This is a genomic window from Streptomyces sp. M2CJ-2 (assembly GCF_016757295.1).
Taxonomy (GTDB): domain Bacteria; phylum Actinomycetota; class Actinomycetes; order Streptomycetales; family Streptomycetaceae; genus Streptomyces.
On sequence record NZ_JAESIF010000045.1, the window covers coordinates 1 to 56,855 of the forward strand.

Below are 56,855 nucleotides of genomic sequence, written 5' to 3' on the forward strand. Positions count from 1 at the left end.
GGCCCCGCCCGGGCGGCCCCGAGCCGCCGCTCGCGCCTTTGCCGCCTCCGCCAGGCGGGGGCGGGGGCGGGGGCGGGGGCGGCCCGGAGTGCGGTGGCTGGGAGGAGCCCGCCAACGGCCCGGAGGGAGGGCCGGTGGGCCGGCCGGAGGACGGTGGTTCGACGCTCACGAGCCCTTCTTCCCCTGCGGATGGCCCGCGACAGTCACACGCCGCACCGACATCGGGCCTTTGCCGGCTGTTTCCGTGGGTTCCCGCGGATGCACACCGCTGCTTCCGTCACTCGTTCATTGTGTGCTCCGGTGGCGCACCGGTCGCAAGCCGACGCGGACGGCCCTTTCGGCAGGCGCCCGGTGTGGAAGCCCGCTTAGCGTGCAGGGGTGAGCTCACGTACCGTCTCCGAGCGGGTGACCGCCCGCCACGGCTGGACGCAGGCCCTGGTCACGGTGGTGGGCGGGCTGCTCTCCATGGGTGTCGTGGCCGCGCTCGGGCTGTGGGCGGCCGGTGCCGCGGACCTGCCCGACGGTTCCTTCCCCAAGGTGGTCGCGGCGACGGTGGTCACCGCCGTGGGCGGCTCGGTGAGGCTGTCCGGGGACGCGGGCGAGCTGGTCGGCGCGGAGGGCGGCCTGACGGTCATGCCTCTGTCCGTCACGCTCACCGGGGCCCTGCTCGTCGGCCGGGGTTTTCTGCGTCCGTTGCGCCACCGGGCCGTCGCGGGGGCGCCCGAGCTGATCGGGTGGGCCGCGCGGATCGCCGCCCTGTGGCTGCTCGCCCTGCTCGGGCTGGCGTTCGCCGCCCGGCACACCTTCGAGGTCTCGCTCGGGGACGGGCCCCTGGATGATCTCAGGGATCTGCTCGGGATTTCCCCCGAGGTCGGTTTCGCCGCCGATGTGCCGTCGACCCTCCTCGTCGGCCTGCTCTGGCTGGCGGGTGTGCTGGTGCTGGCCCTGCTGGTGTCGCGGGGCGCCCCACTGCCGGGCCGGCTGCTCCGGTTCCAGACGGCGGTGCGGCCCGCGGCGCGCGCGATGCTGCGGCTGCTGCTCGCCTTCGTCGTCATCGGTGCCGTGATCGCGCTGGTCGTCGCCGCGACGCGGGGGCACCCGGCGGACACGTTCGCCGTGATCCTGCTGGGTCTGCCCAACGTGACCTGGCTCGCGCTGACCATCGGGCTCGGCGCCACCTGGGACGGCAGGGTGGAGGGGCCCTTCGGGCTGCCCATGCCGCATGTGCTCGACGAGGTGCTGCGCACCGAGGACGTCTCGGCACTGAACCTGAGCACGCTCGCCGAGCACGACGGCAGGGTGTGGTGGCTGCTGGTGGCCGACGCCGTGCTGCTGCTGGCCGTCGCGTTCGTGATGGCGGCCCTGTCACCGGCCCGGGTCCGGGCCTGGCAGCACGCCGTGCACCTGGCGGTGGCGCTCGCGCTGACGGTTCTGATGATCTGCCTGGTCGGCCGGATCTCCGCCCGGCTCGGCCTCTCCGTGCTCGGCATCGGCGACCTCGGCACCGGACTCTCCGGTCAGGTGCTGCTCGAACCGCGTCTGGCGGGCGCACTGGGTCTGGCCCTCCTGTGGGGTCTGGTCACCGGTTTCGCGGGCGCGCTGGCGGCGCGGGGGAGGCTGCGCGGCCGGGACGCGCCGGACCGCTGACGGTGTGCTACGTCCGCGGTCCGAACACCGGTTCCGCCCAGGCCGGCGGCGGTTTCGGCGGTTCGGGCGGCTGCCTGTCCGGTGCTCCCCCTGCCGGTGCTCCCCGCACCGGCGTTCCCCCGCCCGTGCGCCCCGTGGGTGCGGTCGTGGCGTCGCCGACCCCTGCCATGGCGGTGCGCAGGGCGGCGACGAGGTCCAGGCAGGACGCGTACCGGTCGTCGGGACTCTTCGCCAGCGCCTTGGCGAGCACGGCGTCGGCCTGCGGCGGGAAGTCGGGGCGTACGGCGGTCAGGGGCGGCGGGTCGTCGTACTGGTGGGCCCAGAGCAGGGCCATGTCGTCGTCCCGGCGGAACGGCGGATGGCCGGTGAGGGTCTCGTGGACGACGCAGGCGAGCCCGTAGACGTCGCAGCGGGCGTCGACCGGACGCCCGGAGATCTGTTCCGGGGCCACGTAGTCGAGGGTGCCGACGAACTGGCCGACGGTGGTGAACCCGGTCAGGGACAGGGACTTCTTGGTCAGGCCGAAGTCGGTGAGGTAGACGTGCTCGGGGTGGTCGCTGTCGGTGCCGGGGGCGACCAGGATGTTGCCGGGCTTGACGTCCCGGTGGACCAGCCCGTGCTCGTGGGCGGCGTCGAGCGCCGAGGCCACCTGGGCGGCGATGCGCAGCGCGGTGGGAGGCGGCAGCGGACCCTCGCGGTCGAGGAGGTGGCGCAGGTCGCTGCCGTCGACGTACCGCATGGCGATGTAGAGGATGCCGTCCGTCTCGCCTGCCTCGAAGACGGGGACGATGTGCGGGTGGTCGATCGCGGCGGCGGTGCGGGACTCATGGGTGAAGCGGCGGCGGAACGTGTCGTTGCGAGCGAGTTCCGGGGCGAGCAGTTTCAGGGCGACGGTGCGGTCCAGGCGCAGGTCCCGGGCGCGGAAGACGACCGCCATACCGCCGCGGCCGATCTCGCGCTCGATGCGGTAGCCCGCGACCTGCTGTCCCGTCAGCTCGGAGGGCCGGCCGGCGAACAGGCTGGTGTCGTGGGTCATCGGAGGTCACGGTCCGGCGGGTCCGGGGGGACGACGCGGGTGGGCGCGTGCCCGGGAGGTCCGGGCTCGGCGCGGGGTGCCTCGTCGGCGGCGTAGGTGTGCAGCCGGATGCCGTCGGTGTAGAGCCAGCGCGCGTGGTCGCGGTCGTAGAGCCACAGGGACTCCCCGTCCACGACGAGCCCGATGCGCAGGCCGTGGGTCCGCGCGCGGAAGCCCTCCCCGTCGGTGCCGCCGTCGGCCAGCGCCTCGACGGCGGCCCGGTACTCCGCCAGGGCCTCCTCGGCCCGGGTCAGCAGGGGCCGGGGGTCGTCGGTGCGGGCCAGGGGCGCTTCGGCGGCGGGCGGGTCCTGGGGCACGGCGAGCAGACGGCGGCCGTCGACCCAGGCCGACCAGCCGTTGGAGCACAGCACCTGCCCCCAGTCCCCGCGCCGCTCGACCAGCCGTACCGGCAGCAGCGGGTCGAGGCCGACCGCGGGCCCCGCGGGGTCGGGCGCCTCCCAGGCCGGCATGCCGTTGCCCGGTACGACGTGGGTGGGCCGGAATCCGGGCGTGTACGGGCTCGGCGTTGCCGTCGGGTTCGTCGGGTTCATCGGGTTCGCCACGGGGAGCGTCTACCTCCGCATCACGGCGGGTTCGTGGCGGCGCAGCAGCCGCGACACGGCGAAGGCGAACAGCGCCGACAGCACCAGCAGCATCGCCGCGTCGAGCAGCCACACGCCCGGGGCGTGCTGGAAGAGCGGGTCCTCGGCCACCTCGCCGGGGGTGGTCCTCGCCAGGTCGACGGTGCCGGCCATCGCGCCGAACGCCCATCGCGAGGGCACCAGCCAGGAGAGCTGCTCCAGGACGGGCACACCGTCCAGCTTCAGCAGGGCACCGCAGAACACGACCTGGACGACGGCCAGCAGCACCAGCAGCGGCATCGTCACCTCTTCCTTGCGCACCAGCGCGGAGACGAGCAGGCCGAGCGTCATGGCGGTGAAGCCCAGAAGGGCCACGGCGACCGTGATCTCCAGCAGGGGCGGCATCAGCACGCCTTCGCCGTCCGGTGCGCCGAGGTCGACCCCGAGCAGCGCGACGAGGGTGAGCACCACGCACTGCAGCACGGTGACCGTGCCCAGCACGACGATCTTCGACATCAGGTACGCCGATCTGGACAGACCGACGGCCCGTTCCCGCCGGTGGACGGGGCGTTCCTTGACCAGTTCCCGTACGGCGTTGGCGGCGCCCGTGAGGACGGCGCCGACGCACAGGATGAGCAGGGCGTTCATCGCGGTGCCCGGCGTCAGGGCGCTGCCGGCCAGGGCACGGGCCATCACGCCCATCACGAAGGGCAGCGCGACCATGACGGCGAGGAAGGTGCGGTCCGCGCCGAGCACGGCGGCGTAGCGGCGTATCAGGGTGCCGAGCTGCGCGGTGCGGCTGCGCGGCCGGGGCGGCGGGACGGCCCCGGCCGCGATGCGGTCCGCCCGCTGCTGCCGGGGCTGGGCGGTGGCGTCGGCCGTGTACCGGCCGTGGAGGGGCGAGACACGGTAGTCGCCCGCCCAGTCGCGGTCCTGGTCGCGCTCGAAGGCCTCGAAGGCCTCCGGCCACTGTTCGAAGCCGAAGAACGCGAGGGCGTCCTCGGGCGGTCCGTAGTAGGCGACGCGCCCTTTGGGCGCGAGCATCAGAAGCCGGTCGCACACGTCCAGGCTGAGCACGCTGTGGGTGACGACGATGACGGTCCGGCCGTCGTCTGCCAGTGAGCGCAGCATGCGCATCACCGAGCGGTCCATCCCGGGGTCCAGTCCGGAGGTCGGCTCGTCGAGGAAGAGCAGGGACGGCTTGGTGAGGAGTTCCAGGGCGACGCTGACCCGCTTGCGCTGCCCGCCGGAGAGGCGGTGCACGGGTTGCTCCGCCCGCTGCTCCAGGCCCAGTTCACGGATGACCTCGTCGACCCTGGCCCGGCGTTCGGCCTTGGCGGTGTCCTGCGGGAAGCGCAGTTCGGCGGCGTAGGACAGGGCGCTGCGGACGGTGAGCTGGGGGTGCAGGATGTCGTCCTGCGGGACGAGGCCGATGCGCTGGCGCAGTTCGGCGTAGTCGCGGTAGAGGTCGCGGCCGTCGTAGAGGACGGTGCCGTGATCGGCGGGGCGCTGTCCGGTGAGGGCGTGGAGGAGGGTGGACTTTCCGGAGCCGCTGGGGCCGACCACGGCGAGCAGGCACTTCTCCCCCACCGGGAACGACACATGGTCGAGCAGCGTCCTGCGTCCGCGGTCCACGGCGACGGTGAGGTCCTGTACGTCGAGGGAGATCTCGCCGGTGTCGACGTACTCCCGGAGTTCGTCGCCGACGAGGCAGAGCGCGGAGTGGCCGATGCCGACGATGTCGCCGGGGCCGACCGGGGCGCGGGTGACGGGCCGGCCGTTGAGATACGTGCCGTTGTGGCTGCCGAGGTCGGCGATCTCGTACGTCCCGTCGGGCAGCGCCTGCAGTTCGGCGTGCCGGCGGGAGACCACGAGGTCGTCGATGACGAGGTCGTTGTCGGCGGCGCGGCCGATGCGGACGCCGCGGGTGGGCAGCGGACGTACGGTGGTGGGCTGCCGGTAGGTGCCGGTCAGGGCGGGGGACGACACGGCGGAGAGGCGTTCGGGGACGGGCGGCGGCCGGTCGGTCAGGACGGCGCTCGGTCCGTCCCGGGGGCTGCCGAAGCGGATGACGCTGCCGGCGCCGACGTCCTGGGTGTGCACGCGGTGGCCGTCGGCATAGGTGCCGTTGGTGCTCTGCTCGTCCTCGAGGGTCCAGTGGCCGTTTCCGGGGTGGAGGACCGCGTGGTGCCAGGAGACCCTGGCGTCGTCGATGACGATGTCGCTCGACGGGTCGCGTCCGACGTGGTAGTCGCGGACCGGGCTCATCAGGGTGGAGCCGCTCTCGGTTTCCACGATTAGCTCCGGCGCGACCGACCGCTCGACCATGCCCGAATTCTATCGATTGACCCGTTCGAGCGCCTGGTGCGGCCGGGGCGGTCCGGGGCCGGCGCGGCGCGTGATGCGTGCTGTGCGCGGTGCGTGCCGTGCGCGGCGCGGCGGGACGGTCAGGCGACCGGGACGCCCAGCACCGGGGCGGCGCGCTGCATCCGCAGGGCGTCCACGGATTCGGCCAGCAGTTCGTACTCGGTGGTGTCGTCGCCGGTGGCGAGGCGCACCAGCTGTCCGGCGGCCAGCGCCTCCGCCATCTCCTCCTGCCGGGCGGCGTCACCGCACCAGGCACGCAGCACGGCGGGTACGTCGGGCACACCGTCCGCGACGGGGACGAGCGCGCCCGGGGGTAAGTGTTCGGCCTCGGGCTGCGGGTCGAGGCGCTCGGCGATCCACGAGGCGCGATCGCGCAGCCACCAGAGGGCCAGGGCCAGGGTGGGCGCGCGATAGGTCCCGAGGGGTACGCCGATGCGCCGGCCGTCGCAGACCCCGTACGCCGTGACGTGGCACAGGAACTCGTCGTGCACGATTCTCCCCCCGTTGCGTTGCCCGGCGGCCGACCGCGCTCGCTCTCCGGTGGGTCGCGTGCTGTGCGTGAGGGCGCCGTCGCGCGGGGTGAAGCGCTCTCGTTGTCGAGTATGTTCACCACTGAATCACTGTCACCATGCCTTTCCGGCCACTCTCCTGGCATATTCGCCCCTTCCGTTGGCCGGAACGCGGCGCGCACGGTGACCGGAAGCACGACACCGCACCCGGCCGCGTCGTGTCGAGGACCACGACGCGGCCGGGTGGGCGACCTGCCCGAGTGAGGGGCCTACTGCTTGACCACCGCGTCGATGCGGGCCAGTTCGTCCGCGTCGAAGTCGAGGTTGCGGGTGGCCGCGACGCTGTCCTCGAGTTGCCGCGGGCTGCTCGCCCCGACCAGGGCCGAGGTCACGCGCCCACCGCGCAGCACCCAGGCCAGCGCCATCTGCGCGAGGGTCTGGCCGCGGGACTCGGCGATGCCGTTCAACGTGCGCAGCCGCTCCACCAGTTCGCCGGTGACGGCGTCGGTGTTCAGGAACGGGCTGTCGCTCGCGGCCCGCGAGTCCTCGGGGATGCCGTCGAGGTAGCGGGCGGTCAGCAGGCCCTGCTCCAGCGGGGAGTAGGCGATGGAGCCGACCCGGAGCTCGTCCAGGGCGTCCAGCAGGCCCTCGTCCTCCGGCCGCCGGTCGAGCATCGAGTAGCGCGGCTGGTGGATCAGCAGCGGGGTGCCCAGCTCGCCGAGGATGCGGGCGGCCTCACGGGTCTGCTCCGCGGAGTAGTTGGACACGCCGACGTAGAGCGCCTTGCCCTGCTGGACCGCGGAGTGCAGGGCCCCCATCGTCTCCTCCAGCGGAGTGTCGGGGTCGAAGCGGTGCGAGTAGAAGATGTCGACGTAATCCAGGCCCATGCGGCTCAGGCTCTGGTCGAGGGAGGACAGCAGGTACTTGCGTGAGCCCCATTCGCCGTACGGGCCGGGCCACATCAGGTGACCGGCCTTGGTGGAGATCACCAGCTCGTCGCGGTACGGCGCGAAGTCCGCACGCAGCGCCTCGCCGAGGGCGGACTCGGCGGCACCGGGCGGCGGACCGTAGTTGTTGGCGAGGTCGAAGTGGGTGACGCCCAGGTCGAAGGCGCGGCGCAGGATGGCGCGTCGGGTCTCCGCCGGACGGTCCGGACCGAAGTTGTGCCACAGGCCGAGCGAGAGCGCGGGAAGCTTCAGGCCGCTGCGTCCGGCGCGCCGGTAGGGCAGGTCCGCGTAACGGTCGGGGTGCGGGGTGTACAACACGACTCCAGGGGGTTGGCACACGGGTGTCCGGTTCCGTCGAACCGGGGTTCCACTCTGTCGCGTACCGCGGGCATCGGTCCAACAGGAGAATCCGATGGAATTCAGCGGATACGCTTCTCAATCATGGAACTGCGCCACCTCCAGCATTTCGTCGCCGTCGCCGAGGACCAGCACTTCACCCGGGCGGCGGAGCGGCTGCTGGTCTCCCAGTCGGGCCTGTCGGCGTCGATCCGCGCACTGGAGCGCGAGCTGCAGACGCCGCTGTTCGTACGGACGACCCGGAAGGTGACGCTGACGGAGGCCGGACGGGCCCTGCTGGTGGAGGCCGAGCGCGTCCTGGCCCAGGTGCGGGCCGCGCACGAGGCGGTGGCCGCGGTGCAGGGTGTGCTGCGCGGCACGCTCGCGGTGGGCACCGAGCAGTGCATCGCCGGGGTGCGTGTGGCGGAGCTGCTGGCCGCGTTCCGGCGGCGCCATCCGGACGTGGAGATCCGGCTGCGACAGTGGGGCTCGGCGGCGCTGGCCGAGGAGGTCGCGGCGGGACGCCTCGACCTGGCTTTCGCCTACCGGACCCAGGCGGACCCGGACCGGCTGCGGTCGGTGGCGCTGGCCGGTGAGCCGATGACCGTGCTGTGCCATCCCGAGCACCGGCTCGCGCGGGCCGGGGCACCGCCGGCCCCGCACGACCTGGGCGGCGAGGTGTTCGTGGACTTCCATCCCGACTGGGGGCCGCGCCGGGCCACCGACACCGCGTTCGCCGCCGCGGGGGTACGGCGCACGGTCGCCCTGGAGGTGAACGACGTGCACAGCCTCCTGGACCTGGTCGACGAGAACCTCGGCATCGCCGTCGTCCCCCAGCACTTCCGGCACAAGCGCGAGACCCTGACCGCGCTGCCGCTCGAGGACACCGGTGAGCCGGTGTACGAGACCGTGGCGCTGCTCCCGCCGGCGGAGGCCACCAGCCCCGCCGCGCGGGCGCTGATGGCCCTGCTGGACGACGCGGACGCGTGAGCACGGCCGGACTCCCCACGGGAGAACGGGGCGCGGGCGGGGGCGGGATGCGCGAGGGTGGACCCATGCACGCCAAGGACATCCTCATCGACGGCTTCGGCAGGATCCGCGAAGAAGTCCACGCCGCGGTGGCCGGGCTCGGCCCCGACGCCCTCAACGCCCGGCCCGCGCCCGGCACCAACTCCGTCGCCTGGCTGGTCTGGCACCTCACCCGGATCCAGGACGACCACGTCGCGGACGCCTTCGGGCTCGACCAGGTGTGGCTCGCCCAGGACTTCGAGAAGCGGTTCGCGCTCGGCCTGCCCCGCCGCGACACCGGATACGGCCACACCCCGGCGCGGGTCGCCGAGGTGCGGGTCGGCTCGGCCGACCTGCTGACCGGCTACTACGACGCGGTGCACGGGCAGAGCCTGGGGGTGCTGCGCGCGCTGCGGGCCAAGGACCTGGAGCGCATCGTGGACGAGCGCTGGGATCCACCGGTGAGCCTCGGGGTGCGGCTGGTCAGCGTCCTGTCCGACGACCTCCAGCACGCCGGACAGGCGGCCTATGTGCGCGGGCTCCTTCAGAGCACGGACTCGTAGCCGGGCAGCACCACGTCCCGCAGGAGGTCGGTGCGCTCGTCGAACGGGAGGAACGCGCTCTTGACGGCGTTGACCGTGACGGTCCGCAGGTCCCGGGCGGTCCACCCCGCCTGCTCCACCAGCAGGGACATCTCGCGGGTCATGGTGGTGCCGGACACCAGCCGGTTGTCGGTGTTGAGGGTGACCCGGAAGCCGAGGTCCTTCAGCGCGGTGATGGGGTGCGTGGCGATCGAGTCGGCGGCGCCGGTCTGGATGTTGGAGGTGGGGCACATCTCCAGCGCGACCCGGCGGTCGCGGACCCAGCCCGCGAGCCGGCCGAGCTTGCCGGCCGCGAGGTCGGGGATGTCCTCGGTGATCCGCACACCGTGGCCGAGGCGCTGCGCGCCGCACACTTGAAGGGCCTGGTGGATGCTGGGCAGGCCGTGGGCCTCGCCGGCGTGGATGGTGAACGGCACGCTCTCGCGGCGCAGGTGCTCGAAGGCGTCCAGGTGATCGGCGGCGGGGAAGCCGTCCTCGGCGCCGGCGATGTCGAAGCCGACGACGCCCGCGTCCCGGAACGCCACCACCAGGTCGGCGATCTCCCGCGTCCGGTCGAACATCCGCATGCCGCACAGCAGCGTCCCGACCCGCACCGGCGTCCCCCCGGCGGCGGCCTTGGCCATGCCGGCGGCGAGCCCCTCCTGCACGGCCTCGACCACCTCGGGCAGGGTCAGCCCGCCCTTGGTCATCAGCTCGGGGGCGTAGCGGACCTCGCCGTAGACGACACCGTCGGCGGCGAGGTCGAGCACGTACTCCTCGGCGGTGCGCAGCAGGCCCTCGCGGCTCTGCATGACGGCGAGGGTGTGCTCGAAGGTGGCTATGTAACGCACCAGGTCGCCGGAGCCGGCGGCCTCGACGTACCAGGCGGCGAGCTCGTCGGCGTCGGTGGTGGGCAGGGTGTGGCCGACCGTGTCCGCCAGCTCCACCAGGGTGGCGGGGCGCAGGGCGCCGTCGAGGTGGTCGTGCAGGACGGCCTTGGGCAGCCGGCGGAGGGTGTCGGTGTCGAGGCGGGGCGTGGTCATGGGCGGTGCGTTCCTCAGCGGTTCTGTGGTGAAGTGCGGGGTCACCCGGCGGGGTGGGATCGATCGGCAGAGGTTATACGTAAAACGTCGGCGCGCGCCAGTCCCGCTCCCGGCGGCGCCCCGGACCTGGTCCCGAAGACCTACGACGGCAGCCCGAGGCGCCCGGGCGGATCGTGCAACTACCGTCCCCGCATGGAGATCACCGAGCCACCGCAGCGGAGTCGGGAGCAACGCAGAAGGGATGTCCTGGACCGGCTGGAGCGGGAGACGGACATCTGGGTGGCCTCGGCGGATGCCGAGGGGCTGCCCTGCCTGGTGCCGCTGTGGTTCGTGTGGGACGGCGAGGCCGTCTGGCTGGCGACCCGGCCGGCCAACCCCACCGGCCGCAATCTGCGGGAGGGCGGCCGGACCCGGCTGGCGCTCGGCGACACGCGGGACGTCGTCCTGATCGACGGCGAGGTGGAGACGTACGGCGCGCGGGAGGTGCCGCCTGCGGCGGCGGAGGCGTTCCGGGAGAAGACCGGCTGGGATCCGCGCGCGGACCGGGCCGTCCACGCGTTCTTCCGGGTACGCCCCCGGGCGGTGCAGGCCTGGCACGAGGTGCACGAAATGCCGGAGCGGCATCTCATGCGGGACGGGATCTGGCTGGCGTAGCCCGCCCGGTGCCGGACCTGCACCGGGCGGGCTACGGATACGTGTACGTGTTGAGGGCGGCGACGGCCGCTGCCGGGTTGCCGAGGTCGTAGCGGTCCACGGCGAGGAAGTTGGGCTTCTTGCGGGCGGCGGGCTGGCAGAACCGGCCGGCGCGGTCGGCGAGTTTGGCGTTGTCCGTGCCGGCCGTGTTCGCGATCGGGGTGTCCCGGAAGTGGTTCATGACGAAGAGGGGCCGGAAGCCCGGTTCGGTGCGGGTGAGCGGGATGTCGGCGCCGGCACCGTACCAGCGGCTGTAGCAGGACCAGTCGGAGGTGCCGACCCCGGAGCCCATGGACCAGTGGTTCTCGACGGTCCACTCCCGCTGGTACATGACGCCGAAGCTGTCCCGGGTCAGTCCCGCGGCCTGGTCGGCGGAGCGGCTGTGGTCGCTGAAGATCAGCAGCTGCTCCCCGGTGGCGGTCAGCTCCGCCATGGTCGGCCAGCCGTTCTCGCGCACCCCGGCGCGGTCCGGCCGGTGGAGGACGTCCGACAGGCCGGTGACGCGGGCGAGTTCGGCGCGCAGTACGCCCGGGTCGACGTAGTCCTCGAGGAACACGGTGACGACCTGGTCGGGGTGGGCCTTGAGGAAGTCCACCATGCGCTGGATGTCCACCCACAGCGCGACGGGCCTGCTGACCAGGGTGCAGCTGTTGTGGCAGAGGATCGCGCCGTCCGGGGTCTGGTGGATGTCCAGCATGAACCCGCGTACGCCGTCCGCGAGTTGACGTTCGATACCGCGCGTCTGGTTGGGGAAGAGGTTGACGAACGGCGGGGCGAAGCCGCCGTCGACCCCGTTGGCGTACGCGTTGTGCGAGGTGAGGAAGGTGACCTGGTCCAGGGTGCGGGTGTCCTGGGGCAGCATGGGCCGGGTGGCGGGAATGACCGGGGTGAGGTACCAGTCGGCGAGGTTCCCGGAGCCGCCGACGACGGCGAGTCGGGCGGGGTGGTCGGCTCCCGCCGGTCTGGGGGCGACGGTGAGGCGGCGGTCGGTGCCGGGGACTCCGAGGGTGTACCGGTCGGCGCCGACGGGAGTGATCTCCCAGGCTGCGTCCGCGCTCGCACAGGGAACGGTCCCGGCCAGGTCGCCGGCACGGCCGAGGCAACTGCCGGGGGTGTCGGTGTTCTCCAGGAGGTACGAGGAGCCGTTCACCCGCAGCGTCCACTGCTGGCGGTCCTCGTTGCCGCGCGGCCGGTGCTGCTCGACCGCTCCGGCGCTGTCGGCCGCGTTGAGTCCGGTGGTGGCGCTCTGCACGTAGTGGGTGGTGCCGGGCGGCGGAACCGCGCCGGCCCCCGCCGCGGGCGTCGGCGCCACGACCGCCGCGACCAGCGCGGTGGTCGTGACGGCCGTGGCGAGCAGGGCGTGGGGGGTGCGCATGGTGGGTGCCCTTCGTCCGAAGGATGGCCGCGTGCACGAGGGCACGCGGCCAGGTCACGGATGGTCAGGGGCATGACACCACGCCCCGCGGTCCTGCGTCAGCAGTACAGGTTGCCGCCGGGTGACGTCCCGAGGATCTGGGTGAACTGCTGATACGTGGTCACCCTGCTCTGCACCTGCGCCGGGTTGCGGCCGTCGCACTCCAGGGAGCCGTTGATGCTGCGGATCGTCTGGCCGAAACCGGCCTGGTTGACCATGGCGTTGTGCCCCGTCATGCTGCCGGGACCGGACTGGGTGTTCCAGTACCACAGGGCCGTCTTCCAGGCGACGGACGCGTCGTTCTGCACCAGCCAGGGGTTGTTCAGCAGATCGATGCCGAGCGCGTCACCCGCGGCCTTGTAGTTGAAGTTCCAGCTCAGCTGGATCGGCCCGCGCCCGTAGTAGCCGGACTGACCGGCCGGGCAGCCGTACGGCTGCCCCCAGTCGCAGTAGTGCGAGTAGTTGGCGGTGTTCTGCTCGACCACATGCACCAGACCACCGGTCTCGTGGCTGACGTTGGCCAGGAAGGCGGCGGCCTCCTGCTTCTTCACCGTGTCGCTGCCCGTGTTGGCGAAGGCGGGGTAGGCGCTCAGTGCCGCCTTCAGCCCGCTGTAGGTGTAGAAGGAGTTCCGGTTCGGGAACATCTGGTTGAACTGCGCCTCGGTCACGACGAAGTTCCCGACCGGTGTTCCGGGGCCGTTGTCACAGGAGTACGGCTCCCAGTACCAGGTGCTGATGATCGGGTCGTAGCCCGGGTTGGCGTGCTCGGCGATGTAGGCGCGGCCGTCGGTGTAGCGGACGATGTCACCGGCGTTGTACCACTGCCCGGCCACCCAGTTCGGATAGCTGGAGCACGCGGCGGCGGCCGACACGGGAGCGGCGGAAGCGGTCGCGGCCGGGAGCAGCACCGGTGCGCTGCCGGCGATGACGACTGCGGCCAGCACGGCGGACATGCGGCGTCTCGACAAGGGATCAACTCCTCTGCGGGACACGGCCGCTCCCGGTCGGGGACGTGCCTGAGCAAAGCGTCGCCGCACGCGCGCCGGCGGAGCCGGCCACGACGTGGTGGGGGGCGGCCGTGGTGGGGGGTGTCGGGCACACTTAACCGCATTGGTCTGTACCAGTCAAGCTGCGGACCGGCCAGCCCCTTCACCCCTCGCCACGCGTCAACTCCTTTTACGAAAAAGGCTCTTGGCCGGCGACTGCGGGGTCCGCATCCTCCTGGGAGGGATGCGAGCCGCTGCGCGGTCGGCCCGTGGTGCACCTGCGGGCGGACAAGCCGCAGGCGGCGGGGAAGAAGGTCTCGAGGGACGAGTTGCCCACCGAACCCTTGATCGCGATGCGCTCGGGTCATGCGATGCACCGCTCTGCGCACCGGCTCCCGGAGGGCCGCTCGCCGGCGTTCGCGCACTCCACCGACGGCGCGGAGACGGGCAAGCCGATGGCCACCGAGGGGCTCGGCACGACGGCGCTGCCGGAGTTCGGCGCCGCCGGGGACCCGCTGGAGCGGCCACCCCGCTCCGACCTCTACACATAAAGGGGAAATAAGCGCAGAATGACCTCAAGCGACGTTTGCCGCATACCGCCCAGAGGCGGTGAGGCCTGCTAGTCGAAGGAGGCGGCTCATGGCCAACGTCTCGCATCCCCGCGGTGACATCACCAGCCACCCCGATGCTCCAGAAATGCGGGCACGGTACGACCGCGTGCTCGGCGGTCGTGATGTGGTGCTGGTCGACGGACCGGTGTTCCTGCTCGGCCTCTACTGCGCGGTGTCCCCCTGGATACTCCACTACACGACGAGCCAGCCCGCGCTCGTGCCCCACAACCTGATCATCGGCATCGCGATCTGCGTGCTCGCCCTCGGGTTCACCGCCGCTCCCGCACGCATGTACGGTCTCAGCGGAGCCATGTGCGCCCTCGGCGTGTGGATGATCATCTCGCCGTGGGTCGTCGGCACCGGTCCGGACGCCGGCGTCATCTGGAACAACGTCGTCATCGGCGCGCTGACCCTGCTGCTCGGCGTCATGTGCGTCGCCACGGCAGCCAGGAGCACCCCCACCAGGACCTGATCGCGGCCGGAAAGGGAACCGAGGGCGGGGCCCGGTCCGCATCCCCCGCGGTCCGGGCCCCGCCCTGTCCGCACCGGCCCTCCCCGGCACGGGCGACTGTCGCCGCCGAGCGAGGGCACAAGTCCTTCAGCGGGGGTTCCGAGAAGGAGGGGCGAAATGGAGATCGGCGGCATCATCAGTGCCATCGTCATCGGCATAGTCATCGGCGTCCTGGGCCGGCTCGTGGTCCCCGGGCGTCAGCGCATCGGGGTGCTGTGGACGATCCTCGTCGGCATCGTCGCCGCGCTGATCGGCTCGGCGCTCGCCTCGGCGCTCGGGGTGGCCGACACCAAGGGCGTCGACTGGATCGAGTGGCTCATCCAGATCGGCCTCGCCGCACTCGGGGTGGCCGCGCTGGACCGGGCGAAAGCCCCGCGCTGACTGAGCGGTGCGGTGGCTCGGGACGGTGTACGGGCGCAGGACGGGGCCGGTGGGAAGCACCACAGGGGTGCCGGCCCGCCTGCCCCGTCCGCCCTCCCGACGAAGGCCTCCGGCCGGGTGGCGGTGGGGACCGGGAAGCCGGGCGGCCCTACGGGACGTACACGTACGGTGTCGTCGTGCCGAGCGGGACGAAACCCAGGTGCTTGAGGATCGGGCGGCTCTGCCCGGACGCGTCGACCTGGAGGTAACGGCAGCCGCGCTCGGCGGCGACGCGGGCCCGGTGGGCCACCAGCGCACGGTAGAGGCCCCTGCCCCGCCACGCCTCGACGGTGCCGCCGCCCCAGAGCCCGGCGAACCGGGTGCCCGGCACGAGTTCCATCCGGGCCGCGCTCACCGGCTCCCGGCCGGCCAGGGCCACCACCGCGACAACGGTGTCGGGTCTGGCGGCCAGCCGTTCCAGCAATTGGTGGCGCAGCCAGGACGCGTCGGCGCGGAAGGCCTTCTCGTGCACCTCGGCCATGAGCTCGACACCGGCCCGGTCGGTGACGGGGACGACGCGGACACCCTCGGGCAGCTCGGCCTGCGGGGTGTCGAGGAGCAGCTCGCCGATCTCGCCGACCATCAGCGTCTCCTCCGGTCCGGGCGTGAACCCGAACGCCACGAGCCGCCGGCCGAGGTCCGCCGGCAGATCATGGCCGTACAGCTTCCACTCGAACTCACGGCCCAGCCCGGTGAAGTGGGCGATCTGTCCGGTGATCGCCGCGTCCGCGTCCGTGCCGTCCAGGGCGGACCAGACGACGCCGTTCCAGCCGTGTCGCGGCGCGGTCTGCCGCACCACGCGGCCGGTGCGCTCGACGCGGGCTCCGGGGCCGTCGGGCCGTGCCCCTTCGCGCAGGTCATGGTCGAACAGGGCGAGTACCGCGGCGTGATCCATGCCGCTCACTCCAGCACCGGTCCGCCGCCCGGGCAAGGGGTTTACGGGGCGCCGGCACACCGGCTTCGCGTCCGTGATCGAGTGAGCCTAAGGTTGCCGTGACCGGTGATCGAGCCGTAGTCGTGAGAAGGGCGGCACCCGTGACTGTCAAGGATTCCGAACTGCCCCACCTGCGTCGCTGCGTCGAGCTGGCGACCGAGGCGCTGGAGGCCGGGGACGATCCGTTCGGTTCGGTCCTGGTGGCCGGCGACGGGTCGGTGCTCGCCGAGGACCGCAACCGGACGGCCGCCGGGGACCGCACCCGGCACCCCGAGTTCGAGCTGGCGCGCTGGTCGGCCGCCCACATGACGCCCGAGGAACGGGCCGCCGCCACGGTGTACACCTCCGGCGAGCACTGTCCGATGTGCGCGGCGGCGCACGCCTGGGTGGGCCTCGGCCGGATCGTCTACGTCGCCTCCTCGGCGCAGCTGCTGACCTGGCTCGCCGAGCTGGAAGTGCCCGCCCCACCGGTGCGGCCGCTGCCCGTCGGTGAGATCGCACCGGGCGTGACCGTGGACGGACCGGTTCCCGAACTGGCGCAGGAAGTAAGAGAGTTGCATAGGAGGTTCCACAGCTCCCGCGGCTGAGCGGCGGGCCCGCCACCGCGCGGGCCGTCCGGCCGACAGGCGGGGCCCCCGCAGCCCCCTTATGGTGATCGAGGGCGCCGGATCCGGTCCGCTCTGGGGCGTCCCTGGAGGCATCGATGCTGGCCAAGATGTCAACGCGACCCCCGGTCCGGCGCTGCGTGGTCACCGGAGCTGCCGGACTGGCCCTGCTGGGCATGGGCCTCCCGGCCGCCGCTGCCGCGGACGGGGACCTCGACCGGTTCTACGACCAGAAGATCAAGTGGTCGGCGTGCGAGAGCACGGACATGCCCGAGGACCTGCAGTGCGGGAAGATCACCGTCCCCGTCGACTACGCCGAGCCCGGCAAGGGCTCCCTCGACCTGGCCCTCGCCCGCTACCGGGGCACCGACGACCCGCGTGGCTCGGTGGTGCTGAACTTCGGCGGGCCGGGGGGCTCGGGCGTCCTCGGACTCGCCCGTGCCGGCAAGGAGTTCATGGGTCTCACCGACAGGTACGACGTGGTGTCCTTCGACCCTCGCGGTGTCGGCCGCTCCTCACCGGTCAGCTGCGGCACTCAGGCCACCGGTCAGGCGCTGGAGGCGACCGGCGGCGAGGACATGTCCGATCCGCGGGAAATACTCACCCGGTTGCGCAAGGTGGCCGCCGAGTGCGCCGAGCACTCGGGCCCGGTGCTCCCGCACATCGGCACCGTGAACGTCGCGCGGGACCTGGACGTGCTGCGCGAGGTGCTCGGCAACAAGAAGCTCAACTACCTGGGGTTCTCCTACGGAACCCGGCTGGCCTCGGTGTACGCTGCCCGATTCCCCGAGAGGGTGGGCCGGTTGGTACTGGACGGGGTGGACACCCTGACCGAACCGCTGGCCGAACAAGGGCTGGCGAGCGTCAAGGGGCAGCAGCTCGCGCTCGAACACTTCCTGACCTGGTGCACAAAGGACATTGCCTGCCCGTTCGGCCAGGACCCGCGCGGGGCACGGGAGTTGGCCGTGAAGCTGGTCGCCTCGCTCGACGAGGCCCCGGTACCGACGGACTTCGGTCACGAGTTCACCGGCCAGAACCTCGCGGGCGCCATGGCGCAGGGCCTCTACAGCAGGCAACTGTGGCCGTTGCTGCAACGGGCGCTCGCGCAGCTGATGGAGGACGGGGACACACGCGGGGTGGAGGCCTTCGCCACCGGCGGGGTGACACTCCCCGTGCCGCAGCGGGAGAACGACCCGCTCGTCGACGAGGAGGACGTCCCCCTGGACAACCTCCCCGCCGCGCTGATGGCGGTGAACTGCGCGGACGATCCCGACCGCCCGGCCGCCGAGCAGGTGACCCGGGACCTCTCCCGGCTGCGCACCGCCTACGAGAAGGCCTCACCGGTCTTCGGCCGCTACCGGCTCGCCCAGGTGCTGATGTGCCACGGCCGACCCAAGGGGACCGACTACATCCGCGAGGAGGTCAAGAACGTCGACACTCCGAAGATGCTGCTGGTCGGCACGCGGGGCGACCCGGCCACGCCGTACCGGTGGACGGTGGAGACGGCCGAGCGGCTCGGTTCCTCGGCGGTGGTGCTGGACAACCGGGGTGAGGGCCACACCGGCTACGGATCGTCCGACTGCGTGCACCGCAAGGTCGACGACTTCCTGCTCTACGGTTCGCTGCCGCCCAGCGGCAGCTCGTGCGGCTCCGGGGACGACTTCCGTGAGTGAGTCCGATCGCGGGGCACCGGCGGCGGGACTGCCCCAAATGCCCTCTCGGTGAATCGGCTCTATGGTTCTTTCATGGAGCACGATCTGAGTCCCGCGACCCTTGCCGAGCTTCGTCGCCCGCGCCCCTACCCCGCGGTGTCGGTACTGACGCCGACACACCGGCGCGAGCCCCTCAACGCCCAGGATCCGGTGCGGCTGCGCAACGTGGTGGCCGAGGCCAAGAAACAGCTGGAGGCCGATCCCGCGGTCACCCGGGACCGGCGCAGCGAGGTCGCCCTGCAGCTCGACCGGGCGCTGGCCGAGGTCGATCTGGCGCACGCCGAGGACGGGCTGGTCATCTTCGCCGCTCCGGGTGAGCACCAGGTGTGGTCGCTCGCCCGTTCCGTACCGGAGCGTGTGGTGCTCTCGGACACCTTCCTCACCCGCAACCTGGTGTCCGCCCACACGGCGGAGCGCCCCTTCTGGGCGCTGTCGCTCTCCCCCGACCGGGCCACGCTGTGGAGCGGCGGCGTGGACCGGGTCACCGAGGAGCACCTCGGCGCCTTCCCGCTGGTCCGGAGCGTGGAGAACTTCGACCCCGAGCGCCTGGAGCAGGTCGGCGACCAGCCGAGCTCCTACCGGGACGAGGACACCCGCCGGTTCCTGCGCGAGACCGACACCGCGATGCGCGCGGTGCTGCGCGCGCATCCCCGGCCCCTGTACGTCACCGGCGAGCCGGCCGCGCTGTCCCTGCTGGGCGAGGTGGGCGGCGTGGCCCGGGAGGCGGTGCACGTCCAGCACGGCGGGCTCGCGCACGGCACGCCCGACGCGGTGTGGCAGGCCCTGCGTCCGGTACTCGAGAGCGAAGCGCGCAAGAGCACCGAGGAGGTCGTCCGGTCCCTGGAGACGGCCCGCGGGCGCAAGGAGTTCGCGGGCGGCGTCGACGAGCTGTGGCAGAACGCCCGGGACGGCCGGGTCCGGCTGCTGGCCGTCGAGGAGAACTTCCGGGTGACGGTGCGCGACACGGGTGAGCATCTGGTCCTCGCCGAGACCGGCGACCTGGACGTCCGCGAGGACATCGTGGACGAGATCGTCGAGCAGTGTCTGGAGACCGGCGCCGAGGTCCGCTTCGTCCCGGACGGAACCCTGGGCAACACGGACCGGATCGCGGGCGTACTGCGGTACTGAGTGCGAACAGACGCCCGTCCGTCGAACAGGCGAGTGAACGACGGACGGGCGCCGAACGCACCCTCAAGTAACCTGCGTAACAACGGAGTTGTTCCAACCGACGGGCATCCGGCACCTACCTCCGGGTAACTCCACGAAGACGGTGGCATATGCCACCGACATGACCTTGGGGCGTCTTGCCGAATCCCTTACAGGGCGTGGCGTGCTGTGCCACAGTCGTAACGGTCCCTCCGTCCGTCTCTGGCCCGAACCGTCCCACATCGGAGTGCGTCATGCCGCCCCACCTCTCCGCGGACCGCTCAGCCGCCCAGCCGCCAGGACGCGGCCCGGTCGACGCGCTCATCTCGCAGACCCGGCGGCTCAGGGGCGACGTGGACGCCGTACGGCGCGGCACCGCGGCCGACGCCTCGGACCCGAAGGACCGCTGGCAACGCGCGCTGTACGACCTGGCGCTGCACCAGCTCAACGACCTGGACGAGCACCTGGCCCAGCTGCGGGACGGCCCCCTGCCCGTACCGGCGCCGGCCGGGTCCGGGCCCGCCGCACCGCCCCAACACGACTCCCTGCTCAGCCGGGTCGGCAGCGCCGAGTGGAACCTGCTGACGGACGAGGCCAGTTGGTCCGGAGAGCTGTACCGCATCCTGGACCGCGACCCGGCCGCTCCCCCGCTCACCCTCGACGAACTGCCGTCCCTCGTGCACGACGAGGACCGGCCGAGGCTCACCGCGATGGTCACGGGCTGTCTCGTCGACGCCCGGCCCATCGACGGGGAGTTCCGGCTGTTACGTCCCGACGGCAGCGTCCGGACGGTGCACATGATGGGCGAACCGGTCCTCGGGGCCGACGGCAGCACCGCCTCGATGTGGGCCGTGCTGCGGGACGTCAGCGAACTGCGCCGCTGCCGACGGACGATCAGCGAGACCCGTGAGTCGCTGCACCACCAGCGACAGGCCGCGGCGCGGACCGGTCAACGGCCCACGATCGAGCCGCGGGGAGCCGTGCCGCCCCCGTGGCACGGCTCCCCGCCCCTCCCGCACCGGGGCCCGCGCACCCTGGACCTCGCCGCCCGGCACCTCCCGTCGTCTGCCGGAGCACCGACCGGGGGTGCCTGGTACGACACCCTCGAACTGCCCGACGGCGCCGCCCTGATCAGCGTCGGCGAGCTGACCGGGCAGGGCGCCGGCCCGTCGTCGGGCATGACGATGCTGCTCGGCGCGATGCGCGGCATGGCGATGGTCGGCACCGCACCGGGTCCGCTGCTGGCCTGCCTCAACCGGTTGCTCGACGCCACCGGGCAACCGGCCCTCGGCAGTGCCCTCTGCCTGTACTACCGGCCCGACATCCGCTCTCTGGTGTGGGCGCGGGCCGGATGCCCCGCCCCGCTGCTGTTCCGCGGCGGAAGGGGGCGCGCCCTGGACACCCTTGAGAGGAACCGGCTCGGCGCCTCCCCGGCCACCCGCTACGGGCAGGCCGAGGAGACCCTCGAAGTCGGCGACGTGCTGGTGCTGCACACCGACGGGCTGGTACCCGGGCGGGCCGATGCCGCCACCGTCCCGCATCTCCTCGGGCTGGCCCCGCAGTTCACCGGGGACCGCACCGCGCGGGACTGCCTGCCGTTCGTTCTGCGGGAGTTCGAAGACACCGCGCGCGAGGAGGAGGCCTGCGTGCTCGTCGCCCGCGTGACCTCGTAGAAAGACCCTTCACCCCTTCGTTACGCCGGTGCGCTGTTGCCGCCCTTCCCCCTGGGCTTCGGCAGGACCTGCCTGATCTCCTCCCGTAGTTCCTGGATCCTCGGGTACGAGGAGTACTCGGCGGTGAGCCGGTACATCTGGCGCAGCCGGTCCCAGGTGCGGCGGGAGGAGTTGGAGCCCATCGACATCAGTGCGAGACGCGCGTACCGGTCGGCCTGCTCCGGGTCGTCCGCGATGAAGCAGGCGGAGGCCATGGAGAGATGGTCGAAGATCTTCGACCGCTCCCGGCCGTCGATGCGCAGGGACAGCGCCTTCTCCGCGTAGTGCTGGGCGTGCGCGGCCGCGCCCGGCTCGAACTCGGCCAGCGTGCGGTAGGCCAGGGCCTGCATGCCGTACAGATCCTCGTCCTTGAAGGTCTGCATCCAGTCCGGCTGCTCCAGATCCGCCCCCCGGTCGGAGACGAACAGGTCCTCGGCCCGGCCCAGGGTGCGGCGCATCGCCTGTCCTTTGCCCATGGACGCCTGCGCCCAAGCCTCGATGGTGTGGAACATCGCGCGGGTGCGCGGCAGCAACTCCTCGCCCGACCCGGACTGGGCGAGCTTCAGCAGGTCCAGGGCGTCGTCGGGCCGGCCCAGGTGCACCATCTGGCGGGCCGCACGGGACAGCGCCTCACCCGCGCGCGGCCGGTCGCCGCCCTCCCTGGCGGCGTGCGCCGCGATGACGAAGTACTTCTGGGCCGTGGGTTCCAGGCCGACGTCGTGCGACATCCAGCCCGCCAGGACGGCGAGGTTGGCGGCGACGCCCCACAGGCGCCGCTGGAGGTGGGGTGGGTGGTGGTAGGCGAGCATGCCGCCCACCTCGTTGAGCTGGCCGACCACCGCCTTGCGCTGGAGGCCGCCGCCCCGGGCGGCGTCCCAGGCGCGGAACACCTCCACGGAGCGCTCGAGTTCCTCGACCTCCTGAGACCCGATCGGAGCGGCCTCGTAGCGGTCGAACCCGACGGAGTCGGCGTGCAGCGGATGGTCGATTCGGGGAGCGTCGGTGGTCAGTGCCGGATCGGTGTGCAGCCAGTCGTGCATGGCGCTGCTGAGTGCGGATCCGGCGGAGAGCGCGGCGCCCGCGCCCACCAAGCCGCGTCGGTTGAGCATGAGGTCCATTCCCGTGAATTCGGTGAGGACCTCGGCTGTCCGCTCGGGCGCCCACGGCACTCCGTCGGGATGTTCCGCACTCCCGCCGCGTGGCCGTTTCCCCGTACGCCCGTGCCGGACCAGACCGAGATCCTCGATGGTCACGACACGGCCGAGACGCTCGGTGAACAGGGCCGCCAGCACCCTCGGCACGGGATCGCGCGGGATCTCTCCCATGTCGATCCACCGCCGTACCCGGGAGGTGTCGGTCGCCAGCTGGGGGTGGCCCATGGCCGCCGCCTGCCGGTTGACCAGCCTCGCGAGTTCGCCCTTGGACCAGCCGGCCAGGCCGAACAGGTCCAAGAGCCGGGTGTTGGGTTGTCCGCTCACGTCAAGCCCCCAGGTTCTCGGCTGAGTTGACAGTAGCCCCGTGTGAGTTGCCGGGCGACTATTCGCCAGGGTTCGCCAGGGTTCGCCAGATGGTGTGCCAGGGGGCATCGGGTGTCGAGTAGGAACGCGCCACCACGACCCGGTCTCCGCCGGGAGCATTCCCCAGGGTGCGCCTGGGCGACCGGGCCGGGTGGCGCAATGACGTCGCAGGCACACGAAGGGATCTGTATCGCCCATGTACGCAGCATCGTCCTCCGTGTCCGCACCGCCCAGGCCGCTGCGTCCGCGTCCGTCGGACAACGGCCCCTACCTCGCCCCCGCGCGCCCGGCGGCCACCGTGCCGGGGCCGGGCAAGGTGCGGCGCGCTCCGGGCGCCGGCCCCCAGCCGCTCAGCGGCAGGCTCGACCTGTCCGGTCCCCAGGGCGCCCAGTTGCGCACGGCGATCGCGTCGGTGCACCGCATCTGTCCGGAGTTCGCACCGGTGCAGGTGCTGCGCCGCAGCGGCCGGTCCATCCTCCTGGTCGGGACGACCGGCCGGAGCACCGCGGTGGCCAAGTGCTTAACGGATCACTCCCCCGTCTGGTCCGAGCGGTTCCGGCACGAGATAGCGGCGTACCGCTCGTTCGTCCGGCATCGCCCACCCGTGCGGGCGCCCCGGCTGATCGCGGCGGACCCGGACAACTGCACCCTGGTGATCGAGCGCATGCCCGGCCGGGTGGCGGCGCTCCAGCGGCACCCGGTGGAGGCACCACCGCGAGCGGACATCAAGGCGGCACTCGGCGCGATCTGCCGGCTGAACGCGTGGCGCCCGCCGACCGGGACCTTCGACGCCCCGCTGGACTACGCGGCACGGATCGCCCGCTATCACGAGCTGGGCCTGCTCACCGACCGGGACATGGGCGATCTGCAGAAACTGCTGCACGGCATCGCGCACGCGGCCGGGCGTCACGGCATGGGCCAGTTCTGTCACGGCGACGCACTGCTCTCCAACATCCTGATCTCACCGGCCGGTCCAGTGCTGGTGGACTGGGAACACGCGGGCTGGTACCTGCCGGGCTACGACCTGGCGACCCTGTGGGCGGTACTCGGGGACGCGCCGGCGGCCCGGCGGCAGATCAGCCAGATCGCGCAGTCGGCGGGCCATGCCTCACGGGACGCGTTCCTGGTGAACCTGATGCTGGTGCTGACGCGTGAGATCCGTACCTACGAGACGGCCGTGCAGCGTTCGATGCGCGAGGGGGGGCCGGTGGGACCGGGCCCGGCCCAGCAGGGCGTTCTGCCGTCCGGTGAGGAGCAGCGGCTGCTGCTGCGGCGCCTGCACGACGACTGCCAGATGGCCCGCCGGGCCGTGCGCGCGGCGGTCGGTACTCGCTGACCGGGGCAGGCGAGAGGTCCGCGGCATCTCCCGAAGGGGAGCGCCGCGGACCTCTCGCCTGCCCCTACGCGTTCCCCACATGTTCCCCGCGTGTGCCCCGCGCTTCGACCGCGCCGCGGCCCTGGCTCGCCGCCACGACCCGCGGCCCGGATTGCCGGGGAATTCCGCTCCTTCTGGGCATGATTGACGGATCATCGGCACGCCGGTAGCACCATCCGACCGCCGACCCCGCACGGTTCATCCCGACCGATCGTCCCCAGGAGACTGTGTTGCGAGGATCTCCCCCCACCGAACCCGGCCGTGCGGCGGCCGGGCATCGCCGTTCCCGCCGTACCACCGGCGCTCTGGCCGCGGCTGCGCTCACGCTGCCGCTGCTCGGCGCGGCCCCGCCCGGGGCCCGCTCTGGTCCGACCCCACCGGACGCGACCCGGCTGCAGCAGGCGTTCAGTGCCGCGGCCGCCACGTACGAGGTGCCGCGGAGCGTGCTGCTCGGCGTCTCCTACCTCCAGTCCCGCTGGGACACGCACGACGGAGCACCGAGTGTGACCGGCGGCTACGGCCCGATGCACCTCACGGACGCCCGTAGCGCGCTGGCGGCGGCGACGTCGCATCACGACGAGGGGGCGGAGGATCCCCGGGGCGACGGCGCCCGCCCCGTGCCGCGGCCCGGGAAACGGCGTGCCGAGGCACTGCGCTTCGACGCGCGGCTGCCGCGCACCGGCGCGGTCCCGGACCGTCTGGCCACCCTGCCGAGGGCGGCCGAGCTGACCGGACTGAGCGCCGCGCGGCTGCGTGAGGACCCGGCCGCGAACGTGGCGGGCGGCGCCGCGCTGCTGGCCGAGGCCCAGCGGGAGCTGGGCGGGCCGCCGAGCGAGGACCCGGCCGACTGGTACGGCGCGGTGGCCCGTTTCTCCGGGGCCGACGACACGGCGTCGGCGGCGGCGTACGCGAACGACGTGTACGAGGTGATCCGCGCCGGTGCGCGGCGCGTCACGGACGCGGGGCAAGAGGTCGCCCTGGCCGCCCGTGCGGACCTCGTCCCGGACCGGTCCGCGCTGGCCCGCACCGGTCTGCGTACCGCCTCCCCCGCCGCGACGGAGTGTCCCGAGACGGTGTCCTGCGAGTGGGTCCCGGCACCGTACGAGGAGTTCGGGGACGGCGACTACGGCAACCACGACCTGGGGAACCGGCCTGTCTCGCAGCCCGTCCGGTACATCGTCGTCCATGACACCGAGGGCGCCTGGGAGGGTGTTCTCGACATGGTGCAAGATCCCACCTATGTGTCGTGGAACTACAGTCTGCGCTCGACCGACGGTCACATCGCCCAGCATGTGAAGGCCAAGGACATCGCCTGGCACGCGGGCAACTGGTACGTCAACGCCGGGTCGATCGGACTGGAGCACGAGGGCTTCCTGGCGGAGCCCGACGCCTGGTACACCGAGGCGATGTACCGTTCCTCGGCCCGCCTGGTGCGGTATCTCGCCGAGAAGTACGACATCCCCCTGGACCGGCAGCACATCCTGGGCCACGACACCGTGCCCGGTCCGACCACGGAGGCCGTGTCCGGCATGCACACCGACCCCGGGCCCTACTGGGACTGGGCGCACTACTTCGCGCTGCTGGGCCGGCCCTTCGGGGCCACCGCCGGCGAGGACGGCGCACTGGTGACGATCCGTCCCGACTACGCCACTCACGGCCCGGTGTTCACGGGCTGCGGGAGCGCCGGCGAGCCGTGCGCGGCGCACGGGTCCAGCGCGGTGCGCCTGTACTCCGACCACGACGAGGAGTCTCCCCTGATCAGGGACGGCGGCCTGGGTTCGGCCCCGACGACCGGGGTGAACGACCTGTCCTCACGGGTGTCGACCGGCCAGCAGTACGCGGTCGCCGACCGGTGGGGCGACTGGACCGCCATCTGGTACCTGGGGCAGAAGGCCTGGTTCAGGAACCCTCGGGAGCGGCCCACCGCGGTGCCCGCCGCGGGCCGGGTCGTGACCCCGAGGAAGGGTCTGGACTCCGTGCCGGTGTACGGACGCGCCTACCCGGAGGAGGCCGCCTATCCGGCGGAGGTGCCCGTGCAGAAGGTGTCCCCGCTGCCGTACGGGCTGCCGAAGGGCCAGGAGTACGTCACCGCGGGCAAGGTGCCCGGCGAGTATCTGTACGCGGTGACCTTCGACGAGGCCTCGCACCGGGTGGTCAGGGGCGAGGACCTGTACTACCAGATCCAGTACGGCCACCGGATCGCCTTCGTACGGGCGGCGGACGTGACGGTGAAGTCCTCGTAGCCCCGCCCCGGTGCTGCCCCGCCCCGGGCCGGGGGCCGGGCAGGACCGGGGCGGAAACGAATCAGCCGGCCCGGGTCAGCCCTGCTGGAACAGTTCCGCGGGCAGCGGCTTGAGGAGGGTGTACAGGTCGTCGGTGATGGGACGGTCCCAGGCGGCGATGGTGACCAGGACGTTGTCGCTGCGGTCGAACTGCACGCAGGAGATCCGGCTCTCGGAGAGTTTCACGCGGCGCACGATCAGCAGGTTGTCGCCCTGCATCACGGGCACGTCCTCGGTGCCGACGACGGTCACCTCCTCGTCGTTCTCCAGCGCCAGCAGCAGCTGCGCCACCTCGAAGGGGACCTCGCCCTCGTCGACCTCACGGGCCGCGGAGCCCTCCGGCAGATTGCCGATGATCATGGCGGGGCCACGACCGCCGAACAGGTCGTAGCGCAGGAAGACGCCCTGGCAGGTGCCGTCGGGGGCGGGCAGCAGGCCGGCGCCCAGGTTTCCGGGCCAGTCACCCGGGTCCATGGCCAGTACGTCGAAGTCGGGCCCGGCGGGGGTGGCGCTGCGGCGGCGGAGGAACGACATGCCGCAATGGTACGTGCCCGCACCCGCCGACGGGCGGCCGGGCAACGCCCGCCGTTCCCCGGGGCGGGCATGCTCCGGGAGCTACTCCTCCGGGGGCGCCGGTGGGACGACCGCGACGGGGCCTGCCGCGTGCAGCAGGACGGCCTGGGTGACGGAGCCCATCATGCGGGCCGGTGCCAGCAAGCGTCGTCGGTGGCGCCCCACGACGACCAGCTCGGCGTTCTCGGAGGCCGCGACCAGGTGTCCGGCGGCATCACCGGGCAGTACCAGGATCTCGGCGACGACTCCGGGGTGCCGTTCGCGGTGCGGGGCGAGGCATCCGCGGGCGAGGGTCCGGGACTCGTGCTCGACGGCGCCCTGGTCGATCTGCGGCGCCGGCATCTCCCCGGGCAGCATCCAGGTCTGCGGGGGCCACGGGTAGGCGGCGACGATCCGGAGCCGGGCGTCGCGCAGGGCGGCCTCGTCGAAGGCGTGAGCGAGGGTGGCCTCGTCGGGGCTGTCGACGTTCAGTCCGACGACCACGAACGGGCCGTCCTTGTCGGTGCCGGCGGGCGTGTCGGTGCCGGTTTCGGGCCCCCGCCCGGGCCGGGGCACCACGACGACGGGGCATTCGGCGTCCCGGGCCGCGGCCAGGGAGTTGGAGCCGAGCAGTAGACTGGCGAACCCGCCGCGGCCCCGGGAGCCGAGCACCAGCAGCTGCGCGGTGGCGCCGAGTTCGGGGAGGAGGGCGCCGGGAGCCCCGTCCAGGGCGACGAAATCGACGGCGGGGAGCCCGGTCCGTCCCGCCAGCCGGACACGGGCCAGATCGAGGACCGGGTCCTCCTCGGGGGCGGGCGGTCCGGCGGCCAGCACCTCGGGCTGGCCCCAGGCGGCGTACTGACGGACGTGCACCACCCTCAGCGGGGCCGCACGCCGGCGCGCGGCGTCGACGGCCCACTCCAGGGCGCGCAGACTGTCGTCCGAACCGTCGACCGCCGCGACGACCGGCTGGGTGCTCATGGGGTTCCTCACTTCCGGACCACGACCCGCACGTTCCCGGGCCGGTCTGACTCAGGCCCGGTCCCGGAAGGGTACCCTTGGTCGTATGTCCGGAAGTGTCGGCGACCACACCCGGCGCCACGGTCGTTCCGCTCCGCGGCAGGGCATACGCGTCCTGCTCACGTCAGGTCGAACTCCCCCTCCCGGGCTCCCGACACGAATGCGCCCCACTCGGCCGGGGTGAAGATCAGGGAAGGACTCTGCGGGCGGCCACTGTTCCGCATGGCGATGAAGCCTTCCACGAAGGCGATCTGGACATCCCCCAGGCCTCGGCTGCCGGACTGCCACTGCGCGTTGCTGAGGTCCAGGTCGGGCTTGTCCCAACCGGTGAGCGGTCGCTGCTGGGTGGTGCTGTCGGCCACGTCCGTGCTCCTCCCGATTTCCGTCGTCCGCGGCCAGCCTAGCGATCGGTTCCGGCCCCCGACAGGTCACGTCGGCGTCCGTTTCCGGGGCGCGGCAGGCGGATGGATCCGGGCCGGTGGATCCACGCGGGTTCGATTGAACACGGGGTGACGTGCGAACGTACTGATGGCGGCAGGCCCGTCCACCGGGCCCGGTTTGCCATGCCACCGCAGTACCGCACGGAAGGACCCCGGGTGCAGCTCTTCACTCGCTCCCGTCAGCTGTCGGACACCACCGGGAGCGGAGCGGACCCGGACGACGGTCCCCCCGCCTCCGGCGAGACACCCGGGGAGACGCCGAAGGACACGGCACCCGCTCGGTGGGAGCGCCTGCGTCGGCGTCACCCGCGTGCGGCCCGCGGCATCACGGTCGGGACGACCGTGCTGGCCGGGGCGCTCCTGCTCTTCGCCCTCCTCGTGCCGAACCGCGTGGAGCGGCTCACGTTCGAGGCGTTCCTCCGTCTTCCAGCCGAGGGAATCCTGCTGGCGGCCCTGCTGCTCGCGCTGCCGCCGAAGCCCCGGCGGATCACCGCAGTGGTCTCGGGTGTCCTCCTCGGGCTGCTCACCGTCCTGAAGATGGTGGACATGGGCTTCTACCAGGTACTGGCCCGGCCGTTCGACCTGGTGCTCGACTGGATCCTGTTCGAGCACGCGGCGGAGTTCGTACGGGAGTCGTTCGGCCGGGGCGGGCAGATCCTCGCCGTGATCGGGCTGATCTTCCTGTTCGTCGCCCTGCTGGTGCTGATGACACTGGCAGCGGCGCGGATCACGAACCTGATGGTGCGTCACCGTCCCGCCGCCACCCGCACCACCCTGGTCCTCGGTGTCGCGTGGATCACCTGCGTCACTCTGGGCGTGCAGGTCACCGGCGTCCCGCTGGCCACCAGGGGCACCGCGGAGATGCTGGGCAACCGGGTGGAGCAGATGCGCGCGGGCATCGAGGACGGGCGGGTCTTCGGACAGCAGGCCGCGGCCGACGCCTTCGCCGACACTCCGCCCGACCATTTGTTCACGGGACTGCGCGGCAAGGACGTCCTGTTCACGTTCATCGAGAGCTACGGCCGGGTCGCGATCGACGACCCGGCGATGGCGGAGCCGATCGACGCGGTGCTGAAGGAGGGCACCAAAACCCTGGAGGCCGCCGGTTTCGAGTCGCGCAGCGGCTGGCTCGAGTCACCGGTGACGGGTGCGGGTAGCTGGCTCGCCCACTCCACCTTCCTGTCCGGTCTGTGGATCAAGAACCAGCAGCGCTACCGCAGCCTCACCACCAGCGACCGCATGACCCTCACCAACTACTTCCGCAAGGCCGGTGACTGGCGCACCGTCGGCATCGTGCCCGGGGTGCGGCGGGCCTGGCCGGAGGGCAAGTACTTCGGCCTGGACCACATCTATGACTCCGAGCAACTCGGCTACCGGGGGCCGTACTTCAGCTGGACGCCGGTGCCCGACCAGTTCAGCATGGAGGCCTTCGAGCGCCTGGAGCACGGCAGGAAGGACCGCGAGCCGATCATGGCGGAGATCATCCTCGCCTCCAGCCACAACCCGTGGTCCCCCAACGCCCGCATGATCGACTGGGACGACCTCGGCGACGGCTCCGTGTTCCACGAGATCAAGAAGGAGGGCACCGATCCCAAGGAGGTCTGGCAGGACCCGGAGAGGGTGCGCACCGAGTACCGCAAGTCCATCGAGTACTCGCTGCGGAGCCTGATCGGGTGGATGGAGCGGTACGGCGACGAGAACACGGTCCTGGTCTTCCTCGGCGACCACCAGCCGGTCCCGACCGTCACCGCCGGGAGCACCAGCAAGGACGTGCCGATCAGCATCGTCGCCAAGGACCCGGAGGTCCTGGACCGGGTAGCCGACTGGAACTGGACCGACGGCCTCAAACCCGCACCGACCGCACCCCGTTGGGGCATGGACACCTTCCGGGACCGCTTCATGACGGCGTACGGGCCCCAGGGCGGCAACGGCGCCGACGGCACCGCGCCGCGCCCCACCGGCTGAGCAGGCCTCCCCGGTCACGGCCCGCGCCCGCGCGGGCCGTGACCACGCTCATCCGGTGAAGCGGTGGCGCAGCTCCCGTTTGAGGATCTTCCCGCTGGCGTTGCGCGGCAGTTCGTCCACGAACAGGACCCTCTTCGGCGCCTTGAAGGACGAGAGCCGTTCGCGCGCGTGCGCGATCAGTTCCTCCTCCGTCGTCTCGTCACGCGCGACGACGACCGCCGTGACGGCCTCCACCCAGCGGTCGTCGGGGAGGCCGATCACGGCGGCCTCGGCGACCGCCTGGTGCGTGTACAGCGCGTCCTCGACCTGCCGTGAGGCGACCAGGACGCCACCGGAGTTGATGACGTCCTTCACCCGGTCGACGATCGTGAAGTAGCCGTGGGCGTCGCGCACCGCGAGGTCCCCGGAGTGGAACCAGCCGTCACGGAAGGCCTCGGCGGTCTCCTCGGGCTTGTCCCAGTACCCCTCGCACAGCTGCGGCGACCGGTAGACGATCTCACCGGGTGTCCCGTCGGGCACGTCCTTGCCGTCCTCGTCGACCACCCGCGCGTCCACGAACAGGACGGGCCGCCCGCAGGAGTCCATGCGTCCCTTGTGCTCGTCGGGGCCGAGGACGGTGGCCAGCGGGCCGATCTCGCTCTGCCCGAAGCAGTTGTAGACCGCCAGGTCCGGCAGCCGCCGCGTCAGCCGCTCCAGGACCGGCACCGGCATGACGGACGCCCCGTAGTACGCCTTGCGCAGTCCGCTCAGGTCGCGGGTGGCGAAGTCGGGGCGGTTGGACAGGGTGATCCAGACCGTGGGCGGGGCGAACAGGCTGTCCGCGCGGCCCGCCTCGATCAGGTCGAAGATCCGGTCGCCGTCGGGCGCGTCGAGGATGACACTGGTCGCGCCGACCGCGAGGTAGGGCAGCAGGAAGACGTGCATCTGCGCCGAGTGGTAGAGCGGGAGCGCGTGCACGGGGAGGTCGCCCGCGCCCAGGTCGAGGGCGGTGATGGCGCTCAGGTACTCGTGCACCAGGGCGCGGTGCGTCATCATCGCGCCCTTGGGCCGGGCGGTGGTGCCGGAGGTGTACAGCAGCTGCACCAGGTCCTCGGAGCGCGGCTCGGGGCCGTCGTACGCGGGTGCCCCGGCCAGCAGGTCGAGCAGCGAACCGTCGGCGTCGCGCAGGGGCAGCGCCCGTACCCCGTCCGGGAGCCGTCCGGCGAGGTCGGGGTCGGTGAGGACGAGTGTGCTGCCGGACTGGCCGATCAGGTAGGCGAGGTCGTCGCCGGTCAGGTTCTGGTTGACCGGTACGTGCACCAGGCCCGCGCGGGCGCAGGCGAGGAAGCCGATCAGATAGGCGTCGGAGTTGTGCCCGTAGGCGCCGACCCGGTCCCCGGGGGACAGCCCCTCCGCCAGCAGGACACTCGCCGCCGCCGAGACGGCGGTGTCGAGCGCGTCGTAGGTCCAGGTGCGGTCGCCGTACTCGAGGGCGGTACGCGCCGGAGTACGCCGGGCGCTGCGTCGCAGGAGTCCGTCGACCGTGCTTCCGTGTCCTGGCGTCATGACAGACGATCCTCGGTCGACCGGCCGGGGAGGTCAAGGACTTCGACTTTTCCCGCGACCGCGTACGCCCCATTGACACATCCCGCACCTGACAGGAAAGTTTCACCCCGCAAGGCGATCCCCGAAAGATTCTTTCAGGCCGCCCGCGGCCACGACACGGGAGGAACCCCCATGACGGACGCAGGGTCGAGCGGTCTCACCCGCCGGCAACTCGGCGGGCGCGCATTGGCCTTGGGCGGCGCACTGGCCTTCGCCTCCCTCCCGGCCGGCCCTGCGGCAGCGGCCTCGCCGTCGGCGGCGTCGGGCAGCGGGCGCCCGACCCTGCGGCACGGATCGGCCCGGCAGGCCGGCCTGCTCGCGGAGCATCTGGACCGCCTCGTCACCGACGCCGAGGCGTTCCTCGGCCCGTCCCCCGAACACCCCTGGTACGCGGGCGCCGTGCTGCTCGCCGGACGCGGCGGCACCGTCGCACTCCACCGGCCCGTCGGCATGGCCGTGCGCTACCAGGCGTACGACGAGAAGACCGACACCGGCGTCGAGTTCCCTGCGGACCGGCAGATCCCCATGGCCGAGGACACCGTCTTCGATCTGGCCTCGGTGTCGAAGCTGTTCACCTCCATCCTCGCCGTGCAGCAGATCGAACGGGGCACCCTGGAACTGGAGGCGACCGTCGCCTCCTACCTGCCGGACTTCGGCCGCGCCGGCAAGGCTGACGTGACGGTCCGCCAACTGCTCACACACACTTCGGGTTTCCGTCCCTGGATCCCGCTCTACAACGCGCCCACGTACGAGGAGCGCATCCGGCTCGTCCTCGACGAGGCGCCGGTCAGCCCTCCGGGCACGGCGTACGCGTACTCGGACCTGAACCTGATCTCGCTCCAGCTGGTGCTGGAGAAGGTCACGGGCCGCACCCTGGACGTCCTGCTCCGTGACGACATCACCGGCCCGCTGGGCATGCGACGCACCCGCTACAACCCGCCCGCCTCCTGGAAGCCGCGGATCGCCGCCACCGAGGACGCCCGCCTGCCCTGGTCCGGTCTCGACCGGGGGCTGGTGTGGGGCGAGGTGCACGACGAGAACGCCTACAGCCTGGGCGGGGTCGCGGGCCACGCGGGCGTGTTCTCGTGCGCCTGGGACCTGGCCGTGCTCGGGCGGACCCTGCTCAACGGCGGCCGCTACGGCCGGGCTCGCGTGCTGAGACCGAAGTCGGTGGACCTGATGTTCACCGACTTCAACACCGACTTCCCCGGAGACGAGCACGGCTTGGGCTTCGAGCTGTACCAGCACTGGTACATGGGTGCGATGGCCACCCCGCGCACGGCGGGCCACACCGGCTTCACCGGTACCGCGCTGGTGCTCGATCCGACCACCGACTCGTTCCTCGTCGTGCTCGGCAACTCGGTTCATCCCGTGCGTAGTTGGCGTTCGGGGTCGGCTCCCCGCGTGGCCGCCGCGAACCGGTTGGCCCGCGCGGTCCCGGTCCGCCCGGCGCAGGGACGCACGGCCTGGTTCTCCGGGATGGCGAGTTCGGCGACGGCGACCCTCACCCTGCCCGCGGTGGACACGTCGTCCGGCGGCGCGCAGCTGCGCTGCGCCCTGTGGTGGGACACCGAGCCGCACTCCGACGTCCTCACCCTGGAGGCCACGGCGGACGGCGGCGCGACCTGGCAGCCGGTGCCGTTCACCACGGAACGCCGGGGCGGGGAGCCGCAGCGGCATCCCTCGGGCACCGCCACCGGCTGGTCGGGCCGTGTCTGGCACGGACTCGCCGCCGGCCTGCCCGCCGCACGGAGCCTCACCCTGCGCTGGCGCTACGCGACGGACCGGCTGTACGTCGGGCGCGGTGCGTACGTCGACGGGATGCGCGTCGCGACCGGTGACGGCGTGCTGTTCGACGAGGCCCGCCCGTCGGACGCGGCACGCGTCCGGGCCGTGGGGTGGAACCGGTCGGCCGACTGACACCCGGCCGCCCTCCGCCGGCCCTCCCCCTCGGGCCCGTCCGTCAGCCCGCCTCCAGGACCGCCATGGCCGCGTTGTGCCCCGGCACCCCGCTCACCCCGCCGCCGCGCACCGCGCCCGCACCGCACAGCAGGACGTTGGCGTGCCGGGTCTCCACGCCCCACCGGCCGGTGCCGTCCTGGGCGTAGGGCCAGGACAGCGCGCGGTGGAAGATGTTCCCGCCGGGCAGCCCGAGGTCGCGGTCCAGGTCCAGCGGGGTCTTCGCCTCCAGACACGGACGCCCGTCCGCGTCGGTCGCCAGGCAGTCGGCGAGCGGTTCGGCCAGATGGGCGTCGAGCTGGGCGAGCGTCGACTTCAACAGCTCCTCCCGCACGGCGTTGTTGTCCCGGTTGTCCCGTTCGAACAGCCGGGCCGGGGTGTGCAGGCCGAAGAGGGTGAGCGTCTGGTAGCCCTGTGCGGCGAGGTCCGGGCCGAGGATCGTCGGGTCGGTGAGCGAGTGGCAGTAGATCTCGGAGGGTGGCGCGGCGGGCAGTTCACCGGCGGCGGCCTGCGCGTACGCGGCGGCCAGTTGCCCGTATCCCTCGGCGATGTGGAAGGTCCCGGCGAACGCCTCGCGCGGGTCGACGGAGCTGTCGCGCAGCCTGGGCAGCCGCTTGAGCAGCATGTTCACCTTGAGCTGGGCGCCCTCGGCCGGGGCGGGGGGTGTGTCGCCGGTCAGCGCCGCCAGCTCCCGCGGGGAGGCGTTCACCAGGACGTGCCGGGCGGCGGCGACGCCCTCGCCGTCGGCCGTACGGTGGGTGACCTCGGCCGTGCGTCCGTCCGTGTCGATCCGTACCACCTCGTGACCGGTGGCGATGACGGCGCCCGCCTCGCGCGCGGCGGCGGCCAGCGCGTCGGTGAGGGCGCCCATGCCGCCGACCGGCACGTCCCAGTCGCCGGTGCCGCCGCCGATGACGTGGTAGAGGAAGCAGCGGTTCTGCTGGAGCGTGGGGTCGTGGGCGTCGGCGAAGGTGCCGATGAGGGCGTCGGTGAGGACCACACCCCGCACGAGGTCGTCGGTGAAGCGCTCCTCGACGGCGACACCGATCGGTTCCTCGAACAGGGTCCGCCAGGCATCCTCGTCGTCGATCGCGTCACGCAGCTCCTCGCGGGTGGGCAGCGGCCCGGTGAGGGTGGGGAAGACCCGCTCGGCGACACGGCCGGTCATGCCGTAGAAACGCTGCCAGGCCCGGTACTCGCGGTCGGATCCGGTCAGGCGGGCGAACGCCTCGCGGGTGCGCCGCTCGCCGCCGCCGACGAGCAGCCCGGTGGGCCGTCCGTCGCGTTCGACCGGGGTGTAGGAGGAGATGGTGCGGGCCCGTACCCGGAAGTCGAGCCCCAGGTCCTGGACGATCTTCCGGGGCAGCAGGCTGACCAGGTACGAGTACCGGGACAGCCGTGCGTCGACACCGGCGAACGGCCGGGTGGACACCGCCGCCCCGCCCGTACGGTCCAGCCGCTCCAGCACCAGGACGGAGCGCCCCGCCCGGGCCAGGTAGGCGGCGGCGACGAGACCGTTGTGGCCTCCGCCGACGATGACGACGTCGTACGTCCGGGTTCCCTCGTCTGCGCTCATCGGGACTCCTTCGTGGATACCCCGGCCTTCAGGCCGGGGTGGGGGCACCCCCTGCGGGGGATAAACGGACACCTGCGGAGCCGGGCAGGAAAGGCCGGATCGCCGCCGGGACGATTCGTCGTCCGCCGATCACCGGCCGACACCCTTGACTCACACGGGAGCTGATAGAATGTGAGCCATGGCGCGGCAGGTCAAGCGGGCGTTCAAGTACCGCTTCTACCCCACGGACGAGCAGACGGCTGAGCTGTCGCGCACGTTCGGCTGCGTCCGCCTCGTGTACAACAAGGCGCTGGAGGAGCGCACCCAGGCCTGGTACGGCGAGCAGCGTCGGATCTCCTACGTGCAGTCGTCCGCCGCGCTGACGGAGTGGAAGAAGACCGGAGAACTCGCCTTCCTGGCTGAGGTGTCCTCCGTCCCGCTCCAGCAGGCGCTCCGCCACCTTCAGACGGCGTTCGCGAACTTCTTCGCCAAGCGGGCCAAGTACCCGCGCTACAAGAGCCGGAAGAAGTCCCGCGCGTCGGCCGAGTACACCCGCAGCGCCTTTGCATGGCGCGACGGGAAGCTGACACTGGCCAAGATGACGGAGCCCCTGGACATCCGCTGGTCGCGCCCCCTCCCACAGGGGGCGGAGCCCACGACGGTGACCGTCTCCCGCGACAGCGCGGGCCGCTGGTTCGTCTCGATGCTCGTCGAGGACACCATCGCCCCGGCCCCCGCCACGGACGCGGCGGTCGGTCTGGATGCCGGGATCACCTCCCTGGTGACCCTGTCCACCGGGGAGAAGATCGCCAACCCCCGGCACGAGCGCCGCGACCGCGCCCGGCTGGCCAAGGCGCAGCGGGAGCTGTCCCGGAAGGCGAAGGGCTCGGCCAACCGGGCCAAGGCCCGGCGGAAGGTGGCCCGCGTGCACGCGCGGATCGCCGACCGGCGCCGGGACTTCCTGCACAAGCTGTCGACTCGTCTCGTCCGTGAGAACCAAACGGTCGTGATCGAGGACCTCACGGTCCGCAACCTGATGAAGAACGGCAGGCTCGCGCGCGCCATCTCGGACGCCGCCTGGACGGACCTGCGCATGATGCTGGAATACAAGTGCGCCTGGTACGGGCGCGAACTCGTCATGGTCGACCGCTGGTTCCCCAGCTCGAAGCTGTGCGGGGCCTGCGGCACGGTCCGCGAGAAGCTGCCGCTGAACGTCCGCGAGTGGACGTGCGGCTGCGGCACCGTGCATGACCGCGATGTGAACGCGGCACGCAACATTCTGGCCGCCGGGCTGGCGGCGTCTGCCTGTGGAGACGGTGTAAGACCTCAACGGGAGTCCTCCCGGACGGGGCGGTCGTCGGTGAAGCAGGAACCCCGGCGGGCGACCGCTGGAACCCCCCACCGCTAGGCGGGGGGAGGAAGTCAAGTGGTTCTTCGTAGCACGTGCGGATCCGCGCCGACCAGGCAGCGGGCCCCCTCGGCCACGGCGTCGCGCCGCCCCGCCGTGCCGTCAGGCTCCGCCCGCGGCCCGCTGCCGTCGCGGTCCCGTCGCCTCGCGGTGCGACGCGGCGGCCGCGGCGCCGTGGCCCAGCTGCTCCAGACAGCGGGCCTCGTCGTCGCGGGCGGTGAGGGTGCCGGGGTGGTCCGCGCCGAGGACGCGTTCCCGGCCGGCGGCCACCTTGCGGTACTCGGTGAGTGCTTCCGCCCAGCGGCCCAGCCAGCCCAGACCGACGGCGACCTCGCGACGGCTGACCAGGGTGTCCGGATGGTCGGCGCCGAGCACCCCCTCACGCAGGGCGCACACCGCGCGGGACTCGGCGAGGGCCTCCGCCCAGCGGCCGAGCCGGCCGAGGTTGACGCCCAGACCGTGCCGGGCGCGCAGGGTCTCGGGATGGGCGGGGCCCTGGACCCGGGTGCGGTCCTCGACCAGGCCGCGGTAGAGGTCGAGGGCCTGCGCGGTGTGTCCGAGCCGGCCCAGGCCGATGCCGGTCTCGTAGCGGGCGGCGAGCGTGTCGGGGTGGTCCGGGCCGAGGACCCGCGCGCGGGCCCCGGCGACCTCGCGGTAGGCCTCCAGGGCCTCCGCCCACCGGCCCAACTGACCGAGGGTGTAGGCGACTTCGTAGCGGGTGACCAGGGTGTCCGGATGGTCGGGGCCGAGCACCCGGGCGCGGGCGGCGGCCACCTCGCACGCCATGCTGTACGAGTCCTCCAGTCGGCCGAGCCTGGAGAGGTTGAAGGCGAGGTTGTGCCGGCAGCGCAGGGTGTCTGGGTGCTCGGCCCCCATGGTGCGCTCGCGGGCCGAGAGCACCGACAGATAGACCTGGTGGGCGTCGAAGGGCCGGCCCAACTGGGCCATGACGTACGCCATTTCCTGACGGGTGGCCAGGGTGTCGGGGTGGTCGGACCCGAGCGCGCGGATACGGGCCTCGGCCACGTGCTTGTACGCGCGCAGCGCGTCGGCGGCGCGGCCGGTGCGGCTGAGGGTGAAGGCGACCTCGTAGCGGCTGGCGAGGGTGTCGGGGTGGTCCGGGCCGAGGAGGTGTTCGCGCTCCGCGGCGACCGCGCGGTGCACCTCCCCCGCCTCCGTCCAGCGGCCGAGGCGGCCCAGGCTCAGGCCCGCGTTGTGCCGTCCGGCCAGGGCGGTCAGGGCCTCCGGCGACGGGGCGGGCCACTCCTCCTGCGGGAGCGGCTCGGCACGGCCGGTCACGGGGCGGGCGATCCACTCGCCGGACAGTCCGGCCGCCGGGCCCGGGGGCGTGGTGCGCGCTCCGGCGACGACCGCCTTGCGGCCGCCGGTCATGCCGCGGGTCCAGGACGGCAGCCGTGGCGCACCCCGCACCGGCTCGGGCGCGGGGGCCGGCGGCGGTGGCAGGGCCACCCGTTCGCCCGCATCGGGCGGGCCCGCGGGCTCCGGCCAGACCGTCACCGCGGCCGGCACCGGCAGCCGCGTCGGCGCGGCCCGCAGTGCGCCGACCCGGCGGGCCAGTTCGCGTGCGCTGTCGGGGCGTCGGCCCGGTTCCTTGGCCAGCAGGTCGAGGATGATCCGCTCCAGCCGCTCGGGCAGTTCGGCGCGGTGGCCGCGCGGCGGCCGGGGCGGGGTGTCACGGTGGCCGACGAGGATCGCCCACGCGTCGTCGAGGTCGAACGGGGGCACCCCGGTGGCGATCTCGTAGAGCACGCAGCCGAAGGAGTACAGGTCGCTGCGCCGGTCGACCTCGGCGCCGCTGATCTGCTCCGGCGACATGTAGTGCGGCGTGCCCATCGCGACACCGGTGCCGGTCAGCCGGGACGTGAATCCGATGTCGTGGCCGAGGCGGGCTATGCCGAAGTCGCAGATCTTCACGGTGCCGTCGGCGATCCGCACGATGTTGGCGGGCTTCAGGTCCCGGTGCACGATGCCCTGGTCATGGGTGTAGGCGAGGGCGGCGGCGACCTGCTCGGCGATCTCCACGACCTCGTCGACCGGCAGCGGATGCTGCTTGTTGTCCTCCAGGAGCCTGCTGAGGTCACGTCCCTGCAGCAGCTCCATCACCAGATACAGCACTCCGTCGGACTCGCCGAAGTCGTGCACGACGGTGATCCCGCGATGCTGCAGGGACGCCGCCACCCGGGCCTCCCGCCGGAACCGCTCACGCAGTACCCGGCTGAAGGCGTGGTCGTGGTGGGCGTTCAGTGGTTTGAGGCACTTCACGGCGACCTGTCTGCCGAGTGACTCGTCGCGTGCCCGCCACACCTCCCCCATGCCGCCCCGCCCGATCGGATCGAGCAGCCGGTACCGGCCGTGGATCAGCCTGCTGTCCCCCATCTCCCGCCCCCGTCGATGTCCAACGCGCCCTCCCCTGGCCCGTCCAGTATGGCGATGTCTCGCCCGATTTTGTACGGTGCCCACCCATCGCGACGCGCCCCTGCTCCGGGGCGCCCGGTGCGGCGGCGGTCCCGGCGTCCCGCATTCCCGGGAAGCGGGAGCCCGGCGACCACAGCGGCCACCGGGCTCCCAGCCCTGTCCACATACGCCCCGGCCCACCTTTCACGCGTCCGAGGGCGTCCTCGCCGTACCGTCGGTGCGCACCGGCACCCTGCCCAGGTCGCCGACCGGGGCGGCAGCCGTGGCCGCACGGGGTGGATAATCCGGCCCACGTCCACCACCCCACCGTCGGCGACCTCCATCCCGCTGGTGACCACGCCGATGATGACAAGGTCTGCGCCCGGTGGAGCACGCCCCTCGACGAAGAGCACGCTCCGTCGGGGGGGACACCTCTTGAAGAGCGCTCCCGCCGTCAGTTCAGCGTGATGAGGAAGTCCGTGCAGGCGCGTGCGCAGGCCCGGCACGCCTCGGCCGTGCGCTCCGCGCCGGGGTGCCCGTCGAAGACGTGCGCGCCCTCCAGGCACACCTGCCGGCACCACTCCACCTGGAGCCGGATGGTCGTTTCGTCCACCTGGCCGTCCTCGGACAGCACACGGCACGTCGCGTCGCACACCTCCGCGCACATGATGCCCCTGCGCCGCACGCGTTCCTGGTCCCTGCCGCCGTCCGGGTCCACCAGGCTCGCCCGCACCGCGCAGGCCCGCGCGCACTCCGTGCACGCCTGCGCACAGGCGAAACGGTCCTCGAGAAACCGGAACAGCTCCTGCTGCGATGTCGTCGTCACGCCGCGCGGGTAGCCCCGGCCGCGGGCGGTCAAACCCGCCGCACTCCGGGGTTCGCCGTCCGTCCCTCACGGCCGGTTCCCCACGGGGTGTCCCGTGATCCGTCCGAGGGGTTCGGCGGGCAAGTCCGGGGCACTCGGGAACCATGCTGAGTACTGCGGTGAACACCCTGATGCACACCTCCCGGACCGAGTCGGCCGACCTCGCCGCGAGCCGCGGCACCATCGGCGTCGGACTGATCGTGGTGGCCGTGCTGGTCGTGGGCCTGCTGATCGGCCTGTTCACGGTCGGCAGTCGCCGGGTCAGGCGCGGGGACTCGCCCAGGCCGCGCCCCGATGAGCAGCCCCGGATGCCCGAGGGTGGCCCGGTGCGTGAGACCCGTGAACGCCGGGAGCCCGACGAGATGCCCCGGAGCGATCACCGCCTGCTGCCGCACGACCTGCACGGCGGCGGCTCCGGCAGCCGCACCGGTGTCTCCCAGGACCGGCCCCGCTGGGAGGAGGGCGGCAGCGGCGGGTTCGGCAGCGGCGGGCCGGGCCGCCACTGACGGCTCAGGTGCCGAGCCAGGCGAGGGCGGCCACGGTCAGTGCGCGGACGCCGGTGTCCAGGGTGGGCTGGACGAGGGGGGCGAAGGCGGGGCTGTGGTTGACGGGGATGTCCTGGTCGAGGGTGCCCTTGCGGGCGGCCTCGGCGTAGCGGGCGGGGTCGACGCATCCGATGCCCCAGTAGGTGAACGGCACACCGAACGCCCCGGGGATCTCGCTCATGTCCTCGCTCGCGGTCTGCAGGTCGATGGTGTGCGCGTCGTCCCCGAAGTGCGCGGTGAACGCCTCGGCGACCCGACGGGTCGCCGCCTCGTCGTTGACGGTGGGCGGGAAGGAGGTGGTCCGCTCGATCTCGGGCTCCCCTGGCGAGCGGGACGCCTCACACTCGGCACGGACGATCCGGGTGATCGCGTCCAGGACGTGGCTGCGTGTGGCGTCGTCGTAGGTGCGCACGTTGAGTTCGATGACGGCGCTGTCGGGAATGACGTTGGGGCCGGTACCCGCGTGGATGCTGCCGACCGTCACCACGGCCGGGGTCGTGGCGGCCAGTTCCCGGGAGACGACGGTCTGCAGACGTACGACGATCATCGCGGCCATCACGACGGGGTCCACCGCGGCCTGGGGCATGGAACCGTGCGCTCCCCGTCCGTGAACGGTGATGCGCAGGCTGTCGGCCGCCGACAGGAACGGCCCGGGGCGGGTGCCGACGTATCCGGCCGGATAGGGCAGCACGTGCTGGGCCAGCACCACGTCGGGCCGGGGCGACCTGGCTGTCAGCCCGTCGGCGATCATGGCATCGGCTCCGTCGCCGTTCTCCTCCGAGGGCTGGAAGAGCGCCACGAAGGTGCCCCGCCAGTCATCGCGGTTCTCGGCCAGCAGCCGCGCGCAGCCCAGCAGGCAGGTCACGTGCATGTCGTGTCCGCAGGCGTGCATGACGGGCTGCTCGGTGCCGTCCGGGGCGGTCACGGTCGCGGTGGAGGCGTAGGGCAGGCCGGTCTGTTCGCGCACCGGGAGGGCGTCCATGTCGGCACGCGCCATGACGGTCGGGCCGTCCCCGTTCTCCAGGACCCCGATCACCCCGGTTCCGCCGACACCGTCGGTGACCTCGTAGCCGAACGAACGCAGGGCTTCGGACACCTTTCCTGCAGTGCGGTGCTCCCGCAGTCCGAGCTCGGGGTGCCGGTGCAGGTCCTGGTAGACCTCCTCGAGGTGGGCGCGGATGCCGTCGAGGCCGGCCGGCACGACGGGGGCGCGGTCGCTCATGGGTGACTCCTTGGCACGGGTGGCACTGCTGTCACCGGTGACCGCCCGGGACCCGGCCACCGCGAGGCGGGCGCGGCGCACGGTCGGCTCCGGGCCCCCTCCATCATCTGCTCTTCCCCCACGGACGATTCGACCACACGGGGGCGAGTTGCGCGGGGCGGAAGCACGCCTCCGGAACGGCGACGGCCATCGCGCCGGATCTGGCGGGTGCGGCGGGTCAGGCGTTCTGACGGCCTCTGGTCCGGCAGGCGGCACGGACCACCGGTACCGCCGACGGCGACCGGCCGGCCCCCGGCGGGGGCCGGCCGTGAGTCCTGTGCGCACGGTGGGTTCGCGGGTCGGCGCGATAACGCCGACGCTCATGCGGATCTCCTACAGGTGGGGCCCCGCGGGGCCGGCCGGCCCCGCGACGTTGAGCACGGCGGTCACGTCCATGCCGTTGCCGGCGCCGGGCGCCGCCACCGGAGCCTCCGGCCGCACCCCGATACCGAGCTTCTCCAGGATCTTCTTCTCGATCTCGTCGGCGAGGTCGGGGTTGTCCTTGAGGAAGGTGCGGGCGTTCTCCTTGCCCTGGCCGAGCTGGTCGCCCTCGTAGGTGTACCAGGCACCGGCCTTGCGGACGAAGCCGTGCGCCATCCCCATGTCGATCAGCCCGCCCTCGCGGCTGATGCCCTGGCCGTAGAGGATGTCGAACTCGGCCTGCTTGAAGGGCGGCGCCACCTTGTTCTTGGCGACCTTGACGCGGGTGCGGTTGCCGACCGCCTCGGTGCCGCTCTTGAGGGTCTCGATCCGGCGGATGTCGAGGCGCACCGAGGCGTAGAACTTCAGCGCCCGGCCACCGGTGGTGGTCTCCGGGGAGCCGAACATCACGCCGATCTTCTCGCGCAGCTGGTTGATGAAGATCATCGTGGTCCTCGACTGGCTGAGCGCGCCGGCGATCTTCCGCAGCGCCTGGCTCATCAGCCGGGCCTGCAGACCCACGTGGGAGTCACCCATCTCGCCCTCGATCTCCGCCCTCGGCACCAGCGCGGCGACGGAGTCGATGACGATGAGGTCGACGGCCCCGGAGCGGACCAGCGTGTCGGCGATCTCCAGCGCCTGCTCGCCGGTGTCGGGCTGGCAGACGATGAGGTTGTCCGTCTCGACGCCGAGCTTCTTCGCGTAGTCGATGTCGAGTCCGTACTCGGCGTCGACGAACACCGCGGTCCCGCCGACCCGCTGCACGTTGGCTATGGCGTGCAGCGCGATGGTGGTTTTCCCGCTCATCTCCGGGCCGTAGATCTCCACGACCCGCCCGCGCGGTAGGCCGCCCGTGCCGAGGGCCACGTCGAGGGCGAGGGAGCCGGTCGGGATGACCTCGATGGGGGCCCAGGGGTCGTCGCCGAGGCGCATGACCGAGCCCTGGCCAAACCGCTTCTCGATCTGGGCGAGGGCGATCTCGAGCGCCTGCTCGCGGTCCTGTTCTTTCATGGTCGCCACCCTGGGGTCCTGTGCGCCTCCCCTGCACACGTATCGGGTACTCGTTCGGTCACGGCAGTTCTCGGTCCACTTCTTCAGGGCCCCGCCCGGCACCGACGATCTGCCCCCGCGTCGGCGGGGAGGACGGGACGGCAGCGATCCGCGAGGCTCCGCGACAGGCCGTCTCGCTCACGCTGTCCGGCCAGGCCTCGGGGGCGGTCTCCCTGTCTTCGGGATGGCAGTCGGTGCAGGTCAGGCCGATGGCGGCTGCCGGGGTCCAGCTCTCGAGCCGCGCCTGGCCGCTTGGCGGGAGGTCCTTCATGACGATCACCCGGCACTGCTTCGACCGGGTCAGAAAGGGAACGTGGGGCTGTTGTGGTCGCGGGAGGCGCTTTCGTCCTCGTCGGAGGCTCCCGACGCGTCGTTCGGCGCGGACGGGGCGGTGTCGAAGAGGGTGCCGCCGGGCACGCCCACACGCGGAATCCTGCTGACCGTCGCGGCGGCGTAGCGCAGGGAGGGTCCGATCTCCAAGGCCTCCAGTTCGATGACGGTCCGCTTCTCGCCCTCCCTGGTCTCGTACGTCCGCTGGTGCAGCCGCCCCTGGACGATGACGCGGGTGCCGCGCGCCAGGGACTGGGCGACGTGTTCCGCCGTCTGCCGCCAGGCCGAGCAGCGCAGGAACAGCGTGTCGGCGTCCCTCCACTCGTTGCTCTGCCGGTCGAAGGTGCGGGGCGTGGAGGCGACGGTGAAGTGTGCGACCGCGTCGCCGGACGGGGTGTTGCGGATTTCGGGGTCGTCGGTCAGGTTGCCGACGACGGTGACGACGGTCTCGCCGACCATGAGAGGTACTCCTAACGCACGAACGGGCGGGGGAAGTTGACGACCCGCCGACAGCGCTGCCGTTCCGGGGTGTCCCCGGGCTCACTGCCCGGCTCCTTTTCGCCTTGTTCCTCTCGCTCTCCTCGCTCTTCTCGCTCTTCTTGCCCTTCTTGTTCTTCTCGTTCGACAGGCCCCGCCGCGATGAGTCTCGAAGCGTGGGCCGGAGCGTTCTTCAACGGAATGCCGAGCCGGGGGACGGTACAGGGACGGCCGGCGGCAGCCCGGCACCAGGGGCAGGGCACCCGGAGGGCGTGGACGCGGAGGTCGCTCCTCGATCGGCCGACGGGGGTGTGCGGCGGCTGGGCCGGGACGGCGGGTGCCCGCTTGACGCGCTGTCCCGAGGCGATCGCGGTCACGATCGCGAGGAGTTCCGCACGATAGCGGTGCGGGTCGTCCGGGTCGCTGTCCGGGAGCGGCAACGGGTCGCGGGCGAGCCGCTCCTCCCGGATCGCGTGCACCTCGGCGCGGATGTCGGCGGCGTAGATGTGGGACTGTCTGCGGCCCAGCCGGATCACGGCTTCCCGCGTGTCGGCGATGTCCAGGTCGGCGAGCAGGAGGTGCCAGGCGTCCGTCGCGGTCTCCTCCAGATGCATCGACGGGCACATCGCCGCGACCAGGGCGGCGAGCTCCGCGGTCTCAGTCGGCGTCATTCGTTCCTCCCTTCCGCGGGGGCGCGTCCCGGGTGACGCCGGTGCCCCGCTTCCCGCCCCGTCCGCCGACTGCCGGTACAGGTACAGGACGGTCCCGCAGGCGCAGCGCAGCCGCCCGTCGTTCCCGAGGCTCCAGCGGCCGCAACCGAGGTGACCGGCTTGTGAGATCAGGAACCACAGGGTGGCGGGCAAGTCCCTGTCGGAGTACGTCGTGGCGGTGGTCATCACGTCTCGCCACCGCCGAGGGCGAGCAGCCGGCGCAGGTCGATCTCGCCGGTGTGCCAGGCCCGGGCGACCCGTTCCGCTCCGCCGGGTACGGGCCGCAGGCTGAACGAACGCGGTTCGGAGGGCGGCGCCACCGCCAGTCCCGGGATCACCTCGCCGGTGTGCGGGTCGACGACGGGGTCGAAGCAGGCGAGCCGGCCGAAGAACTCCCGCTTCCAGGCGGGGCGCACCCGGACCAGGGTCTCCACCTCGCCGGAGTGGTTCGCGGCCACCCAGGCGGTGAAGGCGTCCTCGTCGGCGACCACGACCGCCGGCTGGGGATCGATGAGCGTGAGGGTGGCGATCGGGATGTCGTCCGGCAGGGTCACCCGCATCGACTTGAGGGCGAGCTCGGCACGAGCCGCACGCAGCCCGTCGAGGACCGCTCGGCGCTCGGCCCGGTACTCGGCCTCCACCGCGTCGCGCAGCACCCTGAGCACGACGACCCGGGTGGCGCGGTCCCGGAGGTTCACGCTGCCTCACCCTTCCGCTCGGTCTGCCCGGTCGGCCCGGTCGGCCCGGCCTGCTTTCCGGCCTCTTTCTTCGCCTCGGTGCCACGGTGCACGATGAGCTCGCCCAGCGTGGTCGATCCCCCGGCGGGGTCCAGGACGGCGGCGGCGAGCAGGTTGTGCCGGCGCACCTCCTCGTAGAGGCCGCGGAGCTCCTCGTAGGTGGTGTGCGGGGCGGTGGCGGTCGTGAGGTAGTCGGACGCACTCGGGGTGGGCTTGCCTGCGTTGAGCCAATCCAGGACGGCCTCGGCGAACGCCGCATCCGGCTTGCGGACGACGAGCCCGGCGAGGGGCTTCGCCCGGGACTTGGAGATCACCAGGGTGTTCTCGTGGTCGAGGTCGCCGACGATGTCGAACTCGTACTCGATGCCCTCCCGCTGCTCGGGCTTGAGCCCGACCTTGCGCGGCACCTTGCGCCCGCGCTCGTCCGCCTCCACGACGTACTCGGTCTTGGTGCGCATGGTGGCGATGAGATGGCCGGGGTAGGCGAGCAGGGCGTCGATCATCGCCCGCTCCAGGGGGCGGGCCTCCCTCCAGCCGGCGAAGGTGTTGCCTCCCGCAACGCGCTTGGCGGCGTTGTCGACCTGCTCCAGCATCCCGCCCGAGCCGGACCAGAAGTGCGTGAGCGAGTCGACGATCACGACGTCGTAGCCCTCGTGGGCGGCCACCGCGAGCGCCTCGACGAGCGCGGGGGGCTCGAACGTCGCGAGCGGGAGGGTGTCGAAAGCGAACTCGTCGGCGTACTTGGAAGCGCTGCCGCGCTCGGTGTCGATCAGGGCGATCCGGTCGCCGATCGCGGTGCCGATGACGAGCGCGCTGTAGGTCTTGCCCGACCCGGTGGGCCCGGTGAGCGCGATGCGGGCCTTGGCCTGCTCCTTGGTTGCGGGGGTGAAGGTGAAGCTGTTCACGCCGTTCTCCTCTGGCGCATCCGACGGCGGTTCGGGGTGGGCTTGGGGAGGGACGGGACACGGTCCTCACCCGGCAAGACGTGCACCCACACGGCCGATGCCTCAGTTCGAATACTTGTTCGAAACCGACTGGAGTCCCACGCTAGGCGCGAGAAGGGGAGGAAATCAACACTTTGCCCATAAAAAATAGCCAATGACTCAGATGCCCGTTTCAAGTCCCGGCGTGAGTGTGCCTGAGCCAGTGCCGTGGCCGGACCGCTCCAGGTGAAGCCGAAGAGTGCGCGGGCGAACAACCCGGGGCGCTCCGCCCGGCCGGCCCTGTGCGGACCGGTCGATCCAGGACCGGTTCGCCCGGCCGGGGTCGAGCTCCGGCTCGATGAGCCGCTGCTTCAGCGTGGATCTTCCCGCCCGTCGGCGGGGCCGTCTTGCCGCGGCGGCACGAGGCCGAAGTGCTCCCACGCGGCGGGCGTGGCGATCCGGCCCCGCAGGGTGCGGGCCAGCAGGCCCTCCCTCACCAGGAACGGCTCGGCCACCTCCGCGACGGTCTCCCGCTCCTCCCCCACCGCGACCGCGAGCGTGGACAGGCCGACCGGTCCGCCGCCGAACAGCTTGAGCAGCGCGCCGAGCACCGCCCGGTCGAGCCGGTCCAGACCGCGGCCGTCGACCTCGTAGACCGCCAGGGCCGCGGAGGCGATCTCGCGGGTGACCACGCCGTCGGCCCTGACCTGGGCGTAGTCCCGGACCCGGCGCAGGAGGCGGTTGGCGATGCGGGGCGTGCCACGGGAACGGCCGGCGATCTCCGCGGCGCCCGCGGGCGTTGTCTCCACCTCCAGCAGCCGGGCGGAACGGTGGATGACCCGCTCCAGCTCGGTGGGCTCGTAGAACTCCATGCGCGCGGTGAAGCCGAAGCGGTCGCGCAGCGGGGGCGGCAGCAGACCCGCCCGCACGGTGGCGCCGACCAGGGTGAACGGGGGCAGCTCGAGGGGGATGGCGGTCGCACCCAGGCCCTTGCCGACGATGACGTCGACGCGGAAGTCCTCCATCGCCATGTACAGCATCTCCTCGGCGGGCCGGGACATCCGGTGGATCTCGTCGAGGAAGAGCACCTCGCCCTCCTGGAGGGAGGACAGGATCGCCGCGAGGTCGCCGGCGTGCTGGACGGCGGGCCCGGAGGTGATGCGGATGGGGGCGCCCATCTCGGCCGCGATGATCATGGAGAGGGTGGTCTTGCCGAGGCCGGGGGCACCGGAGAGCAGCACGTGGTCGGCGGTGGCGCCCCGCGCGCGGGCGGCGCGCAGCACCAGGTCGAGCTGTTCGCGGACCTTCTCCTGGCCGATGAACTCGTCCAGGTCCTTGGGCCGCAGGGCGGCCTCGACGGCCTGGTCCTCCCCGTCGGCGACAGATCCCACCAACCGCTCCGCGGCGGGGCTGACGAGCCGTCCGATGAGGGCGGCGGTTTCGGCTTCGTCCCGGGTCATGCGGTCCACTCCTCTCAGCGGGCGCGGTTCAGGGTGCGCAGGGCGGCGCGCAGCAGCTGCGACACCTTCGGGGCGGCACCGTCGGCCGCGGCGGCCTCGGCGGTGGGGGTGACGGCCGCGATCGCCTCCTCGGCCTCGTGCGCGGAGTACCCGAGGCCGACGAGCGCCGCGCGCAGTTGGTCGCTCCAGGGCGCGGGAGCGACGGCGCCGGCCGGGTGGCCGGCCTCGGCGGTCCCGGCCGGCTCGCCGAGCCGGCCGGCGAGTTCCAGGAACAGCTTCTGGGCGCCCTTCTTGCCGATGCCGGGCACGGCGGTGAGCGCCTTCTCGTCGGCGGTCGCGACGGCCCGCCGCAGCGCGTCCGGGGTGTGCACGGCGAGCATGGCCTGGGCCAGGCGCGGACCCACGCCGCTGGCGGTCTGCAGCAACTCGAAGACCTGCCGCTCGTCGTCGTCCGCGAAGCCGTAGAGGGTGAGCGAGTCCTCGCGCACCACCAGGGACGTCGCGAGCCTGACCTGCCGGCCGATACGCAGCCCGGACAGGGTGTCGGGCGTGCACTGGACGGCCACGCCGACGCCGCCGACCTCGACGACCGCGGCGTCGGGGGCGAGCGCGGCGACCGTGCCGCTGACGAAGGCGATCATCGGATCGTGTCCTTCCGAAGTCGTGCGGGAGCGGGGCGGGCCGCGGCGTGCGCCCGCTGCAGGCGGTTCAGCGCCGGGGTGCGGCAGATGTGGCAGACGGCGAGCGCCAGGGCGTCGGCGGCGTCGGCCGACTCGGGCGGGGCGTCGAGCCGCAGCAGCCGGGTGACCATGGCGCCGACCTGAGCCTTGCCGACACCTCCGCTGCCGGTGACGGCGGCCTTCACCTCGCTGGGGGTGTGCCAGGTGACGGGCAGGCCGCGCCGGGCCGCGCACAGGATCGCCACCGCGCTCGCCTGCGCGGTGCCCATCACGGTGCGCACGTTGTACCGGCTGAACACCCGCTCCACGGCCACGACTCCGGGGTGGTAGTCGTCCAGCCATCGCTCGATGCCGCGCTCGACGAGGAGGAGGCGGTGGCCGAGGTCCGCGTCCGCCGGGGTGCGGAGGACGCCGGCGGCCGTCACCGTGAGCGGTCGTCCGGGGGTTCCGTCGACCACCCCGAGGCCGCACCGGGTCAGTCCGGGGTCCACGCCGAGCACCCGCACGGCACCCTCCCCGACGGGCGAAGTCTTCATGATCGAGCCAAGCCTGCGCATTGGGTCGTGGTGGCACTGGTCGGGCGGCGAGCCCTCCCTGCGGACGCGGGGCGGGCCCTCCGGGCGCATCGGGCTTCGCAGGCGGACTCCGCCTGCGAAGCCCGATGCGGACATGGGGGATCTTCCATGGGCTCCGGCCGGCGACGCACAGATTTGCGCATATGTCCGGCTTGGCCCGAACTTCATGGTAACTCGAACTGGTGTGCGATGAAAGGTCGTGGCCGCCAGGAGCCGCAAGACGACCGTGCGTCGCCCCTCCTACCGCTGCACCGACTGCGGCCGGCACCCCGAACCCACCGGGCTCACTGGTCCGGTGGGCTCGGGAAGGACCCGGCGTAGGGTCGGAACATGCCTCCGTCCGAGAGTTCCGCCGCATCGGACGCGGCCCCGCCCCCGACACCTCGGCCTGCCCCGAGGAGGCCGTCGTCGCTGTCGCCGTCGCGTGCGGACGACTTCATGACCTGTCCGCTGCGCTACCGGCTGCGGGTGATCGACAAGCTGCCGGAGCCACCGAGCAAAGCGGCGGCCCGGGGCGCCGTGGTGCACGCGGTACTGGAGCGGCTCTTCGACGTGCCGGCCGGGCAGCGCACTCCGGGCCGTGCCCGCGCGTTGCTGCGCCCGGAGTGGGAGCGGCTGCTGGGCAGGCGGCCCGAGCTGGTCGACCTCTTCCCGAAGGACACGGACGGCGCGTCGCTGGCCGCCTGGCTGGCCGAGGCGGAACAGCTGCTCGACCAGTACTTCCGGATGGAGGACCCGAACCGATTGGAGCCCGCCGGGCGCGAGCTGTACGTGGAGACGGTGCTGGAGTCGGGGCTCAAGCTGCGCGGGATCATCGACCGGGTGGACGTCGCTCCGACCGGCGAGGTCCGTGTGGTGGACTACAAGACCGGCAGGGCGCCCCCGCCGGACTTCGAGTACCGGGCCATGTTCCAGATGAAGTTCTACGCCCTGGTGCTGTGGAGGCGGCGCGGGGTGGTCCCGCGCCGCCTGCAACTGGTCTACCTGGGCAGCGGCGACGTGGTGACGTACGACCCGGACGAGGCGGACCTGCGGGCGGTGGAGCGGAAGCTGCGGGCGTTGTGGGCGGCGATCCAGCGGGCGGTGGCGACGGGCGAGTGGCAGCCCAGCCCGAGCCGGCTCTGCGATTGGTGCGGCTACCAGGCCTTCTGCCCCGTGTTCGGCGGCACCCCGCCTCCCTACCCCCCGGCCTGACGCTCTTCCCGTCGACGATCGACGGGAAGAGCGTGCGCCGGATCGACGTACCCGGGCGTCGGACGGTCGAACCGACCGGTCACACGAGCACCTGGTCGACGAAGCACCAGCGCCAGCTCTCTCCGGGCTCATGGGTCCGCATCACGGGGTGGCCCGTTTCCCGGTGGTGCCCCGTCGCGTGCCGTCCCAGCGACGAGTCGCAGCAGCCGACGTGACCGCAGCTGAGACACAGGCGCAACTGCACCGGATCCGTGCCGTCCCGCAGACACTCCGGACACGTCTCGGTGAGTGGAACGGGTTCCGGGAGCGGCAGCGCGTCGGCGTGCGTGCACTGTTTCATGATGGCCAGGTTACGACTGTTGCACGGATCACAGCACGGAGATTCGGGGTGTGCACGACATGGACGTGATGCCGTTGCTGTTGCTGGTGGCGGGCAGTGCCGCGGTCTCCGCCGCCGCCAGACGCACTCCGGTGCCGGCCCCACTGCTGGTGGTCGCCGCCGGTCTGGCGGTCAGCTATGTGCCCGGTGTGCCCGTCTACACGCTCGACCCGCACATCGTCCTTCCGCTCATCCTGCCCCCGCTGCTGTACACAGCTGCCATCGACAGTTCCTACCTCGGTCTGCGGGCGCAGCTGCGGCCGGTCGCGCTGCTGTCGGTGGGGTACGTGCTGTTCGCGACCTTCGTCGTCGGCTGGGCCCTGTACCTGCTCGTGCCGGGCCTGTCGCTCACCGCGGCTCTGGTGTTCGGTGCCGTGGTGGCCCCGCCGGACGCGGTCGCGGCGACGGCGGTGGCGCGCCGGGTCGGACTTCCGTCCCGGATCACCACGATCCTCCAGGGCGAGTCCCTGCTGAACGACGCCACCGCGATCACCGCGTTCCGGGTGGCCTTGGCGGCAGCCGTCGGCGAGGGCGCGACCTGGGCCGGGGGGATCGTCGCGTTCCTGCTCGCGGCGTTCGGCGGCCTCGTGTGCGGTCTGGTGCTGATGGTTCCGCTGCACTGGCTGCGCACCCATGTGAAGGAGGCGCTGCTGCAGAACACGCTCTCCCTGCTGATCCCGTTCGTCGCCTACGCCGCCGCCGAGCAGGTGCACGCCTCCGGGGTCATCGCGGTCGTGGTCGTCGCGCTCCATCTGGGACACCGCGCGTGGGAGGTGGATTTCGCCACCCGGCTCCAGGAGGGGGCGGTGTGGAGGATGGTCGCGTTCGTCCTGGAGGCCGCGGTGTTCGCGCTCATCGGACTGCAACTGCCGATCGTCCTCAAAGGGCTCGGGGAGTACGCGGGCGCCGAGGCCGTCTGGTACGCGCTGGCCGTCTTCGCGGTGGTCGTCGTCGCGCGGTTCGTGTGGGTGTACCCGGCCACCTTTCTGCCACCGCTGCTGTCGGCCCGCATCCGGGAACGCGAAGGGAGACCCGGCTGGAAGTCGCCGTTCGTCATCGCATGGGCCGGCATGCGCGGCGTGGTCTCGCTGGCCATCGCCTTCTCGATCCCGCTCGCCGCCGGCGGCGCCGACTTCCCGCAGCGCAGCCTGCTGCTCTTCCTGACCTTCACCACGGTCATCGGCACGTTGGTGGTGCAGGGGCTGACGCTGCCCCCGCTGATCCGTCTGCTGAAGATCCCCGGGCGCGACATCCAGGCCGAGACCCTCGCGGAGGCCAACGCCCAGGCGCAGGCCTCGCGGATCGCCGAGCAGCGGCTGGACGAGCTCCTGTCCGACGAGCGCAACGCTCTTCCGGCCCCGCTCGCCGACCGTCTGCGCACCGTCCTGGAGCGCCGCCGCAACGCCGTCTGGGAACGTCTGGGCCAGGCCAACCCGGTCACCGGGGAGTCCGTGGACGACACCTACCGGCGGCTGTCGCGGGAGATGATCAGCGCGGAACGTGACGTGTTCGTCAGGCTCCGCGACGCCCGCTACCTCGACGACGAGATGCTGCGTACCCTGCTGCGGAGGCTGGACCTGGAGGAGGCGGCGGCCTATCGGGAGACGGCGTAGAGCGGCTCCCCGGGCTCACGGGAAGGGAGCGGCCGGTGACGACCGCGGCGACCGTACCCCCGTGCGGACCGCCGAGCATTCGGTCTGAAGCGTCCGTACGCCCGTGATCAGGTCCACATTTCCCTCAAGTCGGTTCACGACGTCGAGCATTGCGGCCCCCGGCATGGAAAGCCGGCGGGAATCCGACCTCGCGTCCGGCCTTCGGAAGGGCAACACCGACCTGATCACGAAACCGCGCTGGAGTATCGACGGCTTCACATCCCTTTCGGCCCTCTTCGTCGATCGGCTCACCGATGGCCGGCCTGCGGAGGTCGTCCTGCGAGCCGGAGGCCGCGACGAGGTCCCGAAGCGCGGCCCCCTCCGCACCTGACGTGCGGTGCGGGAGCAGCATCACCACCCGTCCGCCGCCATCGACGACGGCCCTCTCCGGTCGGCTCTCCCCGCAGATGCCGGCGATCCTGCGGTCCTCGATCAGCACCGGCATCGGCTCGCTGGGTCTGTCGCCGAGTCCGTCGAAGACGCGCACGTTGTCGATCAGGATCGGCCAGGATCGGCGCGGAGGTCTGCTGTCGAGTCATGGCCTTCCTCTCACCACGGGCCGACGTGGATCGGCGGAAGTCGCCTGGCGGGCCGACCGGACAGCACCCGGGTCTCCAGATCTCGACCAGGCCTTTCGGCTCGGCACGGGTGCCTTCGACGTTCTTCGGCAGCAGTTCGCGGCCGAGGGCTCCTCGGGCGTCACGGGCCCGGAGCGGGCCGGTGGCCTCGTCGAAGGCGGCGAGGACGCGGGGTGGCCCGGGTGGTCCGGATGGTCCGGGTGGTCGGTCGACTCCGGGAGGCAGCCGGGTGGGGATCCGGTGGGTGAGGGCGGTGACGGTCTTCCGGGTGATCACGAGGGGCTCGAGGCAGGTCTCTCCGGGCGATTGCGTGGTGCAGGACACGTCCGTGGATGGATTACCGACGGGAAGAGCCAGGGAAGCCATAGGGCGCCCCACATGATCCCCCGGAAAGGGTTCACCGTGACGCTCGCTGCGCCTTCCCCCACCCCCATACCTCGGGCAGCAGGTTCGTTCCCCCTCCTCGGCCACTCCCCCCACCTCGCCCGCGACACGCTCGCCTTCCTCGCCTCGCTGCGCGACACGGGCGAGCCGCTGATCGAGATCACCCTCCAGCCCGGCACCCGCACCCTCGTGGTCCAGGACCCGGCCCTGATCCAGGAGATGCTCACCACCCTCGGCCCCAGCCTCGACAAGGGCCGCTTCTTCGAGAAGATGGGCCATCTCCTCGGCGGCGACAGCGTGGTGACGGCCGCGGGCCGCGCCCACGTCCGCAAACGCCGCCAGCTCCAGCCCGCGTTCGCGCACACCGAGATCGCCCGCTACGTCGACATCATGCGCACCACCACCGACGGCGCGACAACCGCGTGGCAGCCCGGCCAGGAACTGGACGTCCGCGACGCGATGGTGCAGCTGTCCCTGGACATCCTCGCCAAGACCGTCTTCGGCGGAAGCATCGAGGACACCGCCTTCCGCGAACTGCGCCGCGACCTGTCGGTGGTGATGAACGGCGTCGGGGCCCGCGTCATGCTGCCCGACTGGGCCGAGCGGCTCCCCCTGCCGGTCAATCGCCGCTTCAACCGCGCCCGGGACGCGGTGCGCGCCCGGGTCAGTGCCGCCGTCTCCGACCTCCAGGCCTCCGGCCACGACTCCGGGGACATGCTCTCCATGCTGCTGCGGGCCCGCAACGCGGACACCGGCCGGCCGCTGAGCGGACACGAGATCAGCTCGGAGATTCTCACCCTGGCCGTGGCCGGCACCGAGACCACCGCCAGCGTGCTCTCCTGGATCCTGTACGAACTCGCCCGCAGCCCCGAGGTCGAGGCCCACGTGCTGGCAGAGCTCGACACCGTCCTGGCGGGACGGCCGATCGCGTTCGAGGACCTGCCCCGGCTGGAGTATCTCGACCGCGTCGTCACCGAAGCACTGCGCCTGCATCACACCGGCTACCTCGTCACCCGCCGCACCACCACCGCCACCCGGCTCGGCCGGTGGACGATCCCCGCAGACACCGAACTGGCCTACTGCCAACACGCCCTGCACCGGGATCCCCGGCTCCACCCCGATCCACTCCGCTTCGACCCCGACCGCTGGCTCGACGACGCCCAGCCTCCCCCGACGGGCGCCTTCCTGCCGTTCGGTGCCGGCAAGCACCAGTGCATCGGCGACCGCTACGCCCGCACCGAGTTGCTCACCGCGATCGCCACGATCGTACGGACGGTACGTCTCGAACTCACCGGGGACCAGGTCGTCAAACCGGTCGCACGGGCCACCGTACGGCCCGGGACCCTGCAGATGGTGGTGCGGCGCCGGGAGGCCGTTCCTCACCAGGAAACGGCCTCCCCCGGGGCGTGAACGGACCGGAGGCGACGTCGCGTTCCGGCCGCAGTCGCCCAAGAGCGTGTCCGGCCCCTCCAAGTGGGGTGCCGGTGGCGGCTCGTGTCCCGGACGCCCGTGCCGGTGGCCCTCTGGGAGCGGCCCACCGGCACGGGCGAGGGCTGGCCGCCCCGGTGGCCGGGATTCAAAGGACACCGGGGCGGAAAGCTGTGTGGGGACGCGGACGTCAGTCGTCGTACGACAGGCCGTGCCCGGAGCGGAAGAGGACCTTGGTCGGGTCGTCGGCCCGCTGGACGGGCACGGGCAGCTTGCCGCGCGGCTCGACCCGGCCGGCGATCACCCGGGCGGCGGCGCGCAGTTCGACCTCGGTCCAGCAGTAGGAGACCAGTGAGGCCGGAACGTCGCCGAGGTGGGCGATGTCGTAGGGGTTGCGCACCGCGAGGTGGACGACGGGGACGCCCGTCGCGAGCAGCCGGGACACCAGGGTGCGTTGGGCGCTGGTGGCGCTGACGTTGTCGGTGGTGACCACCACCGCGTCCCGTCCCTGTGCGGCGGCCACGGCTTCGTCGATCTTCGCCGCGTCGGGCGCCCGGCCGGTGGCGAGGTGGGTGGTGCCGTAGCCCAGTTCGTCGAACGCCTTGGCCAGCTCGGGCACCGTGGTGCGGGTGTCGTCGGTCGGGAAGGCCGGACTGGCGCCGACCACGAGCAGCTTCTTCTGCCTGCGGCGCAGCGGGAGCGTCTCGTCCTCGTTGACCAGCAGGGTGGTGGTGCGCTCGGCGATCCGGGCGGCGGCGAGCTGGTGCTTGCGGGCGCCGACGACCCGGTCGACCTCCTTCGGTGAGATGTAAGGGCTGCCGCTGAGCAGGCCGGCCTTGTCCTTGACCCGCAGGATGCGCAGCACCGACTCGTCGAGTCGCTCCTCGGTGATCTCTCCGCTGCGGACGGCGGCCAGGACGCCGTTGTAGGCGACGTCGATGTCCGGCGGGAACAGCAGTTGGTCGACGCCTGCCTTGAGCGCGAGGACGGGCACGCGGTCGTCGCCGTACTTGGTGCGCACGCCGCGCATGTTGAGGGCGTCGGTGACGATCACGCCGTCGAAGCCGAGTTCGTCGCGCAGCACGCCCTGGAGGATCGTGGGCGACAGGGTGGCCGGTTCATTGCTGGGGTCGAGCGCGGGCACCTGGAGGTGCGCGGTCATGATCGAGTCGACGCCGGCGGCGATCGCGGCCTTGAAGGGCGGGGCGTCGATGCGGTCCCACTCCTCGCGGGTGTGGGTGATCACGGGCAGTGCGGTGTGGCTGTCCTCCCCGGTGTCCCCGTGGCCCGGGAAGTGCTTGGCGCAGGCCACGACGCCGGCCTGCTGATAACCCGTCACTTGGGCTGCCACCATGCGACCGACCTCGCGGGCGTCGGCGCCGAAGGAGCGGACGTTGATGATGGGGTTGGCCGGATTGACGTTGACGTCGGCGACCGGGGCGAAGTTCTGACGGATGCCCAGGGCGGCGAGTTCGGTGCCCGATATCCGTCCGGCGGTGCGCGCGTCGGAGAGCGAGCGGCCCGCGCCGAGTGCCATCGCGCCCGGCAGTTGGGTGGCGCCGCTGCCGATGCGGACGTTGGCCCCGTGCTCCTGGTCGATGGAGATCAGGGACGGGATGGGGGTGGGCAGGGCGAGCGAGGCCCGCTGCACACCGTTCGTCAAGTCCGCGATCTGGCGGAGGCCTTGGATGTTGTTCGCCCAGCCGGAGAAGTAGATGACACCGCCGATGTGGTACTTGGCGATGAGCTCGGCCACGGTGCGGACGCCGAGTTCCCTGAGGTTGCGGTCCTGGTCGAACTGGCTGGGAGAAGTCGCCGACGTACCGTAGAAGTACGGCACGAACAGCTGGCCGATCTTCGCCTCGATGCTCATCTTGGAGATGATCTTCTTGAGGCGGTCGTCGCGCTTGTGCGCGACCGCGGGGGTGGCCGTCACGCTCACGACGCCCGTTGCGCTCGCAGCGACCACGGTTGCGGAGGCGAGAACGGTTCGTCTGGACAGACTCCGGTCCTGCATGCGGCCATGCTCCTTCCAGCCTTGCCCATCAAGGGAGTTGAAGGAAACGTGAAGGGCTCCGAACAGCGGGAAACGTAGCCCGCAGATCGCGGGCGGGGCAAGAGGTCCAGACAAAACAGGTCTAGACAAAATGAGGGCTCTCCTGCCGTATGCGCGGATGCCCCGGGCTGGACCGATACGTGAAAACACGACACTTCCTGTGACCCTCGAGGCGCCTGGCTCGATCTTCAATCAGAAGCGCTCGGTCGGGTGGGTCGAAGGACGGGAGGGACAGATCGGC

The 56,855-nt window shown here is 72.2% G+C and carries 51 protein-coding genes (1 of these 51 running past the window's edge); 20 read left to right on the forward strand and 31 right to left on the reverse strand.

What is annotated here, in order from left to right:
• Window positions 1-378 precede the first annotated feature (378 nt).
• The gene (locus JL475_RS27005; RefSeq protein WP_202280547.1) at window positions 379-1,647 is read left to right on the forward strand and encodes a streptophobe family protein; all 1,269 of its coding nucleotides are present in this window, start codon (window positions 379-381) and stop codon (window positions 1,645-1,647) included.
• A 7-nt stretch (window positions 1,648-1,654) separates the two neighbouring features.
• On the opposite strand, the gene JL475_RS27010 is transcribed toward JL475_RS27005, so the two are convergent.
• The 5 genes from JL475_RS27010 to mgrA form a co-directional block, all read right to left on the reverse strand.
• A complete protein-coding gene (locus JL475_RS27010) occupies window positions 1,655-2,683 on the reverse strand; it encodes a serine/threonine-protein kinase (RefSeq protein ID WP_202280548.1) in 1,029 nt (342 codons plus the stop codon).
• Window positions 2,680-3,192, reverse strand: coding sequence for a hypothetical protein (locus JL475_RS27015; RefSeq protein WP_202280605.1), 513 nt, complete (start codon window positions 3,190-3,192; stop codon window positions 2,680-2,682). The genes JL475_RS27010 and JL475_RS27015 overlap by 4 nt, the downstream gene beginning before the upstream one ends.
• Window positions 3,193-3,294: 102 nt before the next feature.
• On the reverse strand, window positions 3,295-5,631 hold the full coding sequence (locus tag JL475_RS27020) for an FHA domain-containing protein (RefSeq protein WP_202280549.1): 2,337 nt from the start codon (window positions 5,629-5,631) through the stop codon (window positions 3,295-3,297).
• Between the two features lie 119 nt (window positions 5,632-5,750).
• Window positions 5,751-6,161 carry a hypothetical protein gene (locus JL475_RS27025; RefSeq protein WP_202280550.1) on the reverse strand — a complete coding sequence of 137 codons (411 nt, stop codon included), beginning with the start codon at window positions 6,159-6,161 and terminating at the stop codon, window positions 5,751-5,753.
• Between the two features lie 287 nt (window positions 6,162-6,448).
• Window positions 6,449-7,441, reverse strand: a complete 993-nt coding sequence (mgrA, locus tag JL475_RS27030; protein ID WP_237408423.1) for an L-glyceraldehyde 3-phosphate reductase — start codon at window positions 7,439-7,441, stop codon at window positions 6,449-6,451.
• A 126-nt stretch (window positions 7,442-7,567) separates the two neighbouring features.
• Here mgrA and JL475_RS27035 point away from each other — a divergent pair, with 126 nt between their 5' ends.
• Both JL475_RS27035 and JL475_RS27040 read left to right on the forward strand, forming a co-directional pair.
• Window positions 7,568-8,452, forward strand: a complete 885-nt coding sequence (locus JL475_RS27035) for a LysR substrate-binding domain-containing protein (protein ID WP_202280552.1) — start codon at window positions 7,568-7,570, stop codon at window positions 8,450-8,452.
• Between the two features lie 65 nt (window positions 8,453-8,517).
• Window positions 8,518-9,033 carry a DinB family protein gene (locus tag JL475_RS27040; RefSeq protein ID WP_202280553.1) on the forward strand — a complete coding sequence of 172 codons (516 nt, stop codon included), beginning with the start codon at window positions 8,518-8,520 and terminating at the stop codon, window positions 9,031-9,033.
• Here the strand turns inward: JL475_RS27040 and JL475_RS27045 are convergent.
• Window positions 9,015-10,094: an adenosine deaminase gene (locus tag JL475_RS27045; RefSeq protein ID WP_202280554.1), complete on the reverse strand. Its 1,080-nt coding sequence runs from the start codon at window positions 10,092-10,094 to the stop codon at window positions 9,015-9,017. The two genes, JL475_RS27040 and JL475_RS27045, sit on opposite strands and share 19 nt — an antisense overlap.
• Window positions 10,095-10,286: 192 nt before the next feature.
• Here JL475_RS27045 and JL475_RS27050 point away from each other — a divergent pair, with 192 nt between their 5' ends.
• Window positions 10,287-10,748, forward strand: coding sequence for a pyridoxamine 5'-phosphate oxidase family protein (locus tag JL475_RS27050; RefSeq protein ID WP_202280555.1), 462 nt, complete (start codon window positions 10,287-10,289; stop codon window positions 10,746-10,748).
• Between the two features lie 31 nt (window positions 10,749-10,779).
• Here the strand turns inward: JL475_RS27050 and JL475_RS27055 are convergent, their stop codons facing one another.
• Both JL475_RS27055 and JL475_RS27060 read right to left on the reverse strand, forming a co-directional pair.
• Window positions 10,780-12,162, reverse strand: coding sequence for a PI-PLC domain-containing protein (locus JL475_RS27055; protein ID WP_202280556.1), 1,383 nt, complete (start codon window positions 12,160-12,162; stop codon window positions 10,780-10,782).
• Between the two features lie 98 nt (window positions 12,163-12,260).
• The gene (locus tag JL475_RS27060; protein ID WP_202280557.1) at window positions 12,261-13,169 is read right to left on the reverse strand and encodes a glycoside hydrolase family 19 protein; all 909 of its coding nucleotides are present in this window, start codon (window positions 13,167-13,169) and stop codon (window positions 12,261-12,263) included.
• 287 nt (window positions 13,170-13,456) lie between these two features.
• Here JL475_RS27060 and JL475_RS27065 point away from each other — a divergent pair, with 287 nt between their 5' ends.
• The 3 genes from JL475_RS27065 to JL475_RS27075 all read left to right on the forward strand — a co-directional run bounded on the left by JL475_RS27065 (window position 13,457) and on the right by JL475_RS27075 (window position 14,690).
• Window positions 13,457-13,738, forward strand: a complete 282-nt coding sequence (locus JL475_RS27065; RefSeq protein ID WP_307825172.1) for a LysR substrate-binding domain-containing protein — start codon at window positions 13,457-13,459, stop codon at window positions 13,736-13,738.
• 88 nt (window positions 13,739-13,826) lie between these two features.
• The gene (locus JL475_RS27070; protein WP_202280558.1) at window positions 13,827-14,270 is read left to right on the forward strand and encodes an SPW repeat protein; all 444 of its coding nucleotides are present in this window, start codon (window positions 13,827-13,829) and stop codon (window positions 14,268-14,270) included.
• A gap of 156 nt (window positions 14,271-14,426) precedes the next feature.
• Window positions 14,427-14,690 (forward strand): GlsB/YeaQ/YmgE family stress response membrane protein, encoded by a 264-nt coding sequence (locus JL475_RS27075; protein WP_202280559.1) that lies wholly within the window; start codon window positions 14,427-14,429, stop codon window positions 14,688-14,690.
• Between the two features lie 148 nt (window positions 14,691-14,838).
• On the opposite strand, the gene JL475_RS27080 is transcribed toward JL475_RS27075, so the two are convergent.
• Window positions 14,839-15,624, reverse strand: coding sequence for a GNAT family N-acetyltransferase (locus tag JL475_RS27080; RefSeq protein WP_202280560.1), 786 nt, complete (start codon window positions 15,622-15,624; stop codon window positions 14,839-14,841).
• Between the two features lie 140 nt (window positions 15,625-15,764).
• Here JL475_RS27080 and JL475_RS27085 point away from each other — a divergent pair, with 140 nt between their 5' ends.
• The 4 genes from JL475_RS27085 (at window position 15,765) to JL475_RS27100 (ending at window position 20,799) form a co-directional block, all read left to right on the forward strand.
• Complete coding sequence (locus JL475_RS27085) at window positions 15,765-16,250, forward strand: nucleoside deaminase (protein WP_202280561.1); 486 nt, start codon at window positions 15,765-15,767, stop codon at window positions 16,248-16,250.
• 116 nt (window positions 16,251-16,366) lie between these two features.
• On the forward strand, window positions 16,367-17,941 hold the full coding sequence (locus JL475_RS27090; protein ID WP_202280567.1) for an alpha/beta hydrolase: 1,575 nt from the start codon (window positions 16,367-16,369) through the stop codon (window positions 17,939-17,941).
• A gap of 72 nt (window positions 17,942-18,013) precedes the next feature.
• Window positions 18,014-19,108 carry a chemotaxis protein gene (locus JL475_RS27095; RefSeq protein WP_202280569.1) on the forward strand — a complete coding sequence of 365 codons (1,095 nt, stop codon included), beginning with the start codon at window positions 18,014-18,016 and terminating at the stop codon, window positions 19,106-19,108.
• A gap of 272 nt (window positions 19,109-19,380) precedes the next feature.
• Entirely contained in the window at window positions 19,381-20,799 is a 1,419-nt protein-coding gene (locus JL475_RS27100; RefSeq protein WP_202280571.1) for a PP2C family protein-serine/threonine phosphatase, read from the forward strand.
• A 20-nt stretch (window positions 20,800-20,819) separates the two neighbouring features.
• On the opposite strand, the gene JL475_RS27105 is transcribed toward JL475_RS27100, so the two are convergent.
• Window positions 20,820-22,316, reverse strand: coding sequence for a hypothetical protein (locus JL475_RS27105; protein ID WP_202280573.1), 1,497 nt, complete (start codon window positions 22,314-22,316; stop codon window positions 20,820-20,822).
• Between the two features lie 235 nt (window positions 22,317-22,551).
• Between JL475_RS27105 and JL475_RS27110 the strand changes: the two genes are divergently transcribed.
• Together JL475_RS27110 and JL475_RS27115 are read left to right on the forward strand one after the other, a co-directional pair.
• Entirely contained in the window at window positions 22,552-23,691 is a 1,140-nt protein-coding gene (locus JL475_RS27110; RefSeq protein ID WP_202280575.1) for an aminoglycoside phosphotransferase family protein, read from the forward strand.
• Window positions 23,692-23,960: 269 nt separating this feature from the next.
• Window positions 23,961-25,973: an N-acetylmuramoyl-L-alanine amidase gene (locus JL475_RS27115; RefSeq protein ID WP_202280577.1), complete on the forward strand. Its 2,013-nt coding sequence runs from the start codon at window positions 23,961-23,963 to the stop codon at window positions 25,971-25,973.
• Between the two features lie 75 nt (window positions 25,974-26,048).
• On the opposite strand, the gene JL475_RS27120 is transcribed toward JL475_RS27115, so the two are convergent.
• The 3 genes from JL475_RS27120 to JL475_RS27130 form a co-directional block, all read right to left on the reverse strand.
• Complete coding sequence (locus tag JL475_RS27120; RefSeq protein ID WP_202280579.1) at window positions 26,049-26,546, reverse strand: hypothetical protein; 498 nt, start codon at window positions 26,544-26,546, stop codon at window positions 26,049-26,051.
• 81 nt (window positions 26,547-26,627) lie between these two features.
• Window positions 26,628-27,545 carry a universal stress protein gene (locus JL475_RS27125; protein WP_202280580.1) on the reverse strand — a complete coding sequence of 306 codons (918 nt, stop codon included), beginning with the start codon at window positions 27,543-27,545 and terminating at the stop codon, window positions 26,628-26,630.
• 158 nt (window positions 27,546-27,703) lie between these two features.
• Window positions 27,704-27,946 (reverse strand): DUF397 domain-containing protein, encoded by a 243-nt coding sequence (locus JL475_RS27130; protein ID WP_202280582.1) that lies wholly within the window; start codon window positions 27,944-27,946, stop codon window positions 27,704-27,706.
• A gap of 234 nt (window positions 27,947-28,180) precedes the next feature.
• Here JL475_RS27130 and JL475_RS27135 point away from each other — a divergent pair, with 234 nt between their 5' ends.
• Window positions 28,181-29,989, forward strand: a complete 1,809-nt coding sequence (locus JL475_RS27135) for a sulfatase (protein WP_202280584.1) — start codon at window positions 28,181-28,183, stop codon at window positions 29,987-29,989.
• A 48-nt stretch (window positions 29,990-30,037) separates the two neighbouring features.
• Here the strand turns inward: JL475_RS27135 and JL475_RS27140 are convergent, their stop codons facing one another.
• Window positions 30,038-31,534 (reverse strand): acyl-CoA synthetase, encoded by a 1,497-nt coding sequence (locus tag JL475_RS27140; RefSeq protein WP_202280585.1) that lies wholly within the window; start codon window positions 31,532-31,534, stop codon window positions 30,038-30,040.
• Window positions 31,535-31,705: 171 nt separating this feature from the next.
• Between JL475_RS27140 and JL475_RS27145 the strand changes: the two genes are divergently transcribed.
• A complete protein-coding gene (locus JL475_RS27145; protein WP_202280586.1) occupies window positions 31,706-33,493 on the forward strand; it encodes a serine hydrolase domain-containing protein in 1,788 nt (595 codons plus the stop codon).
• A gap of 43 nt (window positions 33,494-33,536) precedes the next feature.
• On the opposite strand, the gene JL475_RS27150 is transcribed toward JL475_RS27145, so the two are convergent.
• A complete protein-coding gene (locus tag JL475_RS27150) occupies window positions 33,537-35,108 on the reverse strand; it encodes an NAD(P)/FAD-dependent oxidoreductase (protein ID WP_202280587.1) in 1,572 nt (523 codons plus the stop codon).
• Between the two features lie 178 nt (window positions 35,109-35,286).
• Between JL475_RS27150 and JL475_RS27155 the strand changes: the two genes are divergently transcribed.
• The gene (locus JL475_RS27155; protein WP_202280588.1) at window positions 35,287-36,495 is read left to right on the forward strand and encodes an RNA-guided endonuclease TnpB family protein; all 1,209 of its coding nucleotides are present in this window, start codon (window positions 35,287-35,289) and stop codon (window positions 36,493-36,495) included.
• 102 nt (window positions 36,496-36,597) lie between these two features.
• On the opposite strand, the gene JL475_RS41280 is transcribed toward JL475_RS27155, so the two are convergent.
• On the reverse strand, window positions 36,598-38,892 hold the full coding sequence (locus tag JL475_RS41280) for a serine/threonine-protein kinase (RefSeq protein WP_202280589.1): 2,295 nt from the start codon (window positions 38,890-38,892) through the stop codon (window positions 36,598-36,600).
• A gap of 472 nt (window positions 38,893-39,364) precedes the next feature.
• Window positions 39,365-39,736, reverse strand: a complete 372-nt coding sequence (locus JL475_RS27165; protein WP_202280590.1) for a ferredoxin — start codon at window positions 39,734-39,736, stop codon at window positions 39,365-39,367.
• Window positions 39,737-39,879: 143 nt separating this feature from the next.
• Between JL475_RS27165 and JL475_RS27170 the strand changes: the two genes are divergently transcribed.
• On the forward strand, window positions 39,880-40,281 hold the full coding sequence (locus JL475_RS27170; protein ID WP_237408407.1) for a DUF6479 family protein: 402 nt from the start codon (window positions 39,880-39,882) through the stop codon (window positions 40,279-40,281).
• Between the two features lie 4 nt (window positions 40,282-40,285).
• Here the strand turns inward: JL475_RS27170 and JL475_RS27175 are convergent, their stop codons facing one another.
• The 10 genes from JL475_RS27175 to ruvC form a co-directional block, all read right to left on the reverse strand.
• Window positions 40,286-41,542 carry a M20 family metallopeptidase gene (locus JL475_RS27175; protein WP_202280591.1) on the reverse strand — a complete coding sequence of 419 codons (1,257 nt, stop codon included), beginning with the start codon at window positions 41,540-41,542 and terminating at the stop codon, window positions 40,286-40,288.
• Between the two features lie 372 nt (window positions 41,543-41,914).
• Window positions 41,915-43,012, reverse strand: coding sequence for a recombinase RecA (gene recA, locus JL475_RS27180; protein WP_202280592.1), 1,098 nt, complete (start codon window positions 43,010-43,012; stop codon window positions 41,915-41,917).
• A gap of 58 nt (window positions 43,013-43,070) precedes the next feature.
• The gene (locus JL475_RS27185; protein WP_202280593.1) at window positions 43,071-43,331 is read right to left on the reverse strand and encodes a hypothetical protein; all 261 of its coding nucleotides are present in this window, start codon (window positions 43,329-43,331) and stop codon (window positions 43,071-43,073) included.
• A 20-nt stretch (window positions 43,332-43,351) separates the two neighbouring features.
• Window positions 43,352-43,840: a single-stranded DNA-binding protein gene (locus JL475_RS27190; RefSeq protein WP_202280594.1), complete on the reverse strand. Its 489-nt coding sequence runs from the start codon at window positions 43,838-43,840 to the stop codon at window positions 43,352-43,354.
• A gap of 11 nt (window positions 43,841-43,851) precedes the next feature.
• A complete protein-coding gene (locus tag JL475_RS27195) occupies window positions 43,852-44,529 on the reverse strand; it encodes a hypothetical protein (protein WP_202280595.1) in 678 nt (225 codons plus the stop codon).
• A 224-nt stretch (window positions 44,530-44,753) separates the two neighbouring features.
• A complete protein-coding gene (locus JL475_RS27200) occupies window positions 44,754-45,266 on the reverse strand; it encodes a hypothetical protein (RefSeq protein WP_202280596.1) in 513 nt (170 codons plus the stop codon).
• Window positions 45,263-46,210 (reverse strand): ATP-binding protein, encoded by a 948-nt coding sequence (locus tag JL475_RS27205; protein WP_202280597.1) that lies wholly within the window; start codon window positions 46,208-46,210, stop codon window positions 45,263-45,265. Before JL475_RS27205 ends, JL475_RS27200 begins: the two co-directional genes overlap by 4 nt.
• Window positions 46,211-46,599: 389 nt before the next feature.
• Window positions 46,600-47,688, reverse strand: a complete 1,089-nt coding sequence (ruvB, locus tag JL475_RS27210) for a Holliday junction branch migration DNA helicase RuvB (RefSeq protein WP_202280598.1) — start codon at window positions 47,686-47,688, stop codon at window positions 46,600-46,602.
• 14 nt (window positions 47,689-47,702) lie between these two features.
• Complete coding sequence (ruvA, locus tag JL475_RS27215) at window positions 47,703-48,329, reverse strand: Holliday junction branch migration protein RuvA (protein WP_202280599.1); 627 nt, start codon at window positions 48,327-48,329, stop codon at window positions 47,703-47,705.
• Window positions 48,326-48,874 carry a crossover junction endodeoxyribonuclease RuvC gene (gene ruvC / locus JL475_RS27220; RefSeq protein ID WP_202280608.1) on the reverse strand — a complete coding sequence of 183 codons (549 nt, stop codon included), beginning with the start codon at window positions 48,872-48,874 and terminating at the stop codon, window positions 48,326-48,328. Before ruvC ends, ruvA begins: the two co-directional genes overlap by 4 nt.
• 507 nt (window positions 48,875-49,381) lie before the next feature.
• Between ruvC and JL475_RS27225 the strand changes: the two genes are divergently transcribed.
• The gene (locus JL475_RS27225; protein WP_237408416.1) at window positions 49,382-50,137 is read left to right on the forward strand and encodes a PD-(D/E)XK nuclease family protein; all 756 of its coding nucleotides are present in this window, start codon (window positions 49,382-49,384) and stop codon (window positions 50,135-50,137) included.
• A 79-nt stretch (window positions 50,138-50,216) separates the two neighbouring features.
• On the opposite strand, the gene JL475_RS27230 is transcribed toward JL475_RS27225, so the two are convergent.
• Window positions 50,217-50,477: a UBP-type zinc finger domain-containing protein gene (locus tag JL475_RS27230; RefSeq protein WP_079034555.1), complete on the reverse strand. Its 261-nt coding sequence runs from the start codon at window positions 50,475-50,477 to the stop codon at window positions 50,217-50,219.
• 59 nt (window positions 50,478-50,536) lie between these two features.
• Between JL475_RS27230 and JL475_RS27235 the strand changes: the two genes are divergently transcribed.
• A complete protein-coding gene (locus JL475_RS27235; protein WP_202280609.1) occupies window positions 50,537-52,129 on the forward strand; it encodes a Na+/H+ antiporter in 1,593 nt (530 codons plus the stop codon).
• 124 nt (window positions 52,130-52,253) lie between these two features.
• On the opposite strand, the gene JL475_RS27240 is transcribed toward JL475_RS27235, so the two are convergent.
• Window positions 52,254-52,655, reverse strand: a complete 402-nt coding sequence (locus JL475_RS27240) for a hypothetical protein (RefSeq protein ID WP_202280601.1) — start codon at window positions 52,653-52,655, stop codon at window positions 52,254-52,256.
• Window positions 52,656-53,148: 493 nt separating this feature from the next.
• Here JL475_RS27240 and JL475_RS27245 point away from each other — a divergent pair, with 493 nt between their 5' ends.
• Window positions 53,149-54,540 carry a cytochrome P450 gene (locus JL475_RS27245; RefSeq protein ID WP_307825174.1) on the forward strand — a complete coding sequence of 464 codons (1,392 nt, stop codon included), beginning with the start codon at window positions 53,149-53,151 and terminating at the stop codon, window positions 54,538-54,540.
• 208 nt (window positions 54,541-54,748) lie between these two features.
• Here JL475_RS27245 and JL475_RS27250 read toward each other — a convergent pair whose 3' ends face one another.
• Window positions 54,749-56,575 (reverse strand): glycoside hydrolase family 3 protein, encoded by a 1,827-nt coding sequence (locus tag JL475_RS27250; protein WP_202280603.1) that lies wholly within the window; start codon window positions 56,573-56,575, stop codon window positions 54,749-54,751.
• Between the two features lie 121 nt (window positions 56,576-56,696).
• A protein-coding gene (locus tag JL475_RS41745) for a helix-turn-helix domain-containing protein (protein WP_368860242.1) crosses the window boundary here: on the reverse strand, window positions 56,697-56,855 show its 3' portion. Its footprint extends 246 nt past the window's final position; 159 of the gene's 405 nt are visible here — the last part of the coding sequence; its start codon lies off the right edge, out of view; the stop codon is at window positions 56,697-56,699.

Coding starts and splice junctions, on each gene's coding strand:
- JL475_RS27230 (WP_079034555.1), bottom strand. CDS start 50,477: ATGAAACAGTGCACGCACGCCGACGCGCTGCCGCTCCCGGAACCCGTT.
- ruvB (WP_202280598.1), bottom strand. CDS start 47,688: ATGACCCGGGACGAAGCCGAAACCGCCGCCCTCATCGGACGGCTCGTC.
- JL475_RS27150 (WP_202280587.1), bottom strand. CDS start 35,108: ATGAGCGCAGACGAGGGAACCCGGACGTACGACGTCGTCATCGTCGGC.
- JL475_RS27050 (WP_202280555.1), top strand. CDS start 10,287: ATGGAGATCACCGAGCCACCGCAGCGGAGTCGGGAGCAACGCAGAAGG.
- JL475_RS27015 (WP_202280605.1), bottom strand. CDS start 3,192: ATGCCGGCCTGGGAGGCGCCCGACCCCGCGGGGCCCGCGGTCGGCCTC.
- JL475_RS27010 (WP_202280548.1), bottom strand. CDS start 2,683: ATGACCCACGACACCAGCCTGTTCGCCGGCCGGCCCTCCGAGCTGACG.
- JL475_RS27110 (WP_202280575.1), top strand. CDS start 22,552: ATGTACGCAGCATCGTCCTCCGTGTCCGCACCGCCCAGGCCGCTGCGT.
- JL475_RS27040 (WP_202280553.1), top strand. CDS start 8,518: ATGCACGCCAAGGACATCCTCATCGACGGCTTCGGCAGGATCCGCGAA.
- JL475_RS27070 (WP_202280558.1), top strand. CDS start 13,827: ATGGCCAACGTCTCGCATCCCCGCGGTGACATCACCAGCCACCCCGAT.
- JL475_RS27125 (WP_202280580.1), bottom strand. CDS start 27,545: ATGAGCACCCAGCCGGTCGTCGCGGCGGTCGACGGTTCGGACGACAGT.
- JL475_RS27120 (WP_202280579.1), bottom strand. CDS start 26,546: ATGTCGTTCCTCCGCCGCCGCAGCGCCACCCCCGCCGGGCCCGACTTC.
- JL475_RS27100 (WP_202280571.1), top strand. CDS start 19,381: ATGCCGCCCCACCTCTCCGCGGACCGCTCAGCCGCCCAGCCGCCAGGA.
- JL475_RS27170 (WP_237408407.1), top strand. CDS start 39,880: ATGCTGAGTACTGCGGTGAACACCCTGATGCACACCTCCCGGACCGAG.
- JL475_RS27020 (WP_202280549.1), bottom strand. CDS start 5,631: ATGGTCGAGCGGTCGGTCGCGCCGGAGCTAATCGTGGAAACCGAGAGC.
- JL475_RS27095 (WP_202280569.1), top strand. CDS start 18,014: ATGGAGCACGATCTGAGTCCCGCGACCCTTGCCGAGCTTCGTCGCCCG.
- JL475_RS27225 (WP_237408416.1), top strand. CDS start 49,382: ATGACCTGTCCGCTGCGCTACCGGCTGCGGGTGATCGACAAGCTGCCG.
- JL475_RS41280 (WP_202280589.1), bottom strand. CDS start 38,892: ATGGGGGACAGCAGGCTGATCCACGGCCGGTACCGGCTGCTCGATCCG.
- recA (WP_202280592.1), bottom strand. CDS start 43,012: ATGAAAGAACAGGACCGCGAGCAGGCGCTCGAGATCGCCCTCGCCCAG.
- JL475_RS27140 (WP_202280585.1), bottom strand. CDS start 31,534: ATGACGCCAGGACACGGAAGCACGGTCGACGGACTCCTGCGACGCAGC.
- JL475_RS27045 (WP_202280554.1), bottom strand. CDS start 10,094: ATGACCACGCCCCGCCTCGACACCGACACCCTCCGCCGGCTGCCCAAG.
- JL475_RS27175 (WP_202280591.1), bottom strand. CDS start 41,542: ATGAGCGACCGCGCCCCCGTCGTGCCGGCCGGCCTCGACGGCATCCGC.
- JL475_RS27035 (WP_202280552.1), top strand. CDS start 7,568: ATGGAACTGCGCCACCTCCAGCATTTCGTCGCCGTCGCCGAGGACCAG.
- JL475_RS27155 (WP_202280588.1), top strand. CDS start 35,287: ATGGCGCGGCAGGTCAAGCGGGCGTTCAAGTACCGCTTCTACCCCACG.
- JL475_RS27080 (WP_202280560.1), bottom strand. CDS start 15,624: ATGGATCACGCCGCGGTACTCGCCCTGTTCGACCATGACCTGCGCGAA.
- JL475_RS27145 (WP_202280586.1), top strand. CDS start 31,706: ATGACGGACGCAGGGTCGAGCGGTCTCACCCGCCGGCAACTCGGCGGG.
- ruvA (WP_202280599.1), bottom strand. CDS start 48,329: ATGATCGCCTTCGTCAGCGGCACGGTCGCCGCGCTCGCCCCCGACGCC.
- JL475_RS27090 (WP_202280567.1), top strand. CDS start 16,367: ATGCTGGCCAAGATGTCAACGCGACCCCCGGTCCGGCGCTGCGTGGTC.
- JL475_RS27195 (WP_202280595.1), bottom strand. CDS start 44,529: ATGACGCCGACTGAGACCGCGGAGCTCGCCGCCCTGGTCGCGGCGATG.
- JL475_RS27250 (WP_202280603.1), bottom strand. CDS start 56,575: ATGCAGGACCGGAGTCTGTCCAGACGAACCGTTCTCGCCTCCGCAACC.
- JL475_RS27055 (WP_202280556.1), bottom strand. CDS start 12,162: ATGCGCACCCCCCACGCCCTGCTCGCCACGGCCGTCACGACCACCGCG.
- JL475_RS27190 (WP_202280594.1), bottom strand. CDS start 43,840: ATGGTCGGCGAGACCGTCGTCACCGTCGTCGGCAACCTGACCGACGAC.
- JL475_RS27075 (WP_202280559.1), top strand. CDS start 14,427: ATGGAGATCGGCGGCATCATCAGTGCCATCGTCATCGGCATAGTCATC.
- JL475_RS27235 (WP_202280609.1), top strand. CDS start 50,537: ATGGACGTGATGCCGTTGCTGTTGCTGGTGGCGGGCAGTGCCGCGGTC.